The organism is Pseudonocardia sp. ICBG601 (assembly GCF_020496245.1).
In genome coordinates, this window is record NZ_JAHLJA010000178.1 from 1 (window position 1) to 56,834 (window position 56,834).

Below are 56,834 nucleotides of genomic sequence, written 5' to 3' on the forward strand. Positions count from 1 at the left end.
CGGGTGGTGGCTGCTGTGTCGCCGGCTGTTGCGTCACTGCATCGGCTCCTCACGGTGTGGCGGCATCGGCACGCGGACCGGGAGTACCCGGGCCGTTGTGGGTCCAGGGTCGGTCATAAGTATTACTTTTTCAACACAGGATCGGTTCAGATATGCCTTTTCCGGTGTTCGGCATCGTGAGGTGGCACGATTCGACCGTGAGCGGCGCGACGGAGGGCACGGGACTGCACGCGGACGTCCTGGACCGGCTCGGGACCGCGATCGCCGCAGGCACGATCGGCCCCGGCGAGGTCCTACGGGCCGAGGAACTGGGCGACCGCTACGGGGTGTCGCGGACCGTCGTCCGGGAGGCCGTGCGGGTGCTGGAGTCGATGGGCCTGGTGCGCAGCAGGCGCCGGGTCGGCACCACCGTCTCCCCGCGCGGGCAGTGGAACGTGCACGACCCCAGGGTGATCCGCTGGCGGCTCGACGGCCCGGGCCGCGACGAGCAGCTGCGGTCGCTGTCCGAGCTGCGCTGCGGCGTCGAGCCGCTGGCCGCCGAGCTGGCGGCCGACCGGGCCACCCCGGAGCAGTGCGGGGTGCTGGTCGGTGCGGTGATGGACATGACCGCGCACGGCCGCGCCGGGGACCTGTTCGCCTACCTGGAGGCCGACCAGCTCTTCCATCGGACCCTGCTCGCGGCCTCGGGCAACGAGATGGTCGCGGCGCTGGGCGACGTCGTCGCCGAGGTGCTCGCCGGGCGGACCCGGCACCACCTGATGCCCAGTCGTCCGGAACCGGAGGCGATCCGGCTGCACCGCGACGTCGCCGACGCCGTCCGGGCGGGTGACGCCCCTGCCGCCGGAGCGGCCATGCGGGAGATCCTCCGTGAGGCGGATGCGGCGATGCGGGCCGGCGTGACGCGCGCGCCCGATCAACGATTGTGATGATGGTGCGGATTCGGGCGTATCGATCGGTCGCCCGCGATCGACCTGGGGAGTGGGCGCGGCGAGATGTCGCGGGGCGGTGACGAACGATTGAGATGATCTTGTAATGGCCGTACGTCGGGTGACGGAAGAGCTCCAGCGACTGGGCTTGTCGGGCTACGAGGCCAAGGCCTACGTGGCGCTGGTCAGCGCGGGCGAGGCGGTCAACGGGTACGAGGTGGCGAAGTGGCGGTCCGGGGTGCCGCGCAGCACCGTCTACGAGACGCTGGGCAAGCTCGTCGGCCGCGGCGCGGCATTCGAGGTCCGGGCCGCCGAGGGCACCGGCTACGTCCCGCTGCCGCCCGCGACGCTGCTGGAGCGGATGCGCCGCGACTTCGACCGCACGCTGGGCATCCTGCAGAACGAGATCCCGCGGCTGACCGCGCCGCCGCAGGTGCGGCTGGTGCACTCGCTGACCGAGCGCCGGATGCTGCTCGAACGGGCCGAGGACGTCGCCGCCGCGGCCCGCTCCGAGCTGTACGTGCTCGGCTGGCCGGAGGACGTCGAGACCCTCAAGCCCACGGTCCGCCGAGCCGAGGAGCACGGCGTCGACGTCGCCACGGTCGTCTTCGGCGTCGACGACGACCCGGTCGGCTGGCACACCGAGCACCGCTACTCGGCCCCGTCGGCGGTCGAGGACAACCTCGGCCGGCGGATGCTCGTCGTCGGCGCGGACCGGGACCAGGCCGTGATCGGGGGCCTCACCGCCGACCGCACCTGGGGCCTCTACACCGACGACCCGGCCGCGGTGCTGCTCGCGCACCTCTACGTGCGCCACGACATCGCGATGCACCGCGTCGCCGAACGGTTCGCCGAGCACGGGTTCGACGAGTTCTGGGCCGACGACCCCGCCCTGCGACGGCTGCGCGAGCCGGTCGGCGAGCCGGTCCGGGCCGCCGACGGTGCACCGCGCTCGGTCGGCCCGGAGACCGACCCCGACGGGGACGACGGCCGGAGCCGGGCCGGCTGAGCACGGCCCCGCGACCTCAGAGCGTGTTTGGAAATTCTAGTGGGTTGAGGGTGTCGTGTGTTTCTGCTGGCGGGTGGCGGGGTATCCACGGGCGATGCGGCGGGTGATGGTGTTGATCGCGGCCCAGCGGATCATGGCTTCGGATGTGGTGGGGTGGCGTTCGTAGTCTCGGGCCAGGCGTCGGTGTGCGGTGAGCCAGGCCAGGGTCCGTTCGACCACCCACCTTCGTGGGAGGACGGTGAATCCGCGCTGCTCGGGTGGCTTGCGGATGATCTCGATCGTTGTCTGCAGGATCGTGGCGGCCCAGTCGAGCAGTCGCCCGGCGAAGCCGGCGTCGGCGTAGACGAACCGCACCCTGGTGCGCAGGTAGAGGTTGAGCAGGATCGGCTTGGCGCCGTCGCGGTCCTGTACCGAGGCCGAGCACACCATCGTGGTCAGCAGCAGACCGAGGGTGTCGGTCACGATGAACCGTTTCCGTCCGCCTGTCTTCTTCCCGGCGTCGTAGCCGCGGGAGTCCTGGCCGACGGTGTCGGCGCCCTTGACCGACTGGGAATCGATGATCCCCGCACTCGGCTCCGGATCACGGCCCTCGGCGATACGTAACTGCCCCCGCACGACCGGGAGGATCTTCTCGGTGACCTTCTGCTGTTCCCACTGGTTGAAGTACCAGTAGACGGTCTGCCAGGGCGGGAAGTCCACCGGCAACGCCCGCCAGGCACACCCGGTCCGCACGACATACAAGATCGCGTCCAGCACGTCCCGACGAGCATGAGCAACAGGCCGCCCCCGCCGCGCGAGCGGCGGTAACAACGGCTCGATCACCACCCACTGGGCATCACTGGTGTCCGAGGGGTACCGGCGCGGTCGTTCCTGCATGCCGACCACGATGGAGCACCCCAGCCGTGTCGACCATCCCGACACACCCACCATTTCCAAACACGCTCTCAGCCCGAGACCTTAGCCCGCGGGCACCTGCGCCGGCCTGCGCCCGCCGAGGTGCCGGCCGAAGAAGTCGAGGATGATCTGCGCCCGCTGGACGCGGTGGCGCGGCGACCCGTCACGCGACATCCCGTGGCTCTCCTCCGGGAACCGCCAGTACTCCACCGGCCGCCCGAGCAGCCGCAGCGCGACGAACAACGCGTCGGCCTGCTCGACCTGGCACCGCAGGTCGTCCTCGGAGTGCAGGATCAGCATCGGTACGTCGATGCCGCGGACGTGGTGCAGCGGGGACATCCGCCGGTACTCCTCCGGCGCGTCCAGCCACGAGCGGCCCAGCTCGTGGCTGAACCACCCGGCGACGTCCGAGCTCCAGTCCAGCGACTCCAGGTTGTTCACCGCCCGCTCGCTGCAGGCGGCGGCGAACCGGTCGGAGTGGTGCGCGGCCAGCCACGAAGTGAGGTATCCGCCGTAGGACCTGACTTTGGTCACCCGAGCCTGGTTTCGCAGCTTGTACTGCGCTGAGCTGCGGTGATGTGTTTGCGCGGGAGCGGTGTGAGGCACTAATTCGGTGCTCTACGCTCGGTCAGGTGGCGTGGGTGAGGCGGGTACGGACGGCCTCCGGGGCGACCGCGGTCCAGATCGCCGAGTCCGTGCAGGGCCATCGACGGATCGTGGCCCATGTCGGGTCAGCGCACACCGAGGCCGAGCTGGGCCTGCTGGTCGAGCAGGCCCGTGGGCTGATCGACGACGCTGCACAGCAGGCCCTGGATCTGGGCGTCGCGCCGTCACCCCGGCGGGCCGAGCTGATCGCGCCCACCGCGGCCGGCGGTGCCACGCAGGAGGGGCTGTTCGGCCAGATGCCGCGGCGCGCCCCGAGCACCACAACCCGGCGGGTGGGTGCGCCGCAGGTGATCACGACCGGGTCGCGGGTGCTGTTCGACATCCTCGCCGAGGTCTACGCGGGCCTCGGGTTCGCAGAGGTCGCTGATGACACGTTCCGCGACCTGGTGATCGCCCGGATCGTCGAGCCCACGTCCATCCTGGACACCGGTCGGGTGCTGGCCGGTCTGGGCGTCACCGCGGCGAGCGAAAAGACGATGCGCCGCACCCTGCTGCGCTGCACCGGGCGCAGCTACCGCGACGAGATCGCGAGGGCCTGCTTCACCCACGCCCGTGGCAGTGGGGATGTGTCGTTGTGTCTCTACGACGTCACCACCCTCTACTTCGAGGCGGAGAAGGAGGACGACCTGCGCAAGGTCGGGTTCTCCAAGGAACGCCGGGTCGACCCGCAGGTCGTCGTCGGGCTGCTGGTCGATCGCGCAGGGTTCCCCCTCGAGATCGGCTGTTTCGAGGGCAACAAGACCGAGACCGCGACGATCCTGCCGATCATCGAGGCCTTCCGGGCCCGACACCAGCTGCCGGTCGAGCCGGGCGGGATGGTCGTGGTCGCCGACGCAGGGATGCTCTCGGCCGCGAACCTGCGCGACCTCGACGAGGCCGGCCTGCGGTTCATCGTCGGCTCCCGACTCACCAAGGCCCCGGTTGACCTGGAGTCGCACTTCCACTGGCACGGCGACGCCTTCGTCGACGGGCAGATCATCGACACCCTCACACCACGCGACCGCCGCACCGGGCGCAGCGAGAACAGCCCGAAGGTCAAGGCCGAGCCCGTCTGGAACCCCAACCAGCATCCGGGATCCTGGCGGGCGGTCTGGGCCTACTCCACGAAGCGGGCCGTCCGGGACCGGCGCACGTTGACCCTGCAGGAGAACCGGGCCCGCGAGGTCATCGCCGGCGAGAAGCCCGCGCGCACACCGCGGTTCGTCAAGGTCACCAACGGCTCCCGCGCCCTGGACGAGGCCTCCTTGGCTCGGGCATACCGGTTGGTCGGGTTGAAGGGCTACGTGACCAACATCCCGGCCGGCGGCGCAGCGGCCGGGGAGATCATCGGCGACTACCACGACCTCTGGCACGTCGAGCAGTCCTTCCGGATGAGCAAAACCGACCTACGCGCCCGCCCGATGTTCCACCACCAACGCCAGTCCATCGAAGCGCACCTGACCATCGTGTTCACCGCCCTCGCAGTCGCCCGCGAGATCCAGAACCGCACCGGGCTCACCATCCGCAACGTCGTCCGCCAGCTCCGACCACTGCGCTCGGCCACCATCGCCATCAACGGCACCCAGCAGACCTTCCCGCCCGCCGTCCCCGCCGACAAACAGGCCCTCCTCGACGCGCTCCGTCAGCCCGCGGCGAAGCACTAAGACAAGTGACCGAAGTCAGGAGGTATCCGCCGTAGGACCCGCCGAGCACGCCCACCCGCTCCCGGTCGAGCTGGTCGAACTCCGCGAGGGCGCCGTCGAGCGCGGCGAGCACGTCGTCGGCGTCGATCCCGCCCCAGCCGGTCCCGGGCGCGGTCTCCGCCAGCGGGCTGCGGATCGCCCGTACCCGGTCCTGGGTGTAGCCGGTCGATCCGTGCGGGTTGCACCATACGACGGCGTAGCCGGCGCCCGCCCACAGCCGGAACTCGTCGAACCAGGCGTCGGCGTACTGGGTCATCGGGCCGCCGTGGATCGACAGCAGCACCGGGAGCCGGCCGCCGGCGCCGGTGGCGGGCTCGTCGGGCAGCAGCACCCAGGTGTCGATGTCGCCGTCCCCGGCCGGGGACGGCACGGCCAGCCGGTACGGGGTGCGCCCGCGCGGCACGGCGTCGTGGAAGGGCTCGGTGAGTGCGGTGAGCCGGCGCAGCGACCCGCCGTCGGTGACGTGCAGCTCCCCGAGGTGGTCGTGGTCGGTGACCAGTACGACGGTGCTCCCGCCGGCGCGGTCGTAGGCGGCGACGGCCCGCGCGCCGGTCAGCAGCGCCTCCGCGGTGCCCGCACCCGGTCCGTCGGCCGCGACCCGGTACAGGTGCACCCCGCCGCGGTCCTCACAGGACACCAGCAGGTGCCCGTCGTCCCAGATCGGGGCGCGGGCGCCGGGGAAGGGCCGCCAGGTGCGGTCGATGCCGGTCGCCAGGACGTCCTCGCGCCCGGTCGCGACGTCGACCAACGCCGGCGACGCGTGTGCCGGGGATGCCAGGTGGTCGTCGGACGCCAGGGTAGCCAGCCGGGTGCCGTCCGGCGCCCAGGACGGGTGCGTGTGGTGCCGCCCGCTGCGGGTGAGTAGCCGCGGCTCGCGGCCGCCCGCCGCATCTCCGCCCGCCGCATCTCCGCCCGCCGCGTCTCCGCCCGCCGCGTCGACGAGGTAGATCCGCGCCGTCTCGTCCAGGTCCCAGTCCGGCTCGCGGTCCGCGACGACGGCGAGGGTCCGCCCGTCCGGCGACCAGGCGGGCGACGAGTGCTCGTACGGCCCGCCCGCGACGGCCACCGGGTCGCCGCCCCCGGCGTCGACGACGAACACCGTCGACGGACGGTCGATGATCCAGCCCTCCCCGTCCAGCCGGCTGAACAGCCGGTCGATCCGGCGGGGTTCGCGGGCCCGGTCGTCGTCGCCGGTGGCCCACCGGGCCGCCCGCTCCCGGGACACGAACGCGATCCGGGTGCCGTCCGGCGACCACACCGGCTCGGAGATCCCCTCCGGACGCTCGCAGACCACCACCGGCTCGCCCGGGACGCCGATCGGCAGTACCCGCAGCTGTCCGCCGCCGCCGTCGCGCCCCGTGACGACGGCGAGCCGCGTCCCGTCCGGTGCCCAGGCGGGGGAGGAGTCACCGTGCTCGGAGCCGGTCAGCCGCCGCGGCGGACTGCTGCCGTCGGTCGGCGTGAGCCAGATCGCCGTCCGGTACCGGTTGGCGCCGAGGTCGACGCGGCGGACCGCGACGGGTGTTCCGCGATCAGGTCGGCCGGTTCATCCCCGAGGGCGTCGCGGTCGGGATCAGCGCGAACACCGGCGAGGTCGCTGCGGCGGCTCGGGCGCTGTCGGATGCTGCGGTGGACGCGGCGCTGCCTGCGGTCCGGGCGTCGTCCGGGGCGGGCGCGGTGCCGCTGGTCGGCGCGGGTGCGGCCGGGGCCGCGGCGCAGGTCGCGGCGCCGGGGGTGTCGGTGACGGTGCTGATCGACGGTAAGGAGTTCACCGGGCTGGTGCGCAGCGAGATCGACGAGGCGCACCGGCGTACGCGGCGCCGGGTCGGCGCGGGGCGGGGTGTCTGAGGTGGCGTTTCGGTGCGCGTTCGACCCGGACACCGGTGCGGTCGCGATGGGCTGCGACGGCCTGGGTGAGGGCGTGGAGTGGGTGGACTTCCACTACTGGCGGGCCGGGGACGCCCGGGCGCGGATGGTGCGCGGCGGCTGGCATGTCGCGGTCAACGCCGGGTCGACCCCGGAGGTCCGCCACCATGACTGGCCGCCCGGCCCCGACGGGCGCCCGCTGTTGCGCTACGCCGCCCGCCTGTCGACCGGGGCGTGGGAGGACCCGGTCGAGGTCGCCCCGTCGGTGTTCGACCAGGCCTGGATCAAGTGGCTGGGGTTTCCGTTCCTGAACCGGCGCGTGGTGGTCGTGGCTTACACCGACCCGGATCGGGATGGGCGTGGCGCGCTGCTCGATGTGCTGGCCGCGCGGGCACCGATCGCGGTCGGGGAGGTCATGGGGTCGTTGCGGTTTGAGTTCACCGTGCGTACCGCGACGTGGGAGGCGTGGCGGGAGCTGGACCGGGCGCTGTCGGTGGGCGGGGTGATGATGCTCCACGCCGATGAGACCCGTCTCGGGCTGCCGTCGGTCTACTTCCAGATCGACAGCGCGAAGTCCGAGAAGAAGGGCCGCCACGACTCCGAGGTCCGCTACACCACGATCGCGCTGCACGAGGTCGCCGAACCCAGCTATCACTACGCGGGCGCGACGTCGACCTGGCAGACGGTGATCCGCAGCTACCAGTCCTGGTCCGACCTGGTGGAGGCGGCTGCGACCTGGGGTGATGTCGTCAACTTGCCCGCGATCGCGGGTGATGTGGTGGTGGAGGACTGACGGCGCGTCCGACCTCGACCCGGCTGCGGGAGATCGTGCGGTCCTCGCACTCCGCGCGGGCGCGGGCGACGTTGATCGCGGTCCCGCACGCGTTCACCCAGTCGCTGTCCCCGGAGGGGGAGCCGCTGGACCTGCTCGGTGGGGACGTGCGGATGGATTCCTCGGCGCGGGTCCGTTCCACCCTCGACATCACCGTCGCTGCCCGGTGGGGATGGATCGTCCCGAACGGGTCGGAGGTGTTCGTTGAGTACGGCGTCGAGGTCGCGGGCGGGGTGTTCGAGTGGACCGCCCTGGGTTACTTCCGGGTGGAGACCGTGACCCAGGAGCAGCGGGGCGTGGTCCGTATCTCGGGATCGGACCGGATGGCCCAGGTCGCCGACACCGAGGCGCTACACCCGTGGGTTGCGCCGCGCACCGCCTCTCACCAGGAGTTCTTCTCCGCCCTGCTCTACGGCAGCCAGGCGTCGTGGTTCTCCCGCTACGGCGGGGCGTTCCCGGCGAAGGTCGCCGACCGCGACCGGGTCATCCTCGCCGACTACTCGCTGACCAGCGCCCGGGTCGGGTCGCAGACGCTGCTGGAGGAACCATTCGCCGACCACATCGCGAACCTGGCCCACCGCTACGGCAAGCGGGCGTTCTTCGACTACCGGGGTCGGCTCACCCTGGTCTCCGATGACGTCGACGCCGCCGACCCGGCGTTGACCCCGATCCGGACGATCACCGCCGGGTCGGGCGGTGGCCTGCGGAAACTGTCCCGTCAGATCTCCCGCGACGGGGTGTACACCTCGGCTCGGGTGTCGGGGGAGCAGGCGACCGAGGCGCCGCCGCCGTGGGCGGCGAAGACCGTCGACGGGGCCGGGGGCTCGCTGCGCGGGCAGCGCGGTTTGTCCTGGTACGGGGAGTTCGGGCGGATTCTGCGGCGGCATTCGTCGCCGCTGCTGCGCACGACCGCCCAGTGCGAGGCCGCCGCCGACACCTGGGTCAACAAGATCCGCGGGCTGCCCTCGTCGCTGTCGTTCCAAATCCCCGCGGACCCGACCCTGGAGCCGCTGGACCTGATCGCGGTGCGCTTCCCCGAGCAGCGCCCCGGGGACTGGTATCCGCCGATCCCCGGCCTGCGGGACCGCATCGTCGTCGAACGCCACGTGATCGACACGTTGACGTTCTCGCTGACCGGCGGGGACATGACGGTCTCCACCCGGGGGGCGCGGGTGCAGGCCTACGTCGCCCCCGATGAAGGGGGGCGCCGCCCGTGAGTTTCACCCCGCCCGGTGACCTGTCGCCGCTGTTCGACCGGCCCAAGCCCGGGTTGCCGGTTACGCAGGGCCGGTTGACCGCGTTCAACGCCGACACTCTGGCCAACACCGTCGAGGTCGCCGGTCAGCCGCTGTTGGACCTGGCGGTGCTGCACGACGCGGTCTCCTCGCTGGCGGCGGACCGCACGGTGCTGCTGGTCGCTCTCGGCAGCGAGTACGTGATCGTCGGCCGGGTCCGTACCCCACCTGAGCAGGAGGAATAGATGCCTGAGACGCCGATCTTCGGGTACCGCTACCCGGCCTCGACCGACCCACCCAACGGGCCCGCGCAGCTTCAGGCCCTCGCCGAGGACGTCGAGGCGGGCGGGGTGCGGTTCGCGAACTACACCTGCGGGCAGGCCGCGAAGTTCCCGACCGGTTCCTGGGGGCTGATCCCGTTCGAGTTCGTCATGGACACCACCCCGGCGGTGACCCGCAGCGATTCGAACCGGCGGTTCACCTTCACCGTCGGCGGAGTGTGGCGGATCGACGCCGGATGCCGGGTCGCGAAGGGCGGGACCGGGCAGACGCAGTTCTTCGCGATCCTGGCCGCCGGGTCGACCACGACCCGCTACGCCGAGTCCGCGTCGTACCAGTCGGGGTCGGGCGGCTCCTATGTGGCGACCCGGACCCGGCGGTTCGAGTCCGGGCAGGCGATCAACATCGGCACCTACCGGACCGGGTCGGGGGACTACGAGATCGCGACCGACGTCGCCCAGACCACGTTCGTGTCCATGACCTGGATACGACCCTGACCAGGGAACCCTGAAAGACATGTCATGCAGGAAAGACCTGAGAGGAGGGATCGGGTGGCCACCCACACCAGCCCTGCGCCGCCGGTCCTGGCCGGGACGACCTGGCTGTCGCCGCGCTGGGCGGTCCTGGTCAGCGGGGTCCCGATCGACCTGGACGTCCCTGACGCCGGGGGCTGGTCGGTGACCGCCCGGGCCGTGGACCCGCGCACCGCCGCGACGGTGATCGACTTCGCCGCTGGTGGTGCGGCGCTGATCCTGGGCGCGACGCGGCTGGCTGGCGGCGCCCGGACCGCGACCGTGCAGCTGCACCTGTCCCCGGAGCGCACCGCTGCCCTGGCGGCTGAACGCGTACTCGACCTGCACGTGGACCTGCGCCACCCCGGCGCAGGCCGCGACGGCCGCACCTACACACTCCGCCTGGTCGACGCGCCACTGCTGGTCTTGACCGACGCCCCCGGGGGTGCCCGGTGACCGCCCCCGACGCCTCGGTGGTCGTGGTCGACGCCGCCCCGGACACCGACCTGGTACTCGTCGGCTCCGACACCGGCCCGCCCGCCCCGCTCGCCCCCGTCGCGGGCCGCGCGGGTGTGGAGGTCGAAACACCTGCGGAGCAGCGGGGTCGCCGCGTACGCGCTGTCCGGGCACCGCCTGGTCACCCCGTCCCGCGACGGCCTGGTCTACGCCGACCTGACCGACCTCGACCACCTCCACGCCCCGCTGTGGCTCACCCTCGGCGCCGCCGTAGCGGGCGCCCAGGTCCCGCTGCTGATCCACGGCGAAACCGACGAGCCGTCCTGGTCGTGGGTGACCGGGCCGCTCTACCTCGGCGCGGGCGGGCGGCTCACCCAGACCGTCCCGACCGCCCCGGACGCCCTGTTCGCCGCCCCTGTCGGAGCCGCCACGGCCCCGACCAGGGCGTTCCTGCACCGGCAGCCATCCATCCGGCTGCACCATCCCTAGAAAGGACTAGACATGGCCGACAAGTACCTGCACAACAACGCCGGGACGCTCACCGAGCGCGAGGCGTCCACGGTTTCGGCTGGCGCGGCGGACTCGGGGAAGATTCCCGCGCTGGACCCGACCGGGCGCCTCGACGCGAGCATGCTCCCGGTCGGGCTCGGCGCCGACACCGCCCAGGTCACCGCCAGCGAAGCCCTCGCCGCCGGGGACCTGGTCAACATCCACCCAGCCGGTGACGGCGCCGCCCGCGCCCGGAAGGCCGACGCGTCCACCACCGGCAAGGAAGCCCACGGCTTCGTGCTGTCCGCGGCCGACGCCGACACCGCAGCCACGGTCTACTTCGAGGGAACCGACACGCAGGTGACCGACCTGACCCCGGGCCGGAACTACCTGTCGGCCTCGACACCGGGCGGGGCGACGGCCACCGCGCCGTCCGGGCCGGGACAGGTCGTGCAGCTCGTCGGCTACGCGACCTCGGCGACAGCGCTGAACTTCAACTCGCTCACCCCGATCGCGCTGGCCTGATGGCCGAGCGCAAGCCGCTGGCCCTGATCGGTGGGGCCCCGGCGGAGCTGCCCGGCGCCGACACCCTCCCGGTGTCGGCGTGGGCGGCCCCGGCGGACCGCCGCTACGGGCACCTGCGGGCCCGCGACGAAGAGGTCTACGGCGACCTCTACTCGCCCACCGACCGGGGACTGTGTGGGCTGACCGGCGACGTGCGCGCCGTCCGGGGACACTGCAGGGGGACCGAGGGTGACCAGTCGTCCGATGTCAGAGGGCTGCACGGGGTCGACGGTAGGGCGCGACGCCGGGAGGGGCACCCCCCTTTCCGGGCCGGAAACCGGCCGGTGTAGTGTTCTTCATGTCGCAAGGGGCTGTGGCGCAGCTGGTAGCGCACTTGACTGGCAGTCAAGGGGTCAGGGGTTCGAATCCCCTCAGCTCCACCCTTCGGAGCAGGTGGTATCATCTACTGGTGGTGCCGCCTGCTTCGCGTTTGACCTGCGGTTCTGTCCCAAACCTTGATCATAAGAGGATCGTCTTAGTTGATCATGGTTGTATTCACTGTGGTCTCATTGTGGAGCTATCGTGGAGCACGCTGCTCCACGGTGCGAAATGGGGTCAGGGTTCTGCTCCACGATCGTTGTGTCGTTCGGGCGAATCTGGCGTGGTTTATTGCGGTTGGGTGCGGTACGGCGCTGGGGTGTGGCCGCGGGCGTCTCATGATCGTTTCGGCGTCGTCGGCCGGTAATGGGGTCAGCGGTTGGTGGGCGCTTTCCAACCTGGTAATCATGAGGTTGGGCGGGCCACGGCGTGGTGTCGCCGAACTAGGTGAAGCTCCTGGTAGATGGGTGATTGCCTAGATCAACCCGCGCCAACCAGGAGCTTCACCGGTGCTTGTCTACCCGTCATCGATGCCCGTGTCCAACCGCGCCCTGCACACCCTCACCGATGCACTACGCCGGCACCGCAAGAACCTCGGCAGCCGATGGCGCCGGCTCCCGCCCGGGCAGCAGGCGCTGTTGGTGCTGGCGCACCTGAACAAGGGCGAGACCTACACCGTGCTGGCCGGTGGATTCGGCATCGGGACCACGACCGTGTTCCGCTACGTCCGCGAGGGCGTCGACGTCCTCGCCACGGTCGCGCTGAGCCTGGACGAGGCCCTCGACGTAGCCCGGCGCAAGGCGTTCGTGATCCTCGACGGCACGCTGCTCTCGATTGACCGGGTTGGGATGGGCTCGGGCTATTGACTCGCCCTGGGTTCGGTGGAGGCATCTGGGATGCCCCGGGTTCTGCGGAGTCGCGTAGCTGGAATCTCTAGGCCACGACGATCTTGCTCTGCGTCTCGAACTCTAGCGGTGAGAGCCAGCCCAGGGCGCTGTGTCGGCGGCGCCGGTTGTGCCAGATCTCGAGGTACTCGAAGATCGCATTGGCCAGCTCAATGCGGGTCTTCCACCGCCGCAGGGCCCCGGCAAAGTCGTTAGATGATCTTGTGGCGAGCCGTGACAAGCGGCGCAGCTGCGCCGCCGCTCGGCGCTATAGCTGGTCCCGGGCAGGTGCAGCGCGGCAATCAGAAGGCCGCGTGGGGCGACTACCGCCGCCTATCGCGACTTTGCCGGGGCCCTGGGGTGGCATAGACCCACTGGTAGATCGCCTCGTGAGACACCCGGTAAGTGAGCCTTTCCCAACCTGTTTGTGCTGGTCAGGGGTGTGAGGTGCGTGGCTTGTCGTGAGATGGGTGGGGCTCCTGGTAGACGGATAGCTGTCGCGCCACCGCCTACCGAGGAGCCCCGCGTGTTGTCCTACCCATCCGGGATGTCGATGTCCACTCGCACGGTTCGTGTCCTGGCCGGGCTGCTGCGCGGACATCGTCGCCGGATCGGGACCCGGTGGCGGCTCCTGACCCCGGCCCGTCAGGCCCTGCTCGTGCTCGCGCACCTACGTAAGGGCGAGACCTACACCGACCTGGCCAGCGGATTCAGAGTCGGGAAGTCCACGGTGTCCCGGTATGTCGCCGAGGCGATCGGGCTGCTCGCTGCGCTCGCGCCGACCCTGGAGCAGGCCATCACGGTCGCGGCCGGGAAGGCGTTCGTGATCCTGGACGGGACGCTGCTGCGTATCGACCGGGTCGGCATGGGCTCGGGCTATGACCGGGCGTTCTATAGCGGGAAGCACAAGTGTCACGGGCTGAATGTGCAGGTCATCGCCGACCCCGCGGGTCGGCTGGTGTGGATCTCCCCGCCGCTACCGGGGGCACGGCACGACATGGGCGCTGCCCGGATCCACGGGATCATCGACGCGGTCAACACCACCGGGGTGCGGGCGGTCGCTGACACCGCCTACCAGGGCGGCGGTCCCGCGATCACCGTCCCGCACCGACGCCGACGCCGCGATCTCGACACCGGCCGGTACCGGCCCCTGTCAGCGAATCAGAAGGCCGTCAACGCCGCTCACGCCCGACGGCGGGCACCGGGTGAGCGGGTCAACGCCGAGCTGAAGAACTGGAAGATCCTCCGCAAGATCCGCTCCAGCCCCTCCCAGGCTGCTCAGCTCGTCGCAGCGATCCAGACCCTCATGATCACCACCGCCTGACCAGCACAAACAGGTTGGGAAAGGCTCAGTCTCGTCGGTCGGATAGAGCCGGGGCAGACGGCCCGCGATCGAGGCCGGGGACCAGCCGATCTGCAACAACCCGGTCACTACTTCCCGCAGCCGCGGTGACCGGTCCACCGCGAACATCTTCGGCCGGGACCGCCCGACCCGCGCCGCTTCCTCAGAGCGTGTTTGGAAATTCTAGTGGGTTGAGGGTGTCGTGTGTTTCTGCTGGCGGGTGGCGGGGTATCCACGGGCGATGCGGCGGGTGATGGTGTTGATCGCGGCCCAGCGGATCATGGCTTCGGATGTGGTGGGGTGGCGTTCGTAGTCTCGGGCCAGGCGTCGGTGTGCGGTGAGCCAGGCCAGGGTCCGTTCGACCACCCACCTTCGTGGGAGGACGGTGAATCCGCGCTGCTCGGGTGGCTTGCGGATGATCTCGATCGTTGTCTGCAGGATCGTGGCGGCCCAGTCGAGCAGTCGCCCGGCGAAGCCGGCGTCGGCGTAGACGAACCGCACCCTGGTGCGCAGGTAGAGGTTGAGCAGGATCGGCTTGGCGCCGTCGCGGTCCTGTACCGAGGCCGAGCACACCATCGTGGTCAGCAGCAGACCGAGGGTGTCGGTCACGATGAACCGTTTCCGTCCGCCTGTCTTCTTCCCGGCGTCGTAGCCGCGGGAGTCCTGGCCGACGGTGTCGGCGCCCTTGACCGACTGGGAATCGATGATCCCCGCACTCGGCTCCGGATCACGGCCCTCGGCGATACGTAACTGCCCCCGCACGACCGGGAGGATCTTCTCGGTGACCTTCTGCTGTTCCCACTGGTTGAAGTACCAGTAGACGGTCTGCCAGGGCGGGAAGTCCACCGGCAACGCCCGCCAGGCACACCCGGTCCGCACGACATACAAGATCGCGTCCAGCACGTCCCGACGAGCATGAGCAACAGGCCGCCCCCGCCGCGCGAGCGGCGGTAACAACGGCTCGATCACCACCCACTGGGCATCACTGGTGTCCGAGGGGTACCGGCGCGGTCGTTCCTGCATGCCGACCACGATGGAGCACCCCAGCCGTGTCGACCATCCCGACACACCCACCATTTCCAAACACGCTCTCAGTCGGCCCCGCCCGGTAGCCGGCCCGGCCGCCGTGACGGGCGACCTCACGAGAGATCACCGACCGATCCCGCCCCACCACCGCAGCGATGTCGCACAACCGCCGGCCAGCGGCCAACCCCCGGGAGATCTCCTCCCGATCAGCCAAAGTCAACAGTTTCCGCACGTCATGATCCTGTTCCTCGCCGAACAACAAGATCAAGTGCTACGACCGCCTGAGCGCGCCTGGTACTGCTGGTGCTGCCCATCGCCTCTATGGCCTGACCCAGTCAAGAAACGCGGTTCCGAGCCGGTCCTCAGAGCGTGTTTGGAAATGGTGGGTGTGTCGGGATGGTCGACACGGCTGGGGTGCTCCATCGTGGTCGGCATGCAGGAACGACCGCGCCGGTACCCCTCGGACACCAGTGATGCCCAGTGGGTGGTGATCGAGCCGTTGTTACCGCCGCTCGCGCGGCGGGGGCGGCCTGTTGCTCATGCTCGTCGGGACGTGCTGGACGCGATCTTGTATGTCGTGCGGACCGGGTGTGCCTGGCGGGCGTTGCCGGTGGACTTCCCGCCCTGGCAGACCGTCTACTGGTACTTCAACCAGTGGGAACAGCAGAAGGTCACCGAGAAGATCCTCCCGGTCGTGCGGGGGCAGTTACGTATCGCCGAGGGCCGTGATCCGGAGCCGAGTGCGGGGATCATCGATTCCCAGTCGGTCAAGGGCGCCGACACCGTCGGCCAGGACTCCCGCGGCTACGACGCCGGGAAGAAGACAGGCGGACGGAAACGGTTCATCGTGACCGACACCCTCGGTCTGCTGCTGACCACGATGGTGTGCTCGGCCTCGGTACAGGACCGCGACGGCGCCAAGCCGATCCTGCTCAACCTCTACCTGCGCACCAGGGTGCGGTTCGTCTACGCCGACGCCGGCTTCGCCGGGCGACTGCTCGACTGGGCCGCCACGATCCTGCAGACAACGATCGAGATCATCCGCAAGCCACCCGAGCAGCGCGGATTCACCGTCCTCCCACGAAGGTGGGTGGTCGAACGGACCCTGGCCTGGCTCACCGCACACCGACGCCTGGCCCGAGACTACGAACGCCACCCCACCACATCCGAAGCCATGATCCGCTGGGCCGCGATCAACACCATCACCCGCCGCATCGCCCGTGGATACCCCGCCACCCGCCAGCAGAAACACACGACACCCTCAACCCACTAGAATTTCCAAACACGCTCTCAGATCCAGATTTCTCCGGCCGGTTAGTGATTCTGTTCGGGAACTGGGCATGTGCCGCCGTGCGGGAGACTCGCAGTGGCCTGAGTGCGCTGTCGACGCGTGTCTATCTGCTGACGTACTATCTGCCTCGTAGTGCTAATCCTAACCGTCGAGGACGTGACACTCGGAGGCTTATTCAGGGCCCGTGAAATAACGATCTAGCCCGGCGTGTCGGGTTGGGCGACAGCCCGTCCATCGCGAAGATTGGTTTGTCGAATCAATCCGAGATGAATGGGCTGTCGCAGTATGTACTATACCACTGGCTTTCGGCGTGATGAGATTCAGGATCTTGCCGCTCTGGTGCATGAGCAGGATCAGCGGAACGCGACTGGCCTGCGACGGCCTTGGCCGCCGATTCTGGGATTGTTCTGGTCGGTGGTGATCACGTTGGCGTATCTGCGCGGGAATCGTGTGCAGTGGGAGTTGGCGGAAACCTACGGGGTGTCGCAGTCGACGGTCAGTCGAGCGATCGCGGGGGTGACACCGTTGCTGGCGCAGGCGCTGCGGAGTGTAGTTCCGACTGCGGAGGAGCTTCGTGCCGATCGGCAGTACATCATCGACGGAACCCTGCTGCCCTGCTGGTCATGGACCGCCGTACCAGGTCTGTGGTCGGGCAAGCATCGCACCACCGGCGTCGTCGTCCAGGTCGCAGCCACCCTGGAAGGGCAGCTGTCGTGGATCTCCGACCCGACCCCAGGCTCCCGACACGACCTACATTGCCTCGACCAATCCGGCGCCCTCGACCACCTCGCCACATACCCACCGATCGGCGATAAAGGCTACATCGGGCGCGGCATGCTCACCCCGTTCAAAAAACAACCCGGCCGGGAACTTCTCGACTGGCAGAAAACATTCAACAAGAGCCTCAACCGCACACGCGCCACCATCGAGCGAGTCATCGCCCATATCAAGTCGTGGAAAGTTCTCGGCTTCCCGCTATAGAACGCCCGGTCATAGCCCGAGCCCATGCCGACCCGGTCGATACGCAGCAGCGTCCCGTCCAGGATCACGAACGCCTTCCCGGCCGCGACCGTGATGGCCTGCTCCAGGGTCGGCGCGAGCGCAGCGAGCAGCCCGATCGCCTCGGCGACATACCGGGACACCGTGGACTTCCCGACTCTGAATCCGCTGGCCAGGTCGGTGTAGGTCTCGCCCTTACGTAGGTGCGCGAGCACGAGCAGGGCCTGACGGGCCGGGGTCAGGAGCCGCCACCGGGTCCCGATCCGGCGACGATGTCCGCGCAGCAGCCCGGCCAGGACACGAACCGTGCGAGTGGACATCGACATCCCGGATGGGTAGGACAACACGCGGGGCTCCTCGGTAGGCGGTGGCGCGACAGCTATCCGTCTACCAGGAGCCCCACCCATCTCACGACAAGCCACGCACCTCACACCCCTGACCAGCACAAACAGGTTGGGAAAGGCTCAGTGAGTCCTAGTGGAACCGCATCGTTTCGGGAGGCTTATTCATAAGCCGCAAAGAAGTAGAGGCCTACGATTGCCGCAACTGTGCTTTCGTATTTGCTGATGGGGTAGCGGTATCGGCCACCTTCTTCGCTGAGCATGCGCCATGTTTTGAGGTGCGCGATGGCGTGTTCGACGGCTGCGCGGATTCTGCCGAGGGCGGTGTTGAACTCGACTTGGCTGGGGTCGAGGTCGATACCGGGGGATCGCTTGTGCGGGACCGTGTTGATGCCCTCGACGCCGATGTAGCCGAGGTCGGCGACGGACGGGAGATCGCGCAGACGCTCCGCCAGCCCGGATGCGGCGTAGGCATGTGCGTCGTGGCGGGCGCCGTGAATCGGGACTTCGCCGACCGCGACGAGGACTCCGTCGAGGGTGGCGGCGATCTGCAGGTTCATGCCCGAGTAGCCGGCCTTGACCGAGAACAGGTCGGACACTGCGTTCCAGTCCCACGTCGGGCACACGGTGCCATCGACCAGCACTGTTCCGCCTCCGAGGACCTCCCGCGGGTCGGGCACGACGTCGGCGAGGACCTCGCCGATCACCGGGCGCAGCAGGTCCCAGCGGCGACTGACCGTGGACTGGCTGACCCCGAAGATCGCGCCCGCGAAGTCCTGGGTCACGTTCTTGCGCATCAGCGTCACCACCATGGCCACTGACCGGAACAAGCCCAACGCAACAGGCCTACCTGCAGAAACGAACTTGCCGCCGCATCGGGCGTGTACTCTCACCACCAGATCGGTGAGTTGTCTATCGTCCAACCCTGTCATAGCTTTGAATCGCAACAGCTCTTCGCCGATCCTCGTTCGATGCCTGGGAACACCGAACAAACCGGCAAGGGCTGTTGCACTTCAAGCGCGACACACCGCCGTGCCGGTATCGAGACAAAATCGCCGGTGACGGCTTCCGCAGATCAACAGAATTACTCCCTTGTGAATAAGCCCCCGGGCACATTGCAGGCATTGGCCATCGCCGTCACGAATTCTCGCATGCTGACCTGGAGCTCGGCGAGAGCTTCCCTGAACTCGAGATCTCGCTCCCAGCTTCTTTCGTGATCTCGGATTGACACGTCAAGGGCTCGGCGGGTCTCCCAGCTCGCTAGCTCTGGGTGCCAGTAAGACAGAAATGGACGCAGCAGCACATTGAGCATTCCGACAGCAAGGTAGCCAAAGCTGAGTCTATTGTCGTTTTTTGGACGAGCGACTGTCGGACCGTTGCGCACGAGGATCTCGCGAGTGACGCGGAATAGTGAGTACAGGCTATCTAGCGCTTCTCGGGACAGGCCATTGAATAACGGAGCCACGCCCACTCGCGTAACGAGTTCGACGTAAAGTTCCCAAGCTGCAGTCCGCTCGGCGGTATCTGGCTCCCAGGTGCCGGCCACCTTTAGAATCTTGAGGTCAACGGTGGCCTGTATCAATTTCGGGGTATTCACTCGAAAGCTCCGTTCGGGCAGATGCGGTAACGGCGAGGATAGAACAAGGCCGTGGTCGTGGGCGGTTCAAAACTAGGTGGGCTCGCACGCAGCGGCGCCGTAGGCGCCATCTTGATACTGAGTGGAGAATCTAGACACAGGGAGCGCTGTGGCCGCCCGACGGTGCGGTTAATGCAGGTAAAGCGGGATGAGCGATGGGTCCGTCGTGGACCCGTGAACGGCGTTCTGTGGTGAGCATGTCGAGGGCTCGGACAGCGTAAGCGGGCATCATGCGCTCTTCGACTTCGCTGGCCATGAGCTGCTCGGCTCGCTGTGATTGCGCGGTCGCCGTCGGTGCGCCGGAGACGAAGCGGCAGCGGTAGACGATCTCGACGACGACGCCGACGGTTGTGTTCTTGTAGACCCCGCCGAGGTCGTCAACGACGGCAGTCACGCCGGTCTCTTCGCAGATCCCTCCGACGACGCCTTGCTCGAAGGTCTCGTCCGGTTCGAGGAGTCCAGCAGGTGCTTCCCGGCGGCCATTGCGCCGGTGCAGCTTGGCCAGGTGCTGGCGATCATGGTGGTCTGCACTGCCGCGACGCGCCCTTGCCCGTCGTGTCCGGGCTAGGGCGGATCGGGCGCAGATCCACCCGTCGATGATCACGAATGCCGTCCAGTCTGCGACATCGATTGCCCGGGCGAGGGGCGGGGCCATCGCCCAGAAGAACCAGAGCTGCTTAGCGTAGGAGCTCACGTAAAGTCGACAACTATAGCTCACATGGTTGACGTCACTAGCCCGTATAGGTAATGAGCATTCTGCCTCTATTGCGCCGGTTACTGAAACCGGTCCAATGTCGTCGTCGCAACGACATCCCTCCCAGCCAGGGAACGGGCTCCTGAAGACCCGCTTGCAGGCAGGGGCCCGTCCAGGGCCAGTAATCTCGGGCCGAAGGATTGGTAACGATGCGCAAGTGCACCGGAATTCTGCTGACACTGACCTCATCAATGGTGCTGGGCTTTTCAGTGCCAGCTCAGGGAGATGAGCCCCAGCCTCCCAGTGAACAGGTAGAACTGACCAAGCCGGACGGCACAACGTTCATCGCCACACCCCGGGGTGATCGGTATATCGTGGACAAGTCGGTCGATCCTGACGGCTTCATCATGAATCGGAACCCCTCCGGCAAGCAGGCTCGGACAGAGCAAGCGCCTCCACCTGCGTGCGTCGACGTTTCCCTCGACAAGGAGGGACTCGTAACACAGACGTCCGGGCCACCAACAACTGCGCGGTAACTCAACGCGTCAAGTTCCTGATTGCGTTCGCTCCGGACAGCGAGTGTCTTATCGCCAAACCCGGACAGCAGGTTTCTCACGCCTTCCCAATCCAGGGGACTCCGGGCCGCTTCGATGGCGTCGAATCCTGTTAACGCAGCCCGATCTCATGAACCACATTCCGAGCAGCAGGCCGATCAGATGGATTAGTCGAACTGGAGGAGTTTCATGAAGACGACAACTTTGAAGCACAAGGAGGCTTATTCAGGCTCCGTCAGGTAAGTGCGTAGAAGATGAGTCCGATGACTGCCGAGATCGTCGTTTTAAATGTGGCGTAGGGTCGGCGGTAGTCTGTGTGGAGAACTTTCCACGACTTGATATGGGCGATGACTCGCTCGATGGTGGCGCGTGTGCGGTTGAGGCTCTTGTTGAATGTTTTCTGCCAGTCGAGAAGTTCCCGGCCGGGTTGTTTTTTGAACGGGGTGAGCATGCCGCGCCCGATGTAGCCTTTATCGCCGATCGGTGGGTATGTGGCGAGGTGGTCGAGGGCGCCGGATTGGTCGAGGCAATGTAGGTCGTGTCGGGAGCCTGGGGTCGGGTCGGAGATCCACGACAGCTGCCCTTCCAGGGTGGCTGCGACCTGGACGACGACGCCGGTGGTGCGATGCTTGCCCGACCACAGACCTGGTACGGCGGTCCATGACCAGCAGGGCAGCAAGGTTCCATCGATGATGTACTGCCGATCGGCACGAAGCTCCTCCGCAGTCGGAACTACACTCCGCAGCGCCTGCGCCAGCAACGGTGTCACCCCCGCGATCGCTCGACTAACCGTCGACTGCGACACCCCATAGGTTTCCGCCAACTCCCACTGCACACGATTCCCGCGCAGATACGCCAACGTGATCACCACCGACCAGAACAATCCCAGAATCGGCGGCCAAGGCCGTCGCAGGCCAGTCGCGTTCCGCTGATCCTGCTCATGCACCAGAGCGGCAAGATCCTGAATCTCATCACGCCGAAAGCCAGTGGTATAGTACATACTGCGACAGCCCATTCATCTCGGATTGATTCGACAAACCAATATTCGCGATGGACGGGCTGTCGCCCAACCTGACACGCCGGGCTAGATCGTTATTTCACGGGGCCTGAATAAGCCTCAAGCTTTCCTTGTCAGCAGCTGTTATCGTGCTCATGACGTCCGGCCTGCTTGTAAATGCATCGAATGCTATGGCAGCCGCTAATGACGCCGTCGTCGCCTGTGGTGCAACCAACGTTGCCCCGGGGCAGGGAGCCACTGTTCCCCGAGACGTGCAGGATAAGTTCTTTCAGTATGTGCCGGCCCGGCGAGACCCTGCTCCGATCTTGTGTGGAAACGGAACGACTACCGGTGCGGTCCACATTGAGGTGAAGCATAATGTTCCCAACTGGGCGGAAGCCGTCACGGCGATGTCGAAGGCGATAGATCGAGGCGTGCCAAACTCACGGCCAGAGGGGACTCGCTACTCTTGGACTTTCCGGCCAGGTAAGACGATTGAAGTTGTAGTGGGTGATTCCAGCGTTATCACGGCATTCCCTGTCGACGGATTGGCGGATACATGGACTGAGGCCTCAGTCGCATGAGGAGATGGACGTGTCATAGAAGCTGCCAGCGAGCATCTAGTCGTTGAATACTGCGCACGTCGAGCTCTAAGGTATATGATGTGGACATGACCGAGAAGCAAGGCCTGGGCGTGGGACAACTGGTCAAGTACACACCGCCGCGTGATCTAGATGTTCCGCTGTACCAAGATCACCCTGGAAAAATTGAGGATGTGATGCCCAACTACTATTGGATTTCATGGGTCGAACGAGAGCGAACGGTGGCTAATCAAAGCGTGTACGAGCACAACTTCGTGACCGAGGTTGACGAGGACGAGTACGCGATCCTAGCCAGGATGGTGCGTGAAATGGACGCCGTACATGGCCCAGGGCCCCGGCAAAGTCGCTAGATGATCTTGTAGGTGGTCAGTGGTCGATGGGGGTCGCGGGCGTGGTGGCGGAGTGCTGCGGCGATGTTGCTGACGCCGTGCAGGCGTAGCGCGGTGATCGCGAGGTTCCGCAACGCCGACATGACCTGCGGGGCGTGACCGGTGTGGGCGGTGGCGCGGTCTTCGTCGAAGCAGACATCACGGACCCAGTGCAGGCGATTCTCGATCGACCAGTGCCCACGGATCCAGCGGGCGAGCAGTCCTGGATCGGCGTCGGTGCTGGTCAGGCTGGTGATCGCGTAGGCGGTCTCGGTTCTCCACTTCCCGCCAGGCCGCAGTGGGCGACGCCGGCGCACCAGCTTGATCGCCTGGGATGCGTGGGGGAAGAACTCTGCGCCCAGGTCGGGACAGGGGTGCAGGCTGACCACGCTGATCGTGCGGGTCTCGACGCGGCCGTGCCCACGCCCGCGTTGACGATCAGCGACGCCGATCTGGGTCCAGGGCAGCGCCCGTACCCGTGCCAGCAGCGTGGGCTGGTTCGCTTTGATCGTCATCAGGTAGTGCCCGCCGCGGCGGTGTAGGTAGTCGGCGTGGGCTCGCTGGGTGTGCAGAGCGTCCGCGGTGACCAGTACATCGTCGAGGTCGAGGGGGTCGAGCAGCGCGGTGAACGCGGTGATCTCGCTGCCTTTCTCTGCGACCTGAACCTGGCCGAGCACGCCACCGCTGGTCTGGTCGAGCACCGACACCAGATGCGGGAGCCAGACCCTGCCGTCGGCGGCACGGACGCGGGCGCCGCGCAGGGTCTTGCCGTCCAAGGCCAGCACGCGGCGCTGTTCTCGCCGGGGTGTGCCCTCCGCCGCCGGCTGGGCGCTGAGCTGGGGCAACACCCAGGACTGCAACGCCGCCTCCAGCGCCGAGGCGTCGACCCGTTGCAGGACCCGGCGGATGGTCGACTCGTGCGGAGCGACCGCGCCCACCCCGAGCACGTCCAGCACGGCGCGGCCGACGTCATGGGCGTACTCGGCGATCGCGGTGAACGACCGGGCCCCCGCCAACACCGCGCACGCCCCCAGTAGCAACACCGCGAGGACACCGTGGCGGACACCGCGTGGTTTCCGCGGGTCCGGCACTCGCGACAGGGCCTCCACCAGCGACAACCCCGCCGCCTCACCGACCGGCGCGGCTCTCCCCGCGTCAGGACCGACCTCCAGGCCTTCCAGAGCAGCAACGATCGGAGACACTGACACTGCGGACACAGGCTTCCTGACGTGAGCAAGGATTCGACACCCTCATGATCACGCCAAGCCTGTGTCCGCACCCACCCCGCACGTCACCGCAGCTCAGGACCCACCCATCACGACTTTGCCGGGGCCCTGGTACATGGCCAGCCCCGGCCCTCTGCTGAACAGATCGAGTGGGCGCGACGTCGCGAGGACTGGAACAACTCCTAGAGGCACACAGGCTGGCATCATCGAGAGACTTATTGCAGTCACACCGGTTTCTCGCCAGGACTTCGGGGATGCACCACAAGAGCCGCCCTCCTCTCTGGGAGGCCCCAATCGTAGTGGACCCCGTTAATCCATGCTCGGTATGCGTAGTCGTCGCTTAGATTTATCGCGGATGGATCGATCCGAGTAGGCAGTCTGGGAGGCGGCAAGTTCGACAATCTTTGAACCGTTGCCAACTCGGTCAGGTGCTGGCGATCATGAGCATCTGCACTGCGGCCACGCGCTTCTCCGCTGTGCCGGGCTGGAGCGGATATCGCGTAAGATTCGCCAGCTCTTCAGTTCGGCGTTGAGCCGCTCACATGGCTGGTCAATCGCCCGTCTGCCAAGAACTTCACATATACGAGGCTACCTCACCTCGCACGCCGGCTGACCAGCCGAGACGACGGGTCGGCAAGGTTCATTGCCTCGGCACTGCACGACGAGGATGCGTCCGTATTCGCGGACGGTGACCCCAGCGACGGCCACGGAATGGCGCGGCACGCTGGTCATACTGGGTTAGGCTTCCAGACGACGACGGTCTTGTCGTCGTGCGGCTTCGCTCGCGGCAGGGCCTGTCCGTTCGGGTCGTTCTCGGTCTCCCAGCGGTGCAGCCTGCCGAGCAGAGCCCGGATCTCGGCGCCATCGCTCGTGGCGACCTCGGCCCAGGGCAGGCCGAGATGGTCGATGACCCGTTGAGCGCCGTCAGTGGCGATGACAGCCCAGGAGACAGCTCCGCTGGGCAGTTGCATGGTCTCGGCGTGGTGTCCAGCGTCGGGATCGGCTTCGGCGATCCAGTAGCCGTTCTGGGTGTTGCGGGCCTGAACTTCGCTGCGCTGGATAGCGGTGAGGAGATCTCGGTGGCCGTCGTCGTAGCCGTGGCCGTGGCGTAGGCGCTCGTGATAGCTGCGGCGGGCGGCTGGTGCGACGGTGGAGAGGCGATCGTCGCGTAGGCGTACCTCTCCCCCGTTGGTCAGTCCGAGCACGATGGTGTTGTCACCAAGTGCCGCCACGTCGATCGTTGTCTCGGTCCACCGGAGCAGGGCCACAGTCGATGACGGCCCTCCCCCAGGCGCGATTCCGAGGGCGCTCGTGGCGTCGGCGATCGCCCCCGCGATGACGTCGGGCAGCTCGTCGCGGCTTGCGAGTCGGCTAGCCAGGGCGTCGAGCAAGGTGTCGACGTAGCGCTCGGCCGGTGGGACCTCGGGTGCGCTTGCGGTGGCACCGTCGAGCACGACGATGCCGTGCGGTGTTGCGGTCCACCGGTCTTGCCCGGGAGGTGATCCGGCCGGTAGCAGCGCGCCGTGGATGGTCATTGCGGCCACCGTCGGGGCGGCACCAGGACGTCCAGACCGGTGGGGTTCAGCTCGTGGAACTGTCCGCCGATGGCCATGCTGAACGAGTCGTCACCGAACTCAGCCCACAACTCGGGCACGTGCTCCATGAGGTAGTGCGCCGCTCCCACCGACCCGAGGGCGTGAATCCCGGCGATGTGGACCACGACAGCGCCGGAGGGCATCGCATGGCGGGCCAGGTAGGCGACATCGGCGCGGCGGGGCTGCTCATCGTCCATCGGGGACAGGAACCGCTTGCCGGTCTCGTGGTCGACTATGGCCCAGCGGGCCCCGTCGCCGATCGACATCGAGAGCAGCGGGTCGCGCCGCATGAGCACGTTCCCGATGTGGGCTGACGCGGGGCCGCAGACCACCACGGCGTCGCGCTCGGGTTCCCATTCCTGCCGCGGGTCGATGATGCGACGCTCGACGGTGAACGCCAGGCGCTCGGTCTCCTCGGTCAGGTAGGCACCGGTGGCATCGTCCTCGGTGGCGATGACGACGTCCTGCCGGTCAAGCAGGCGCCGGCCGGGTAGCGCGACGTCGAGCGGGCCGACGCCGAAGAACGCCCGATGCGGCGGAGGCGCGGTGTTGCGGATCTGGGTGATCCGGCCCTTGGTCAGGCCGAACGCACGGGCCACCTCGGTATAGCTGCCGCCAAGCTGGTCACGGGCCTCCTCGACCGCGGCGCGACGGATGCGCGCGAGTTCCACCGATCGCTGCTGGTAGGTAGCCAGCAAGTCGGTTGCACGCCGACCGCGTCGGACCGGATCCGGCTCCGAACGCAGCGCGTGGAACTCCTCGTCAACATCAACCACGCCTGCCAGTTTAGGCCCCTTGACAAGGGCTCCGCTCAGCGCCATGCTTGTTTAGCCCCCTGAACGAGTCCTCCGACTTGGAAGAAGTTTAGGGGTATCAACAACGAGAGGTGGAGTGATGAGGGATCTTCCGGTGGTGCTCGATGGCTACAAGCTCACGGTGGTGGAGCCTCCCGCGCCCAAGACTCGTCAGGACGCGAACGGTGCGGAGGTGCCGGTGACGGATCGGGATGGGGTGACGCAGTTCGTGGTGTCGCTGTTCGCGAAGCTCCAGGTGCAGGCGGGGCAGCGGGCGCCGAAGGGTGAGGAGATCAAGGTGACCCTGACGACCGACCCTGGCGACGGGTTCGGGGAGGGACGCCCGGGTGCAGTTGATCGACCCGAAGATCAACCCGTACTCGATCGAGTCCCCCGACGGGCGCACGGTGTCGGGGATCGCGTTCAAGGCGATGGGCCTCAAGCACGCCCACCCGACCCCCAGGGCCCCGGCAAAGTCGCTAGATGATCTTGTAGGTGGTCAGTGGTCGATGGGGGTCGCGGGCGTGGTGGCGGAGTGCTGCGGCGATGTTGCTGACGCCGTGCAGGCGTAGCGCGGTGATCGCGAGGTTCCGCAACGCCGACATGACCTGCGGGGCGTGACCGGTGTGGGCGGTGGCGCGGTCTTCGTCGAAGCAGACATCACGGACCCAGTGCAGGCGATTCTCGATCGACCAGTGCCCACGGATCCAGCGGGCGAGCAGTCCTGGATCGGCGTCGGTGCTGGTCAGGCTGGTGATCGCGTAGGCGGTCTCGGTTCTCCACTTCCCGCCAGGCCGCAGTGGGCGACGCCGGCGCACCAGCTTGATCGCCTGGGATGCGTGGGGGAAGAACTCTGCGCCCAGGTCGGGACAGGGGTGCAGGCTGACCACGCTGATCGTGCGGGTCTCGACGCGGCCGTGCCCACGCCCGCGTTGACGATCAGCGACGCCGATCTGGGTCCAGGGCAGCGCCCGTACCCGTGCCAGCAGCGTGGGCTGGTTCGCTTTGATCGTCATCAGGTAGTGCCCGCCGCGGCGGTGTAGGTAGTCGGCGTGGGCTCGCTGGGTGTGCAGAGCGTCCGCGGTGACCAGTACATCGTCGAGGTCGAGGGGGTCGAGCAGCGCGGTGAACGCGGTGATCTCGCTGCCTTTCTCTGCGACCTGAACCTGGCCGAGCACGCCACCGCTGGTCTGGTCGAGCACCGACACCAGATGCGGGAGCCAGACCCTGCCGTCGGCGGCACGGACGCGGGCGCCGCGCAGGGTCTTGCCGTCCAAGGCCAGCACGCGGCGCTGTTCTCGCCGGGGTGTGCCCTCCGGGGCCGGCTGGGCGCTGAGCTGGGGCAACACCCAGGACTGCAACGCCGCCTCCAGCGCCGAGGCGTCGACCCGTTGCAGGACCCGGCGGATGGTCGACTCGTGCGGAGCGACCGCGCCCACCCCGAGCACGTCCAGCACGGCGCGGCCGACGTCATGGGCGTACTCGGCGATCGCGGTGAACGACCGGGCCCCCGCCAACACCGCGCACGCCCCCAGTAGCAACACCGCGAGGACACCGTGGCGGACACCGCGTGGTTTCCGCGGGTCCGGCACTCGCGACAGGGCCTCCACCAGCGACAACCCCGCCGCCTCACCGACCGGCGCGGCTCTCCCCGCGTCAGGACCGACCTCCAGGCCTTCCAGAGCAGCAACGATCGGAGACACTGACACTGCGGACACAGGCTTCCTGACGTGAGCAAGGATTCGACACCCTCATGATCACGCCAAGCCTGTGTCCGCACCCACCCCCACCCCCCACATCACCGCAGCTCAGGACCCACCCATCACGACTTTGCCGGGGCCCTGGGCTCGGACCCATGTGGGTCGTGCGTCTCGGCCGCCGGGGCGGGAGTTCCAGGCGCTGGCCTGGACTGCGCGGCATCCTGGGTTCGTCGCCGTCCCGCTGGTCGTCCTGGGGCTGGCGCTGATGCTCGGCCCGATTGTCACCGCGGTCTTCCTGACCGTCCTGGTCGTCTCTGTGGCGGTGTGGGGCCGTGCCCACCCGGCCAGCTTCGACCGGTTCGCCGCACCGGCTCTACGGGCGACCTGGCGCCGTTGGACGGTCTACCGCGGCCGTCGCTGGGCGCAGCTCATGTCCGACTGCGGACTCACGAAGGAGCACCGCCACACCTGCGACCTGCTCGTCCCGCGGGTGCTGCGGGTCCGGTCGTCGTCGCGATCGATCGACACCGTCTACGTGCGCATGGTCCGCGGGCAGGACGTCGCCTACTGGCAGGAACGCTCCTCGATCCTCTGGGAGGCCCTGATCGCGCACCGGGTCGCGATCACCCGCCACCGACCGGGCGTGGTCGCGATCGTCATCGAGTGGGAGCTGCCGTTCACCCGCACCATCCCCGCCCCGGACATCCCCGAGCAGGTCGACGACGTGGACCTGGGTGCGGTGGAGATCGGGGACAACGAGCGCGGCGAACCCTTCACCGCACCCGTCATCGGCGGACACCGTCTGGTCGCCGGCGCCTCCGGAGCAGGCAAGGGCTCAGTCCTGTGGTCGACCCTGCGCGGGGTCGGGCCGTGCATCCGCGACGGCATCGTCCGCGTGTGGATGGTCGATCTCAAGGGTGGGGTGGAGACCGAGCAGGGCGCGCCGCTGTTCCACCGCTACGCCACCACCATGCCCGCCGCCCTGGAGCTGCTGACCGAGTTCCGGGACGCGATGCGGGACCGGCAGGACGACATGCGCGACCAGAACATCCGCGCCTGCACCCCCAGCCCGGCGACGCCGGTAGAGCTGCTGGTCATCGACGAGATGGCCATGCTCACCGCCTACGGCGACCGGTCGAGTGTGCGGGATGCGCTGCGACTGTTGGCGGAGGTGATGACGCAGGGGCGGGCGTCGCTGTTCGCCGTCCACGGCTACCTACAGGAGCCCTCCAAGGACGTCGTGGACGTGCGGGAGCTGTTCACCCAGCGGATCTGCCTCGGCGTCACCGCCGCCTCCCACGTCGACATGGTCCTCGGGGAGGGGGCTCGGGAGCGGGGTGCGCTGGCCGAGGAGATCCCCGGCGACGCCCGGCATGCGGGGATCGGGTTCGTCATCGACAAGGGGTCGCGCCTCCCGGTCCGGTTTCGGGCTGCGTTCGTCTCCGACGACGACATCACCGAGCTGGTCCAGCGCTGCACGCCCCCGCCGGACGCGGACGTGATCGACCTCGACACCGAGCGGGGGGCCGCCTGATGGGCACCACCACCGCATGGGTACTGCGGACCTGGCTCAGGTTCACCCTTCTCTTCGCTCTGATCGTCGGCGGGACCTGGCTCTATCTCGGGTCGGCGTCGGGCTGGTTCTGGGTCGTCCTCGCCGGGGCGGCCGTGGCGGAGTGGTACGTCGTGCGTCAGCTCGCCCGGGAATGGTCATGGGAGGCCCGAGCCACCTGGTGGTGGTCGGCATGACCGCCCACACCGAGACCGTGCAGGGCGCGTTGTTCGGGGACCCGGCCGTCATCGAGACCACCGACCACGGGCCCGTCGCGACGCAGGACCGCGGGAGGTCGCCCGGGTCGTCGCCCTGGCCCAGGATCCGGGCCTGTTCGTCATTGAGCGCACCGGCCTGGTCCTGCGGGCGGACCCGGCCCGTCCGGGCTGCGCCGATGGACTGGCCCGGCATGACGGGGACACCGTGACACAGCTCCTCGACACCGGACACCTGCGCCTCGGCGGCACCCACCACGTCCACCACGCCGGTTCCGAGGGCCCGGCTCGCTCGGTGCTCGTGCCCAAGGCGACCCGGGACATGGTGTCGCGCTGGGACCACCTGCGGCCCATCCCGGAATCCACTCGGGCACCAGAGCCCACCAAGGCCCCGCAGCGCTCCACCGGGCTGATCGGCGTCGACGTGGTCGAGCCCGGTAAGGCGCTGGTCTGCCTGGGCACGACCGGGCAGGGCGGGACTGTGCTGCGCGATGGCGGCCGCTACCGGGTCGAGAACGACCACGGCGCACTCGTCGGCCACGCCTCCAGCTACCGGGCCGCCGCCCGCCTTCTGGCCCGCTACCACGGCTACACACCCGGCCCGGTCGAGATCGAGCACGAACACCGCCTCCACCGCCGCTGACCCCGGTGATCCGGCCCGGCTCCGCCGTTGTGAGTCCAGCTCCCGGCGGGGCCGGCGCCACCCCACACCCACTCACTCGTCCCTCGGAGGGGTGCCGTGATGACGGCTGCCACCAGCACCCCACACGACCACGACCTGTCCCACCTGCTGCGCTCGGAGAACTTCCAGACCTGGCGCCGGGAGGTCACCGCCATCGGCGGATGCGCCGCCCCCATCCACCTCACCGGCTCATCCCGCATCTACGACCGGGCCACCGGCACCGTTTTGGCCGAGCGGGAAGGCGAGATCCTCGCCCCGTGCGGCAACCGACGGGCGTCGGTGTGCCCGGCGTGCTCGGACCGCTACGCCTCCGACGCCTACCACCTCCTGCGCTCCGGAATGGCCGGCGGAAAGGGCGTCCCCGACACCGCGGCAGCGCACCCGCGGCTGTTCGTCACGCTGACCGCGCCCTCGTTCGGGCCGGTCCACACCCGCCGGGTCACCGCCCGCGGCCTCGTCATCCCCTGCCGCTGCGGCGACAAGCACCACCGCGACGACCCCCCGCATCGGCTGCGCCCTCGACCCCGACACCCACGACTACATCGGCGCCGTGCTCTGGCAGGCCCACTCCGGAGTCCTGTGGAACCGCTTCGCCATCCGCCTCCGCCGCCTGCTCGCCCAGGTCCTCGGCGTCCGGGTCCGCGACTTCCGGGATCACGCCCGGCTGTCCTACGCCAAGGTCGCCGAGTACCAACGCCGCGGACTGGTCCACTTCCACGCCGTCGTCCGCCTCGACGGCCCCGACGGCCCCTGGACCGCACCACCAGCCGGGATCACCGCCGACGCGCTCCACGCGGCCATCCGGGACGCAGCACACGACGTGTCGCTCACCGTCGACCGGCCCGACGGCACCCGGCAGGTGCTCGCGTGGGGCACGCAGGTCGACATCCGCCCCATCACCAGCACGACCGCGGCCGCGCTGGAGAACGACGCCGGCGAGATCACCGACTCAGCCCTGGCCTCCTACGTCGCCAAGTACGCCACCAAGGGCACCGGCAAGTCCGAGGCCACCGACCGACCGATCCGCGACATCGCGCACGTGAAGCACCTCGACATCACAGCGCACCACCGGCGCCTGATCGAGACGGCGTGGGAGCTCGGCGGCCGGGAGGAGTACGAGGGGCTGAACCTGCGCCGGTGGGCGCACATGCTCGGGTTCCGCGGCCACTTCCTCACCAAATCCCGCGCCTACTCCACGACCTTCGGCGCGATCCGCGGCGACCGGCGCACCTACCGCCTCGGCGAAACCCTCGCCGCCCTCGACACCCCCACCGACGCGGATGCGGTGCTAGTGGTCAACGACTGGGCCGTCGTGCACATCGGCCACCGCAACGACGCCGAACGGGAGATCGCACTCGGCATCGCCGAACGACGACGCGAGCAGAGGCAGAGCCGGACGACACGAGCGGGGGAGGGGGCGTGATGGAACGCGTGCTGCTGACCGTCCAGGAGGTGGCGGAGGCGCTGCACGTCGGCCGCTCGAAGGTCTTCGACCTGATCATCGCCGGGGAGATCGACTCGGTGAAGATCGGGAAGCTGCGTCGCATCCCGGTGAGCGCCGTGCACGAGTACGCCCTCCGGCTGGTCCAGGAGAGCCGGGAGGCGTCCTGATGGCCGGCCGCGAGCGCAACGGCATGGGCACCGTGGTCAAGCGCTCGGACGGGCGCTACCAGGCCGCGGTGTACGTCCTCACCCCGACGGGACAACGTCGCCGGAAGTTCGTCTACGGCCGGACCTGGGACGAGGCCAACGACAAGCGGCTGGAGCTGCTGGACAACAACCGCAAGGGGGTCCCGTCGGAGTCCTCGGCGATGCGGCTGGACGAGTACCTGACGTACTGGCTGGACCACATCGCGGTGCACGACCTGCGCCCGTCGACCTTCGCCCGGTACCGGGTTCTGGTCAGGGACTACATCACCCCGCACCTCGGCCGGAAGAAGCTCAACCGGCTCAGCCCGTCCGACGTCCGCGGCCTGATGGCCACGCTCGCACGGACCAAGGGCAAGAGCGGCCGTGTGCTCTCGCCTCGGACGATCCAGTTCATCCACGCCGTGCTGCGCAGCGCGCTGCAACACGCCGTCCGGGACGAGCTGATCGGCCGCAACGTCGCCAAGCTGGTCAGCCCGCCGCGGGCGACCCCGCCGGAGATCACGCCGCTCTCACCTGAGAGCGTGTTTGGAAATTCTAGTGGGTTGAGGGTGTCGTGTGTTTCTGCTGGCGGGTGGCGGGGTATCCACGGGCGATGCGGCGGGTGATGGTGTTGATCGCGGCCCAGCGGATCATGGCTTCGGATGTGGTGGGGTGGCGTTCGTAGTCTCGGGCCAGGCGTCGGTGTGCGGTGAGCCAGGCCAGGGTCCGTTCGACCACCCACCTTCGTGGGAGGACGGTGAATCCGCGCTGCTCGGGTGGCTTGCGGATGATCTCGATCGTTGTCTGCAGGATCGTGGCGGCCCAGTCGAGCAGTCGCCCGGCGAAGCCGGCGTCGGCGTAGACGAACCGCACCCTGGTGCGCAGGTAGAGGTTGAGCAGGATCGGCTTGGCGCCGTCGCGGTCCTGTACCGAGGCCGAGCACACCATCGTGGTCAGCAGCAGACCGAGGGTGTCGGTCACGATGAACCGTTTCCGTCCGCCTGTCTTCTTCCCGGCGTCGTAGCCGCGGGAGTCCTGGCCGACGGTGTCGGCGCCCTTGACCGACTGGGAATCGATGATCCCCGCACTCGGCTCCGGATCACGGCCCTCGGCGATACGTAACTGCCCCCGCACGACCGGGAGGATCTTCTCGGTGACCTTCTGCTGTTCCCACTGGTTGAAGTACCAGTAGACGGTCTGCCAGGGCGGGAAGTCCACCGGCAACGCCCGCCAGGCACACCCGGTCCGCACGACATACAAGATCGCGTCCAGCACGTCCCGACGAGCATGAGCAACAGGCCGCCCCCGCCGCGCGAGCGGCGGTAACAACGGCTCGATCACCACCCACTGGGCATCACTGGTGTCCGAGGGGTACCGGCGCGGTCGTTCCTGCATGCCGACCACGATGGAGCACCCCAGCCGTGTCGACCATCCCGACACACCCACCATTTCCAAACACGCTCTGAGGTCGCGCGGAAGTTCCTGCGGGTCGCCAACACCCACTGGCTCGCGGCGCTCTGGCTGATCCTGCTGACGACCGGCCTGCGGCGCGGCGAGGTGCTGGGGCTGTGCTGGTCGGATGTCGACCTGGACGCGGGAACGCTACGGGTCCGGCGCACGGTGCAGAAGCTCGACGGCGTGTTCGTCTTCGGTGAGCCCAAGAGCGCCCGGTCGCGGCGTGTCCTTACGTTGCCGTCCGTGTGCGTGGCGGCCCTGCGTCGGCAGCCCGACATCAACCGGGGGAGGGCTGCCGGTGAGCAGCGTCGGGTGGCCGGTCAGCCCAAGGACCTGGTCTTCGTGTCGACGTCCGGCCAGCCCGTGGACCCCCGCTCGGTGAACCGGGCGTTCGACCGGCTGCTGACCAAGGCGGAGGTGCCGCACTCGCGCGTGCACGACCTCCGGCACACCTGCGCGACCCTGCTGCTGGCGGAGGGTGCGTCGGACCGGGAGGTCATGGAGCTGCTGGGACACAGCTCGATCGGCATCACGATGAACACCTACGCCCACGTCCTCGACGACTCGAAGCGCCGGATGGCCTCGCGGATGGACGGCCTGTTCGGCGAGGGCGGTTGATGTCAGAACCGGATGTCAGGGGCGGACCGCGGCCCGGACGGGGGAGACCCTGCCGGGCCGTTTCGCATGTCAGCGGCTTGCTCCGCCGCCAGGATTCGAACCTGGACCATCGGAACCAAAATCCGAGGTGCTGCCGTTACACCACGGCGGATCGTGGGGCCCCGCCATCGTGACACGTGGGCGACGGCGTCCTCGCAGCGCACCCGCCCCGCGCGCCGCGCGCAGGTGGTCCTGATCACGGACAAACACCCACGAATGGGTGACATTCACCCCGGGCGTGCCGCCCGCGCGTCGAGTTGTCAGACTCGCTGCGTGCTGAACACGGATGCTTCCGGGACAACGTCGTCGATCGGGTCCGGAACCGCGTTGACGTGCCGCCTCTGCGGCACGACCGACCTGCGCAGCTTCTGCGACCTGGGTGCGACGCCGCCCTGCGAGCTGTTCCTCACCGAGGAGACGGCACAGCAGCCCGAGCAAACCTTCCCGCTGCACGTGCGGGTGTGCAACTCGTGTCTGCTCGCCCAGCTGCCGCCGGAGATCAGCCCGGAGGAGACGTTCTCCGAGTACGCGTACTTCTCCTCGTTCAGCTCGTCGTGGGTGGAGCACGCCCGGCGCTTCGTCGACTCCGCGCAGCAGCGGGCCGGGCTGGACTCGGGTTCGTTCGTCGTCGAGGTCGCGTCGAACGACGGCTACCTGCTGCAGCACGTCGTCGCGAAGGGCATCCGCTGCCTGGGGGTCGAGCCGAGCGTGAACGTCGGGGAGGCCGCCCGGGAGAAGGGCGTGCCGACGCTCACCGCGTTCCTCACCCCGGAGACCGGCGCCCGGGTGCGTGCCGAGCACGGCCCGGCCAACCTGGTCTGCGGCAACAACGTGTTCGCCCACATCCCCGACGTCGTCGGCTTCGCGCAGGGCCTGCGCGCCATGGTCGCCGACGACGGCTGGGTCTCCATCGAGGTCCAGCACCTGCTCACGCTCGTCGAGCGCAAGCAGTTCGACACGATCTACCACGAGCACTTCCAGTACTACACGCTGCTCACCGGGCAGCGGGCGCTCGCCGCGGGCAGGCTGGCCCTGGTCGACGTCGAGCTGCTCGACACCCACGGCGGCTCGATCCGCATGTGGGCGCGCCCGACCGAGATCGCCGGCGAGCCGAGCGCGAAGGTCCGCGAGGTCCTGGCCGCCGAGGCGGCGGCCGGGCTGCACACGCCGGAGGGCCACGACGGGTTCGCCGAGGCCGTCTCCACCATCCGCGACGACCTCGTCGCCTTCCTCATCGACGCCCGCCGCCAGGGCAAGCGCGTCGTCGGCTACGGCGCCCCGGGCAAGGGGAACACCCTGCTCAACTACTGCGGCATCCGGCCCGACCTGCTCGAGTACACCGTCGACCGCAACCCGTACAAGCACGGGCGGCTAACGCCGGGGACCCGGATTCCGATCTCTGCCCCGGAGCGGATCGCGCAGGACCGCCCCGACCACGTCCTGATCCTGCCCTGGAACCTGCGCACCGAGCTGATCGAGCAGCTGTCCTACGTCCGTGAGTGGGGCGGCACGCTGGTCTTCCCGATCCCGTCGCTCGAGGTGGTCTGACGTGAAGGTCGTCCTGTTCTGCGGTGGCTACGGCATGCGGATGCGTGACGGCGCCTCCGACCTCCCGAAGCCGATGCACCCGGTGGGCCCGCGGCCGCTGATCTGGCACGTGATGCGCTACTACGCCCACTTCGGCTACACGGACTTCGTCCTGTGCCTGGGCTACGGCGCGCACCACATCAAGAACTACTTCCTCCACTACGACGAGACCGAGTCCAACGACTTCGTGCTGCACCAGGGCGAGGTCGAGCTCATGGGCAGCGACGTCCAGGACTGGAACATCACGTTCGTCCACACCGGTCTGGACTCGCCGATCGGTGAGCGCCTGCGCCGGGTGAAGGCGCTGGTCAAGGACGAGGAGATGTTCCACGCGAACTACGCCGACGTCCTCACCGACGCCCCGCTGGACCGGATGGTCGAGCAGTTCGCCGGCACCGACGCCGTCGGGCAGCTGATGGCGGTGCCGCCGCAGTCGGCGTTCCACTGCGTCGACGTCGACGACAACGGCAGGCTCGAGTCGATCACCACGCTGCAGGAGATGCCGATCTGGGAGAACGGCGGCTATCTCATGTTCCGGCCGGAGGTCTTCGACTACCTGGAGAAGGACTGCGACCTGATCGCCGACGCCGCCGCCCCGCTCGCGCGCAAGGGCCGCATGTCGGCCTACCGGCACCGCGGCTTCTGGCAGCCCGCCGACACCGTCAAGGAGCGCAACGCGCTGGAGGCGGCGTACCAGAGCGGTGCGCGGCCGTGGATGCTGTGGGAGTCCCACGAGGCCGACCAGGACCCGCTGCAGGCAGCCATCGCCCAGATGCACCGCAGCAGCCACCAGCGCGACTGAGCGAGACGTCGGTACGAACGACCACTGCTCGCGGAACTCCGGGGGGAACGAGAGACCGTGCTGAACCTGCTGCCCGAGCGGTTGGACCGCATCCTGCTGCTCGGCGCCCACTGTGACGACATCCCGATCGGGGCCGGCGGGATGCTCCTGGAGCTGTGCCGTGCCTACCCGGGTGTGCACGTCACCGCGCTGGTCCTGACCGGTGCGGGGTCGCTGCGCGAGGAGGAGGAGCGGGCCGCGCTGGCCGCGTTCACCCCCGGCGCGCACCTCGACGTCATCGTCATGGACCTGCCCGTCGGCCGCGTCCCGCAGCACTGGGAGCGGGCGAAGATGGCGCTGGAGGACCTGCGCAGCCGCAGCGAGCCGGACCTGGTGATCGGCCCGTCGCCGCACGACGCCCACCAGGACCACCGGACGCTGTCGCAGATGATCCCGACCGCGTTCCGCGACCACCTGACGCTCGGCTACGAGATCCTCAAGTGGGAGGGTGACCTCGCCCAGCCGACGGTCTTCCTCCCGCTGTCGGAGCCGGTGCTCACCGAGAAGATCGCCAAGCTCCACGAGCACTACGGCAGCCAGCGCGACCGGACCTGGTTCGACGACGAGACCTTCCGCGGCCTGGCCAGGGTGCGTGGCGTGCAGTGCCACGCCCGCTACGCCGAGGGCTTCCACGTCCAGAAGCTGACGCTGTCGCCGGCGCCGATGGTCGGCTCCGAACCCGGCGGCTTCTGACCCCGCACACACTCCGAGAAAGGGACATACATGCGCGTACTGCTCACCGGGCACCAGGGCTACCTCGGGACCGTGATGGCGCCCCTGCTGGCGGCCGCGGGTCACGAGGTGACCGGCCTGGACTCCGGGCTGTTCGCCGACTGCGTGCTGGGTTCGCTGGACACCCCCGACGTCGAGGGCTTCAGCACCGACCTCCGTGACGTGACCGTGGAGCAGCTCTCCGGGTTCGACGCCGTCGTCCACATGGCCGCGCTGTCGAACGACCCGCTGGGCTCGCTCGCGCCGGAGATCACCTACGACATCAACCACCACGCGTCGACCCGGCTGGCCCGGCTGTCGAAGGAGGCCGGCGTCGGCCGCTTCGTCTACGCCTCCACCTGCTCGGTCTACGGCGCCCAGTCCGGCGACGACCTCGTCGACGAGGACGCCCCGCTCAAGCCGGTCACCCCGTACGCGATCTCCAAGGTCCGCGTCGAGGACGACCTGGCCGAGCTCGCCGACGCCGACTTCGTGCCGGTCTCGATGCGCAACGCGACCGCGTTCGGGTTCTCGCCGCGGCTGCGCGCCGACATCGTGCTGAACAACCTGGTCGGCCGCGCGATCCTGACGAACGAGGTCACGGTGCTCTCCGACGGCACCCCGTGGCGCCCGCTGGCGCACGCCGAGGACATCGCCGGCGCCGTGGTCGCCGCGCTGGCGGCTCCGGCGGACGTCGTCCGGGCCCGGGCCTACAACGTCGGCACCGAGCGGAACAACCGGACCGTCGCCGAGATCGCGCAGGCCGTGATCGACGCCGTCCCCGGCTCGACGCTCAACATCACCGGCGAGGCCGGCAACGACCCGCGCAGCTACCGGGTCGACTTCGCCCGGGCCCGCAAGGAGCTCGGCTTCGAGGCGTCCTGGACGATCCCGGCCGGTGCGGAGCAGCTCGCCACCGAGTACCGGAACCGCGGACTCACCCAGGACGCGTTCGACAACTCCTTCACCCGGCTCGCGGTGCTCAACCGCCGTCAGGCGGCGGGGGAGCTCGACGGGTCGATGCACGTCGTGAAGTAGGACCGCTCGGCCGACGGCCCGTTCCGCGCTACGGTCGCGGGGCGGGCCGTCGACGTCTCCAGGGGGAGCCATGTGCCGCAACATCCGGACCCTGCACAACTTCGAGCCGCCGGCCACGCCCGACGAGGTGGATGCCGCCGCGCTGCAGTACGTCCGCAAGATCTCGGGGGCGGCGAAGCCCTCGCAGGCCAACGCCGAGGCGTTCGAGAAGGCGGTCGCCGCCGTCGCCGAGGCGACCAGGGAGCTGCTCGACGGGCTCACCACCAGCGCCCCGCCGAAAGACCGCGAGGTGGAGGCGGCGAAGGCCCGGGCGCGGGCGGAGCTGCGCTACGCGCGCTGATCCAGCGCGAGGTCGAGCAGCAGGCCCGTCTCTGGGGCACGACCACGCCGGCCGTCGTGTTCCCGTGGTCGTCGGCACGGGTTCGCAACGCTCGACGCACGCGAGACGCACGTTTCCGCCCTGCCGGGGGCGAGAACGTGCGTCTCGACGAGCACTACGCGGCGGGAGCGGCCAGGGCGTCGATCTCCACCAGCATCTCGGCGTGGGGCAGGCCCACGAAGACCGTCGTCCGCGCGGGGAGCGCGGCGCCCTCCGGGACGTAGCGGGAGACGAACTCGCCGTAGGCCTCGTTCATCGCGGTGAAGTGCTCCCGCTCGGTGAGGTACACCCGGAACATCAGGACGTCGCCGACGGACGCGCCGCCCGCCTCCAGGATGGCACGGACGTTCTCCAGGGTGCGCAAGGTCTGGGCGTGCACGTCGCCGGGCGCGATGTACTGCTTCGTGGCCGGGTCCATCGGGCCCTGGCCGGAGACCTGCAGCAGCCCGCCCCGGCGGACGCCCTGGCTGAAGGTGTGCGCCGGCGCGGGCGCGTCGGGGGTGGAGACGGCGCCGTCGGCGGTCGTGCTCATACGGGGGGTTCCTCTCGGGTCGGGCGCCAGCCGAGGTCGCGGGAGATCGTCCCGGTGACGGCCAGCAGTGACGGGACCAGCTCCATCAGCTGGTCGTAGCCGGCGACGATGGTCGGTACGGACACCGACACCGCCGCGACGACGGTTCCGGCCGGTCCGCGGACCGGCGCCCCGATGCAGTTGATCGAGGCCTCGTTCTCCTCGCGGTCCTGCGCCCAGCCCTGCTCGCGCACGCGGGCGAGTTCGGCCAGGTAGGTCTCGCGGTCGGTGATCGTGTTCGGGGTGCGGGTGGGGAAGTCGATCTCGTCGAGCACCCGGTTCCGCTCGGCGGCGGACAGGTCGGCGAGCAGCACCTTCCCGGCGGCGGTGGAGTGCACGGGTCCGCGCAGACCGACCCGCGACGCCATGCGCACGTTGTCGAGGGACTCCAGCTTGTCGATGTAGACGATCTCGTCGCCGTCGCGCTCGGACAGGTGCACGGTGTGGCCGTGGGCCCGGTTGAACGCCTGCAGGTGCGGTGCGGCGACCGTGCGCACCTCGCGCTGGTCCAGCCCGCGCGAGGACAGCTCGAACAGCCGCGAGCCGAGCCGGTAGCGGTGGTGGTCGTCGCGGTGCACGAAGTGCTCGTCGGCCAGGGTGCGCAGCAGGCGCAGGACGGTCGTCTTGTGCACCTCGAGCGCCGTGGCGAGCTCGTCGAGCGAGGCCGGGCCCTCGCCGAGGAGCACCAGGATCCGCAGCGCCTTGGTCAGGCTGGTGCTCACCCGGCCCACCGGTCGGCGGTCACGCGCAGGGCCGCCCAGGCGTCGTCGTCGAGGTCGAGCAGATGCTCGGGCAGCGGAGCGGCGGAGTCCCCGGGGACGACGAGCACCGCGGCGGCGCCGAGGTGGCCGCGGCGCAGGCGGCGGCCCACGTCCTCGCCGCGGACCAGGCCGGTGAGCAGACCGGCGGCGAACGCGTCGCCCGCCCCCACCGGCTCGACGACGTCGACGACCAGCGCCGCGCGCTCGGTGACCGCGCCGTCGCGGTGCACGGCCAGCGCGCGCCGAGGACCGTCCTTGACCACGACCAGCTCCGGATCGGGCAGCAGTGCGCGCAGCCGCGCCGGGTCGTCGGTGCCGAACACCCGTTGCGCCTCGTCCGCGCCGACCAGGACGACGTCGGCCCGGCCGGCCAGCGCGACCACCGGGGCGGGGTCGCCGTCGGGCCACATCTGCTCGCGCCAGTTCACGTCGAACGACACCCGGTACCGGCGCGGGTGGGCCAGCAGCGTCTCCAGCGTCGCGGCACAGGACGGCGACACGGCCGCGGTGATCCCGCCGACGTGCACCCAGTCCGCGTCGGCGATCCGGTCGCGCACCGCGGGCGTCTCCAGCAGCTCGGGGCCGGTCGCCGAGGCCGCCGACCCGGCCCGCCGGTAGGTCATGACGGTGCTGCCGTCGGGGCCGGGGGACTTGGCGTAGCGGCCGGTCGGGTGGTCCGGGTCGACGCCGATCCCGCCGGTGTCGACCCCGGCGGCGGCGAGCGTGCGCGCCACCAGGTCGCCGTGCGGGTCGGCGCCGAGGCGACCGACCCATGCCACCGTGACTCCGGCGGCGGCCAGGTCGAGCGCGACGTTGACCTCCGCGCCCGCGGCCTGTGCGGGGGCCCGTGGGTCGTCGACGGCGGCCGCGTCGGGGACCAGGGCGAGGGCCTCGCCGAAGCACACCACGGCGCTCCGGTCCGGGATGTCCACTGCTGGGTTCTCCTCCGCCGTCGTTGACCGATCTGTCGCGGCGATGCTAGAACAGCCCGACCAGAATACGCAACTAGCGCTGCGAAATACGCAACGCTACTGCTCGTAGGGGGAGAACGGGATGCTCCGGTACGCGTCGCTCGGCGCCGAACGGCCCGGACCGTACGCCAAGTCCGTCCCGCCGCTGCCCGGCACCGTCGACGAGTGGCTCGCCGGTGGGCCGCGGCTGTCGGACCTGGCGACACCCGTCCTCACCCTCGACCGGGCGGCCCTGCACGCCAACGCCGAGCGGATGGCCGGCTGGTGTGCCGCGCACGGCGTCGACCTCGCCCCGCACGGCAAGACGACGATGGCCCCGGCCCTGTGGGACCTGCAGCTGCGCCACGGCGCCTGGGGGATCACCGTCGCCACGCCGTGGCAGGCGCGGATCGCGATCGACGCCGGCGTGCGACGGGTGCTGCTGGCGAACGCGCTCGTCGACCCGGCCGGGGTGCGCGCCGTCGCCGCCGCCCGTGACGCGGACCCGGACCTGGAGGTCCTCAGCTGGGTCGACTCGGTCGACGCCGTCGCCGCGATGACCGCCGCGGCGGGATCACCGGCACGGCCGCTCGCGGTCGCCGTCGAGCTGGGGGCCCCTGGCGGGCGGACCGGTGCGCGGACCCTCGACGAGGCCGAGCGGGTCGCCGCGGCCGTCGTCGCGAGCCCGGCGCTGGTGCTGGCCGGGGTCGGCGGCTACGAGGGGGCACTCGCGCACGACCCGTCCGCGGAGTCGCTGGCGACCGTCCGCGCCTACCTCGACGACCTCGCCGCGCTGCACCGGCGGCTCACCCCGTCCTACGGGACCGACGAGGCCGTGGTCACCGCGGGCGGCAGCGCCTACTTCGACCAGGTCGTCGCCGCGCTTGCCGGGCTCGTCGACGCGCGCACCCGGGTCGTGCTGCGCTCGGGCGCCTACCTCGTCCACGACGACGGCTTCTACCGCGGCATCTCCCCGCTGGCCCGCGACGACGAGCAGCGCCCGTTCCGCTCGGCGATGCACGTGACCGCCCGGGTGGTGTCCACCCCCGAGCCCGGCCTGGCGCTGCTCGACGCGGGCAAGCGCGACGTCCCGTTCGACGAGGGGCTGCCCGAGCCGCAACGCATCGCCGACGACCTCGGGGCGCCGTCGCGGCCGCTGACCGGCACCGTCACCGCCGTCAACGACCAGCACGCGTTCCTGCGCACCGAGGAGCCGGTCCGGATCGGGCAGGTCGTCCGGCTCGGGCTCTCGCACCCGTGCACCGCGTTCGACAAGTGGCGCTGGATCCCGGTGCTGGACGGTGCGGATCCGGACCCGCAGGTCGTCGAGCTCGTCCGGACATTCTTCTGATGGGCACACTGCTGCGCGGCGGCACCGTCGTCGACGGGACGGGTGGGCCCCGGTACACCGCGGACGTGCTCGTCGAGGGCGACCGGATCGCCGCCGTCGGACCGGACGCGGCCGGGCGGGCCGACCGGGTCGTCGACGTGGCCGGACTGGTCGTCGCCCCCGGGTTCGTCGACATGCACGCCCACTCCGACCTGCGCCTGCTCACCGAGCCCGCGCACCTCGCGAAGGTCTCGCAGGGCGTGACCACCGAGGTCCTCGGCCAGGACGGGCTGTCCTACGCCCCCGTCGACGACGCCGTGCTGCCCGTGCTGCGCCGCGCGATCGCCGGCTGGAACGGCGATCCCGGCGCGGACTTCCTCACCTGGCGCACCGTCGCCGAGTACCTGGACCGGCTCGACGAGGGCATCGCCGGCAACGCCGCCTACCTGGTCCCGCACGGCACGGTCCGCGCGCTGGTCTGCGGCTGGGACGACCGGCCCGCCACGCAGGCGGAGATCGCCCGGATGGCCGACGTCGTCCGCACCGGCATGGCCCAGGGCGCGGTCGGTCTCTCGGCCGGGCTCACCTACACCCCCGGCATGTACGCCGACGGCGCCGAGCTCGCCGCCCTGTGCGCGGCGGTGGGGGAGCTGGGCGGCTTCTTCTCCCCGCACCACCGCAGCTACGGCGCGGGCGCGCTGGAGGCCTACGCCGAGATGGTCGACGTCGCCGAGCGGTCCGGGTGCGCGCTGCACCTGGCCCACGCCACGCTCAACTTCGGCCCCAACAAGGGCCGGGCCGGGGAGCTGATCGCGCTGCTCGACGCCGCCGTCGCCCGCGGCGTCGACATCACCCTCGACACCTACCCCTACCTGCCCGGCGCGACGACGTTGTCGGCGATCCTGCCCAGCTGGTGCCAGTCCGGTGGTGTCGACGCGGCCCGTGAGCGGCTGCGCGACCCGGCGGCGCTCGCCCGGATCCGGGAGGACCTGGAGGTCCACGGCTCCGACGGCTGCCACGGCGTCGTCGCGGAGTGGGAGACGATCGAGATCAGCGGGGTCACGAATCCCGAGCTCGCCGGGATGGTCGGGCGGACGGTCGCCGACATCGCGGCTGCCGGACGGGACCCCTTCGACACCTGCGTGGACATCCTGCTCCGCGACGACTTCGGGACCGGCATCCTGCAGCACGTCGGGCACGAGGAGAACGTCCGCGCGATCATGCGTCACCCGCGGCACACCGGCGGCAGCGACGGCCTGCTCGTCGGCGCGAAGCCGCACCCGCGGGCCTGGGGGACCTTCCCCCGCTACCTCGGCCATTACTGCCGCGGGCTCGGGCTGTTCTCCCTGGAGGAGTGCGTCCACCACCTCACCGGACGCGCCGCCGACCGGCTCCGCCTGGCCGACCGCGGCCGCGTCCGGCCGGGCCTGGCCGCCGACCTGGTCGTGTTCGACCCGGACACCGTCACCGACACCGCCACCTTCGCCGAGCCCGCCCAGCAGGCGGCCGGCATCCCGTACGTGCTGGTCAACGGGGCCTTCGCGATCGACGGCGGTGAGCGCACCGACGCGCTCGCCGGCCGTGCGCTGCGCCGCCGGGCCGACGGCGGACCGCACCGGGCACCCATCCCACCGGAGGACACGATGACCTTCCTCGACTGGCTGCAGAACGACACGGCCGGCCTGCTCACCCTCGCCGCCGTCAGCGTCGCGCTGCTGCTGCTGATGATCATGCGGCTGCGCCTGGAGCCGTTCATCGCGCTGATCGTCACCGGCGTGCTGGTGGCGCTGGTCGCGGGCGTGTCGGTCACCGACTCGTCGGCACCCCGATCAAGGCGTCGGACTCGCTGTTCGAGAAGGGGTTCGCCGGGATCCTCGGCCACATCGCCCCGGTCATCGGGCTGGGCACCGTGCTCGGCGCGATCATGGAACGCTCCGGCGGCGCGGACGCCCTGACCGAACGGCTGCTCCGGCTGTTCGGGCCGAAGGGCGCGCCGCTCGCGATGGGCGTCACCGGGCTGGTGCTCGGCATCCCGGTGTTCTTCGACATCGGCATCTTCGTGCTCGCGCCGCTGGTCTACGTGGCCGCGCGCCGCGGCGGCCGCTCGCTGGTGCTCTACGCGATGCCCATGCTCGCCGGCCTGTCGATGACCCACGCGTTCCTGCCGCCGCACCCCGGACCGGTCACCGCGGGCGGGCTGCTCGGCGTCGGCATGGGCTGGGTGATCGCGATGGGCCTGCTCTGCGGCATCCCCGCGTGGCTGGTCAGCGGCGTCTGGTGGGGCTCGTTCATCGGACGGCGGGTCCAGGTCGACGTGCCCGAGGACCTGCCCGGCGGGAGCGGTCCGGCCACCGGCCCGTCGGTCCCGCCGGTACCGGCGGTCCGCGGTGACCGCGCCCCCGTCGGTCGCGCTCATCTCCTCGATCATCGCGGTCCCGCTGGTGCTCATCCTCGCCGCGACCGTCGCGGGGGTGGCGCTGCCCGAGGGCACGGTGCTCCGCGACGTGCTCGTGCTCCTCGGCACCCCGGCCATCGCGCTGACGCTGTCGGTGCTGCTCGCGCTGTACCTGCTCGGCATCCGGCGCGGGACGTCGATGGCCGAGCTCGGCCGCATCTCCGGCGAGTCGCTGCGCCCGGTCGGGATGATCCTGCTCGTCGTCGGAGCGGGGGCGTTCTTCGGCAAGGTCCTGCAGACCACCGGCGTCGGCGACGCACTGGCCGGCTCGATGACCGCGATCGGGCTGCCGGTGATCGCCTCGGCGTACCTGATCAGCGCGGCGCTGCGGATCGCCCAGGGCTCGGCGACCGTCGCCATCGTGACGACGGCGGGCATCATCGGCCCGACCGTCGCCGCGGGCGGCTACAGCCAGCCCCAGCTCGCGCTGATCGTCGTCGCCGTGTCGGCCGGGTCGATCATCGCCAGCCACGTCAACAACGGTGGGTTCTGGATCGTCGCCAAGTACTTCAACATGACGGTGAAGCAGACCCTGATGACCTGGACGGTGCTGGAGACGATCCTGTCCGTCGTCGGGTTCGCCGCGGCCGCGCTGGTGTGGGCCTCGTCTAGGAGCGCAGCGGGTCGGCGTCGAGCGTGACCGGCGCGCCGTGCGGGGTCGCGACGGCGGCGCGCAGCCAGGCGCCGGTCCGCTCGTCGACCGCGCCGCGGTCGGCGACGCCGAGCCCGTCGAGCAGGTGCTCCAGCGCGGCGAGCCAGGCGTCCCAGTAGTCCAGGCCGGTGTCCAGCTCGGCGCCCAGGGTCTCGGCGAACTCCTGCCGGTCCAGCGTTCCGGCGTCCTGCAGGGCCACGGCCAGCGCGAACGCGCTTCGCCTGCCACGGCTCGTCGAAGACCGGGCCGTCAGGCGGGCTCAAGGTAGGACTCCCAGGCGTCGACGGAGACGGTCGTGGTCGGGTCGGCGTCCGGGCCCCACAGCTCGGGGCCGGTGAAGACCACGGTGTAGAGCGGCTCCGGGCACTCGCCGAGGCCGTGCGCGCGGGCGTCGGGCAGCACGTGGGTCCCGCGGTGGGTCTCGACGGTCCCGCTGCGGCCGCGGACGTAGCGGGGGAGGCGGGTGTGCCCGCGCGCGGGTGCATCACCCGGGCCCGCACCCGGTCGCCGGGGGCGAACCGCGGCGGGCCGGTGTCGTCGCGTTCGGTGGGGGCGCCGGTCGCCAGCACCCGGGCGGCGGACCCGGCGTCCAGTGCGGCGGGCGCGTCGGCGCGCGGGCGCAGCGGGCGACCGGCGTCGAGCTCGTCGGCACCGACCAGGCCGTGGGTGACCAGCAACTTCTCGGTCGCCGCGAGCCAGATCTCGTAGTAGGTCAGCGTCAGGTAGATCGGCGGCGGGAGCGACTCGCGGGCGTGCCGGGACTCGTCGATCGACCAGCCGCCCGGGCGGGCCGCGGCGAGGGTCAGCGCCAGCACCAGCGTTCCCAGCCGGCGTGGAACCGGACGTCCTCCGGCTCGGGCTCGACCGGCCCGAAGCCCATCGCGCCGCCGAGGTCGTGCGCGCCGTTCACGCCGACACCAGCCGGGTTCCGATCATGGCGTCCCGGGAGACGATCGCGGCGAGCTCGTCGACCGACCAGCCGTCGGTGCCGGCCGGTCGCTGCGGGACGACCAGGTAGCGCAGCTCGGAGGTGGAGTCGTGCACCCGATGGCGACGTCGTCGCCGAGAGGTCCCGAAGTCGGCGAGCACCCCGCGCGGGTCCAGCACCGCCCGCGACCGGTAGGCCGGCGACTTGTACCAGACCGGCGGCAGACCGAGGACCGGCCACGGGTAGCAGGAGCACAGCGTGCAGACGACGAGGTGGTGCTCGCCCGGTGCGTTGAACACCGCCGTGAGGTGCTCGCCGCCCCGGCCGCCGTAGCCGAGCTCGGCGACCGCCGCGGTCGCGTCCTCGGCGAGCCGGGCCGCGAAGTCCGGGTCGGTCCACGCCCGGGCGACGACGCGCGCGCCGTTCCGCGGGCCCACCCGGTGCTGGTAGGTCTCGATGATCTCGTCGAGCGCGGCCGGGTCGACGTAGCCCTTCTCGACCAGGATCGACTCCAGGGCCCGGACGCGGGCGTCCACCGGCCGCAGCTCACCGCTCATCGGGCCGACGGTAGCCAGACCCGGTCCGGCCGTCGAGAGCACGACGGCCCGGCACCCACGCGGGCACCGGGCCGTCGGACGGGCGGGGTCAGGCGTTCGTGAGCGCGTCCTCGAACTCCTCGACCTTCAGCGGGGCAGGTCGGAGACCCGCAGGAAGTCGCCCAGCGTGGTGCCGGTCGCGCTGGAGTCGACGTTCTTCGGTCCGCGGCCGGCGCGCACGTCGTCGAGGTTGATCGTGCGCAGGTCGTAGGAGAACCGGGTGACGTCGGAGGTGTTCGGAGCCGACGCGTGCAGGTGATTCGAGGAGAACATGAAGACGTCCCCGGACTGCGCGGCGATCCGGATCTCGCCGCGGGACTCGAAGTCCTCCAGCGGGAGGGGGTGCGGACGGGTGTCGGTGGTCTTCTCACCGGCGGCCGCGGTGCGGTGCTTGGCGACCCACTCGTCGTAGTCGTACTGGTTCGAGCCGTTCTTCACCGGGCGGTCGAAGTAGTCGGTGTACATGCTCATGACGTTCTCGCCGACGACGTCGTACACCGGGGTCCAGTAGTTCACGAGCTGCTGCGGGTGGCCGTACCACATGTCGCGGTGCGCCTTGTAGTTGTAGGACACGCCGGCGGTGAGGAACTGGTCGGCCGGGATGACGCGCAGCCGCGGGATGTCGAAGTAGGTCCGCTCGGGGGCGACACCGAAGTCGACGGCGAACTGCTGGCAGAGCGACTTGGTCTTCTCACCGTTGGTGAACTCGTGCTTGAGCGGCTCGACGCGGCGGATGAACTCGTCGACGTCCATCTCGTACTGGGCGCGCTCCGGGTCCATGCCCTCGAAGGCCTGACCGATGAGGTCCTTGGCGTGGTCGGCGAGGGCGTTCGCGCCACCGATCCCGGTGTAGAGATGGAAGTCGCCCCGGAACAGGGACTCGCGGCGCGCGTCGTCGTCGATCCGGCGGTTCAGGTAGACCGTGATCACCGCTTGCTCCTCCGTGCTGACTCGGGTTCGACACCCGTCTGACACCCGCTGACGCTAGCGGACACGATCGGGTGGTTGTCCACTATGCAACGTAGTAGAAGGGACTCTGCGACACCGTGACCGAAAGGTCCGGTTGATGCCACCCTCCTCTCTGTGATTAGGTGAGCCTCACCTATGGGGAGGTGGCGATGTCGGTCGTGACCGAGGACCGCGCGGCGGTCCGTGTGGTGGGCCTGCAGCGGGTCTCGGACGTCTTCGTCCGGGCCCGGCTCGAGGGGGAGGCGTTGGCCGGTCTCGACCTGCCCGGCGTCCCCGACGAGGCCTGCGTCTTCCACTTCCCGCTGCCCGACGGCGGCCGCGACGACCACGGTCGCTGGTACACCCTGCGCGAGGTCAGCCCCTGCCGCACCCGGGCGTCCATCGACCTGGTCTGCCACCCCGGCGGGGTCGGCGCGGGCTGGGCGCGACGGGCCCGGGTCGGCGACGAGATCGAGGTCTCGCACGCGAACAGTTGGTTCAAGCGCCCGGCCGGGGTCGGCTGGCAGATCCTCGTCGGCGACGCGGCGGCCCTCCCGGCGCTCGCCCGGATCGTCACCGAGACCCCCGAGGACATCGACACCGAGGTCGTCCTGGAGGTCGACGAGGTGCCGGCCGACTTCCCCGCGCGGGCCCGGGTGCGTCGCGAGCCCGCGAGCGAGACCGGCAGCCGGCTGGCGGAGATCGTCGCCGGGCTCGTGCTGCCGGAGGGGCCCGGCTACGTCTACGTCGGCGGTGAGGCGTCCGCGACCCGGGCCGCCCGCAAGCACCTGCGCCACGAGCGCGGCCTGCCGCCCGGCGCCTACGGCGTGCTCGGCTACTGGCGGCGCGACGCCGACACCTTCCGTCGCACCTGGCGGGCCAACCAGGAGCGCTTCGAGAAGGCCTACGCCGACGCGGCCGCCGCCGCCGAGGGCGACGACGAGCGGATGCTCGACCTCTACGAGGCGACCCTGGAGCGCGACGGGCTGATCTGAGCCGGGCTCACCCCTGGGCCGCGGCCGGACGACGACCTGGTTGACGTCGACCCCGGCGGGCTGTTCGAGCGCGAAGACCACCGCGCGGGCGATCGCGGCCGGGTCGAGGGCGATCTCGCCGCGCTGTGCCCGGTAGTCCGCGCGCAACCGCTCGTCGCCGATGCCCTCGACGAAGTCGGTCGCGACGAACCCCGGCGATACCTCGGTGACCCGCAGCGCGGGTCCCGCCTCCTGGCGCAGCCCCTCGCAGAGGGTCCGGACGGCGTTCTTCGTCGCGGCGTAGACGACCTGACCGGGGACGACCCGCAGGCCGGACGTGGAGGCGACCACGACGAGGTGGCCCGCCTGCTGGGCGCGGAAGACCGGCAGCGCCGCGGCGAGCCCGTACAGGACGCCGCGCAGGTTGACGTCGATCATCTCGTCCCACTCCTCGACCGGGAGCTCGTCGAGCGGACGGACCCGGCCCACCCCCGCGTTCGCCACCAGCACGTCGAGCCTGCCGAACTCGGCCCGTGCGCGGTCGACCAGCGCGGTGTGGTCGGCCCGGTCGCGTACGTCCATCGGCACGGTGACCGCCGTCCCGCCCGCGGCGCGCACCCGGTCGGCAACGGCCTCCAGCCGGTCCGCCCGACGCGCCCCCAGGACCAGGTGCGCCCCGCGGGCCCCGAGCTCGACCGCGGTCGCCGCGCCGATGCCCCCGCTCGCGCCGGTGACGGCGACGACCCTGCCGGTGATGGTGTCCTGCGTGTCCACGGCGTCTCCCGACTCGAAGTGATAACCCACTTACACGCTAATGTGATAGCCCGATCACAGCAAGGAGGGCGCATGGCCCGGCGGGCGAGGTTCCATCACGGCGACCTGCCGGGCGCACTCGTGCGTGCCGGCGTCGACCTGCTGGCCGAGGTGGGCGTGCGCGGGTTCTCGGTCGCGGTGCTGGCCCGCAGGCTGGGGGTGAGCACGGCTGCCCCCTACCGGCACTTCGCCGACCGCGACCGGCTGCTGGCCGCGGTGGTGACCGCGGCGGCCGGCGAGCTGGCGGACCAGATGGAGACCGCGGCCGCGCGGGCCGGGGACGACCCGGTCTCGCGACTCGCCGCCGTCGGCGGGGCCTATGCCGGGTTCCTCACCGGGCGCCGGGTCGGGCTGGACCTCGTCTACGGCGCCGAGCTGCGGGCACTGGGCGACCGCGACCTCGCGGCCGTGGGACGGCGGATCGGGGACGTCCTGCTCGCCCCGGCCCTGGAACTCGCCGACCCGGCCGCGGCGGTGTCGCTGATGGAGCGGGTGGTCACGACCGCCCACGGCTACGGCGCCCTCGACGTCGACGGCTTCCTCGCCGGCGCCGCGGTCGGCGGCGGCACGGTCGCCGAGCGGGCGGAGGCGGCCGTCGCGGCCGTGGTCCGCGGCACGGTGGGCACCCCGGGACCGGCGGCGGGCGGTCCGTGAGGCGGGCCCGTACCGGCGTGCCGTGGCACACCGACGGTGCGGTCGGCGGCCGCGCGGGCCAGGCGTAAAGTCGAGGGTCGGCACCCCGACCGGGTCGGGAGCCCTACCGCGACCCGGGCAGGGGTCTGCCCTGCCCGCGGTCGGCCCCCGCCGCCGCGCGCACCGCCAGCCCACCTCCACCGAGGAGCCAGCGCCGTCGTGGCCATCCTGTCCGGTCTGCTCACCTCCGCCCTGTCCGACGCCGGTCTCCGTGCCGCCGTCGATGCCGCCCGCGCCGCGGACACCCGCGCCGGTGAGACCCCTGCCGTGCAGGTCGAGGGCCCCTCCGCGGTGCGCCCGCTGCTCGCCGCCGGGCTCGCCGAGACCTCCACGGTGCTCGCCGTGACCGCCACCGACCGGGAGGCCGAGGACCTCGCGGCCGCGGTGTCGGACCTGCTCGGCCACGGCGAGGCGCCGGGCGCCGCCGCCGACACCGTGCACGACTGCTCGGGCGCACCCGTCGTCGTGCTGCCGAGCTGGGAGACGCTGCCGCACGAGAAGCTGTCCCCGCGCCCGGACACCGTCGCCCGCCGGCTGACGATCTTCCGCCGGCTCGCCTCGGCCGAGACCGCCCCGCGGGTGGTCGTGACCGCGGCGCGCAGCCTGATCCAGCCCGTCGCGCCCGGGCTGGGCACGCTCGACCCGGTCTCGCTGGCCGTCGGCGAGGAGCACGACTTCGAGCAGCTCCTCGTGCGGCTGGTCGAGCTGGCCTACAGCCGCGCCGAGATGGTGACCACCCGCGGCGAGTTCGCCGTGCGCGGCGGCATCCTCGACATCTTCCCGCCGACCGCCGAGCATCCGGTGCGCGTCGAGTTCTGGGGCGACGAGGTCTCCGAGGTGCGGTCGTTCTCCGTCGCCGACCAGCGTTCGGTCGGCGAGGTCACCCGGATCGACGTCCCGCCGTGTCGCGAGCTGCTGCTCACCACCCCCGTGCGCGAGCGGGCCGCCGAGCTGGCCCTCGAACAGCCCGAGACCGCCGGGCTCAACCGCAACCCGCTGCGCGAGCTGCTGGAGAAGCTGTCCGAGGGCATCCCCGGCGAGGGCATGGAGTCGCTGATCCCGGCGCTGGTCGGCGGGGAGATGCAGACGCTCACCGACCTGCTGCCGGACGGGACGCGGGTGCTGCTCGCCGACCCCGAGCGCATCCGGACCCGCTGCGCCGACCTCGTGCGCACCGGGCAGGAGTTCCTGGAGGCGTCCTGGCTGGCGTCCGGCTCCGGGGGCGAGGCCCCGATCGACGTCTCCGGGTCGGCCTACCGCGACCTGCGCGTCACGCTCGACCACGCGACGGCGACCGGCCGCCCCGTGGTGTCGCTGTCGCCGCTGCTGTCGGGTGCCGACGACGTCGTCGTGGCGGGCGTGCACGAGATCGAGCCCTACCGGGGCGACACCGACCGCGCGCTGACCGACCTGCGCGCCCACGTCGCCACCGGCGGTGCCGCGGTGCTCGTGCTGGCCGGGCAGGGCACCGCGGACCGCTCGCTGGAGCAGCTGCGCGAGGCGGAGGTCCCCGCCGCGGCCGTCCCGGTGCTGGCCGACGCCCCGGAGAAGGGGATCGTCACCGTCACCTGCGGGCGGGTGCTGAACGGGTTCACCGCGCCGGAGGTGGGGCTGGTCGTCGTCTCCGAGCCCGACCTGACCGGCAGTCGCGCCGGGCTCGACACCGCGCCGCGCCGGACCACCCCGCGCAAGCGCAACGCCGTCGACCTGGCGGTGCTGCAGCCCGGCGACTTCGTCGTCCACAACCAGCACGGCATCGGGCGCTTCGTCGAGATGAAGGAGCGCACCGTCCAGGGCGCCACCCGCGAGTACCTGGTGCTGGAGTACGCCAGCTCCAAGCGCGGCCAGCCCGCCGACCGGCTGTTCGTGCCGACCGACGCCCTCGACGAGATCAGCCGCTACGTGGGCGGCGAGCAGCCCGCGGTCAACAAGCTCGGCGGCGGGGACTGGGCCAAGACCAAGAGCCGCGCCCGCAAGGCGGTCAAGGACATCGCGGCCGGTCTGGTGCAGCTCTACGCGGCCCGCCAGGCCTCGCCGGGGCACGCGTTCGGCGCGGACACCCCGTGGCAGCGCGAGCTCGAGGACGCGTTCCCCTACACCGAGACCCCCGACCAGCTGTCGGCGATCGACGAGGTCAAGCGGGACATGGAGCGTCCGGTCCCGATGGACCGCGTCATCTCCGGCGACGTCGGGTTCGGCAAGACCGAGATCGCGGTGCGGGCGGCGTTCAAGGCGGTGCAGGACGGCAAGCAGGTCGCCGTGCTCGTCCCGACGACGCTGCTCGCCACCCAGCACCTGTCGACGTTCTCCGAGCGGATGCGTCAGTTCCCGGTGACCGTGCGCGGGCTGTCGCGGTTCACCGACCCGGCCGAGGCGCGGGAGACGATCGAGAAGCTCGCCGACGGGCAGGTCGACGTAGTCGTGGGCACGCACCGGCTGCTCCAGACCGGCATCCGCTGGAAGGACCTCGGCCTGGTGATCGTCGACGAGGAGCAGCGCTTCGGCGTCGAGCACAAGGAGCACATCACCGCGCTGCGCGCGCACGTCGACGTGCTGACCCTGTCCGCGACGCCGATCCCGCGGACCCTGGAGATGAGCCTGGCCGGCATCCGCGAGATGTCGGCGATCACCACCCCGCCCGAGGAGCGGCACCCGACCCTGACCTACGTCGGCGCCTACGACGACAAGCAGGTCGCCGCCGCCGTGCGCCGCGAGCTGCTGCGCGACGGCCAGGTGTTCTACGTCCACAACCGGGTCAGCTCGATCGACCGCGCGGCCAAGAAGATCCAGGACCTCGTCCCCGAGGCCCGGGTCGCCGTCGCGCACGGGCAGATGAACGAGGACCTGCTGGAGCGGACCGTCAGCGCGTTCTGGCACCGCGAGTTCGACGTGCTGATCTGCACCACGATCGTCGAGAACGGCCTGGACATCTCCAACGCCAACACCCTGATCGTCGAGCGCTCCGACACCCTGGGGCTGTCCCAGCTCCACCAGCTGCGCGGCCGGGTCGGGCGTGGCCGCGACCGCGGCTACGCCTACTTCCTCTACCCGGCCGACCACCCGCTCACCGAGACCGCGCACGACCGGCTCGCCACCATCGCCCAGCACTCCGAGCTGGGCTCCGGCGCGGCCGTCGCGATGAAGGACCTGGAGATCCGCGGAGCGGGCAACATCCTGGGCGCCGAACAGTCCGGCCACATCGCCGGTGTCGGGTTCGACCTCTACATCCGCCTGGTCGGGGAGGCCGTCGCCGCGTTCCGCAAGCAGGCGGGCGGGGAGATCGGGGCCGAGCCGGAGGAGCTGCAGGAGGTCCGGGTCGACCTGCCGGTCGACGCGCACGTCCCGCACGACTACGTCGACGGCGAGCGGCTGCGTCTGGAGGTCTACCGCAAGATCGCCGAGGCGCCCGACGACGCCGCGCTCACCGCGATCGTCGAGGAGCTGACCGACCGCTACGGCGAGCCCCCGACCCCGGTGCGCAACCTGCTGGAGGTCGCCCGGTTCCGCCAGCTGTGCCGCCGCCTCGGCATCCGTGAGGTCGCCTCGGCGGGCACCCAGCTGCGGATCGGGCCGATGCAGCTGCCCGACTCCGCCCAGCTGCGGCTGCGCCGGCTCTACCCGAAGGCGCAGTACAAGGCGGCCGCGCAGATCGTCACGGTGCCCAAGCCGATGCAGGGCAACCGGATCGGCGGGGCGGCGCTGCGCGACGTCGAGCTGCTCGGCTGGTGCGCGGAGCTGCTGCTGCAGATCGTGCCGACCTCCACCCCGGTGCACAGCTCGGCCTCCTCCTGACACGGTCCTGACGCGATCCTGATGAACACCCGGTGTACCGCCGGGGAACTTCGGGTGTCGGCGTCCGTGCTGTTTCCGGGACGTAACGGGACGGACTCCGGCGAACCGGTCGTCGGAGTTGTCGGGATCAATCGCGCGACGTGGGTTCCCATTCTTTCCGGTGATCCACAGCACTTCGCGGACGCGATCCACACTGTTTTACGATCAGGTCAACGGCGCGTGAGAAGGCCGTTTCCGTCGTGACTCCCCGTTTCTGGGAAAGAGGTGTGTCCGATGTCCGATCGCCGGCCAGACTCCACCGATTCCGCCGATTTCTGCACTCCGTGCCTGGTGTTGGACATGGACGCCGTCCGAGAACGGTATGCCGAATTCGGTGACGCGCTTACCGGGAGGCTTATTCATAAGCCGCAAAGAAGTAGAGGCCTACGATTGCCGCAACTGTGCTTTCGTATTTGCTGATGGGGTAGCGGTATCGGCCACCTTCTTCGCTGAGCATGCGCCATGTTTTGAGGTGCGCGATGGCGTGTTCGACGGCTGCGCGGATTCTGCCGAGGGCGGTGTTGAACTCGACTTGGCTGGGGTCGAGGTCGATACCGGGGGATCGCTTGTGCGGGACCGTGTTGATGCCCTCGACGCCGATGTAGCCGAGGTCGGCGACGGACGGGAGATCGCGCAGACGCTCCGCCAGCCCGGATGCGGCGTAGGCATGTGCGTCGTGGCGGGCGCCGTGAATCGGGACTTCGCCGACCGCGACGAGGACTCCGTCGAGGGTGGCGGCGATCTGCAGGTTCATGCCCGAGTAGCCGGCCTTGACCGAGAACAGGTCGGACACTGCGTTCCAGTCCCACGTCGGGCACACGGTGCCATCGACCAGCACTGTTCCGCCTCCGAGGACCTCCCGCGGGTCCTGACTTTGGTCACCCGAGCCTGGTTTCGCAGCTTGTACTGCGCTGAGCTGCGGTGATGTGTTTGCGCGGGAGCGGTGTGAGGCACTAATTCGGTGCTCTACGCTCGGTCAGGTGGCGTGGGTGAGGCGGGTACGGACGGCCTCCGGGGCGACCGCGGTCCAGATCGCCGAGTCCGTGCAGGGCCATCGACGGATCGTGGCCCATGTCGGGTCAGCGCACACCGAGGCCGAGCTGGGCCTGCTGGTCGAGCAGGCCCGTGGGCTGATCGACGACGCTGCACAGCAGGCCCTGGATCTGGGCGTCGCGCCGTCACCCCGGCGGGCCGAGCTGATCGCGCCCACCGCGGCCGGCGGTGCCACGCAGGAGGGGCTGTTCGGCCAGATGCCGCGGCGCGCCCCGAGCACCACAACCCGGCGGGTGGGTGCGCCGCAGGTGATCACGACCGGGTCGCGGGTGCTGTTCGACATCCTCGCCGAGGTCTACGCGGGCCTCGGGTTCGCAGAGGTCGCTGATGACACGTTCCGCGACCTGGTGATCGCCCGGATCGTCGAGCCCACGTCCATCCTGGACACCGGTCGGGTGCTGGCCGGTCTGGGCGTCACCGCGGCGAGCGAAAAGACGATGCGCCGCACCCTGCTGCGCTGCACCGGGCGCAGCTACCGCGACGAGATCGCGAGGGCCTGCTTCACCCACGCCCGTGGCAGTGGGGATGTGTCGTTGTGTCTCTACGACGTCACCACCCTCTACTTCGAGGCGGAGAAGGAGGACGACCTGCGCAAGGTCGGGTTCTCCAAGGAACGCCGGGTCGACCCGCAGGTCGTCGTCGGGCTGCTGGTCGATCGCGCAGGGTTCCCCCTCGAGATCGGCTGTTTCGAGGGCAACAAGACCGAGACCGCGACGATCCTGCCGATCATCGAGGCCTTCCGGGCCCGACACCAGCTGCCGGTCGAGCCGGGCGGGATGGTCGTGGTCGCCGACGCAGGGATGCTCTCGGCCGCGAACCTGCGCGACCTCGACGAGGCCGGCCTGCGGTTCATCGTCGGCTCCCGACTCACCAAGGCCCCGGTTGACCTGGAGTCGCACTTCCACTGGCACGGCGACGCCTTCGTCGACGGGCAGATCATCGACACCCTCACACCACGCGACCGCCGCACCGGGCGCAGCGAGAACAGCCCGAAGGTCAAGGCCGAGCCCGTCTGGAACCCCAACCAGCATCCGGGATCCTGGCGGGCGGTCTGGGCCTACTCCACGAAGCGGGCCGTCCGGGACCGGCGCACGTTGACCCTGCAGGAGAACCGGGCCCGCGAGGTCATCGCCGGCGAGAAGCCCGCGCGCACACCGCGGTTCGTCAAGGTCACCAACGGCTCCCGCGCCCTGGACGAGGCCTCCTTGGCTCGGGCATACCGGTTGGTCGGGTTGAAGGGCTACGTGACCAACATCCCGGCCGGCGGCGCAGCGGCCGGGGAGATCATCGGCGACTACCACGACCTCTGGCACGTCGAGCAGTCCTTCCGGATGAGCAAAACCGACCTACGCGCCCGCCCGATGTTCCACCACCAACGCCAGTCCATCGAAGCGCACCTGACCATCGTGTTCACCGCCCTCGCAGTCGCCCGCGAGATCCAGAACCGCACCGGGCTCACCATCCGCAACGTCGTCCGCCAGCTCCGACCACTGCGCTCGGCCACCATCGCCATCAACGGCACCCAGCAGACCTTCCCGCCCGCCGTCCCCGCCGACAAACAGGCCCTCCTCGACGCGCTCCGTCAGCCCGCGGCGAAGCACTAAGACAAGTGACCGAAGTCAGGTCCGAGGACCTCCCGCGGGTCGGGCACGACGTCGGCGAGGACCTCGCCGATCACCGGGCGCAGCAGGTCCCAGCGGCGACTGACCGTGGACTGGCTGACCCCGAAGATCGCGCCCGCGAAGTCCTGGGTCAC

51 protein-coding genes, 2 tRNA genes and 12 pseudogenes (1 of these 65 running past the window's edge) are annotated in these 56,834 nt (G+C 70.1%); 38 read left to right on the forward strand and 27 right to left on the reverse strand.

What is annotated here, in order from left to right:
- Positions 1-197: 197 nt before the first annotated feature.
- On the forward strand, positions 198-926 hold the full coding sequence (locus tag KPL57_RS57415) for a FadR/GntR family transcriptional regulator (RefSeq protein ID WP_043280180.1): 729 nt from the start codon (positions 198-200) through the stop codon (positions 924-926).
- Positions 927-1,047: 121 nt separating this feature from the next.
- The gene (locus tag KPL57_RS57420; protein WP_226358536.1) at positions 1,048-1,935 is read left to right on the forward strand and encodes a TrmB family transcriptional regulator; all 888 of its coding nucleotides are present in this window, start codon (positions 1,048-1,050) and stop codon (positions 1,933-1,935) included.
- Between the two features lie 20 nt (positions 1,936-1,955).
- Here KPL57_RS57420 and KPL57_RS57425 read toward each other — a convergent pair.
- Positions 1,956-2,865, reverse strand: a pseudogene (locus tag KPL57_RS57425) (IS5 family transposase); the annotation flags it as partial.
- A gap of 27 nt (positions 2,866-2,892) precedes the next feature.
- Positions 2,893-3,363 (reverse strand): S9 family peptidase, encoded by a 471-nt coding sequence (locus tag KPL57_RS57430; RefSeq protein WP_226358537.1) that lies wholly within the window; start codon positions 3,361-3,363, stop codon positions 2,893-2,895.
- A 98-nt stretch (positions 3,364-3,461) separates the two neighbouring features.
- Here KPL57_RS57430 and KPL57_RS57435 point away from each other — a divergent pair, with 98 nt between their 5' ends.
- Positions 3,462-5,138: an IS1634 family transposase gene (locus tag KPL57_RS57435; RefSeq protein ID WP_226350710.1), complete on the forward strand. Its 1,677-nt coding sequence runs from the start codon at positions 3,462-3,464 to the stop codon at positions 5,136-5,138.
- Here KPL57_RS57435 and KPL57_RS71130 read toward each other — a convergent pair.
- Positions 5,047-6,474: a prolyl oligopeptidase family serine peptidase gene (locus KPL57_RS71130; protein ID WP_226358538.1), complete on the reverse strand. Its 1,428-nt coding sequence runs from the start codon at positions 6,472-6,474 to the stop codon at positions 5,047-5,049. The two genes, KPL57_RS57435 and KPL57_RS71130, sit on opposite strands and share 92 nt — an antisense overlap.
- A gap of 224 nt (positions 6,475-6,698) precedes the next feature.
- Between KPL57_RS71130 and KPL57_RS57445 the strand changes: the two genes are divergently transcribed.
- From KPL57_RS57445 to KPL57_RS57490, 10 genes are all read left to right on the forward strand, one after another.
- On the forward strand, positions 6,699-7,025 hold the full coding sequence (locus tag KPL57_RS57445) for a hypothetical protein (RefSeq protein WP_226358539.1): 327 nt from the start codon (positions 6,699-6,701) through the stop codon (positions 7,023-7,025).
- A gap of 1 nt (position 7,026) precedes the next feature.
- On the forward strand, positions 7,027-7,836 hold the full coding sequence (locus KPL57_RS57450) for a hypothetical protein (protein ID WP_226358540.1): 810 nt from the start codon (positions 7,027-7,029) through the stop codon (positions 7,834-7,836).
- Positions 7,837-7,871: 35 nt separating this feature from the next.
- Positions 7,872-9,092: a DUF5047 domain-containing protein gene (locus KPL57_RS57455; RefSeq protein ID WP_226358541.1), complete on the forward strand. Its 1,221-nt coding sequence runs from the start codon at positions 7,872-7,874 to the stop codon at positions 9,090-9,092.
- Complete coding sequence (locus KPL57_RS57460; protein ID WP_226358542.1) at positions 9,089-9,355, forward strand: hypothetical protein; 267 nt, start codon at positions 9,089-9,091, stop codon at positions 9,353-9,355. The genes KPL57_RS57455 and KPL57_RS57460 overlap by 4 nt, the downstream gene beginning before the upstream one ends.
- On the forward strand, positions 9,356-9,886 hold the full coding sequence (locus KPL57_RS57465; protein WP_226358543.1) for a hypothetical protein: 531 nt from the start codon (positions 9,356-9,358) through the stop codon (positions 9,884-9,886). It begins immediately after the preceding gene.
- A gap of 54 nt (positions 9,887-9,940) precedes the next feature.
- On the forward strand, positions 9,941-10,357 hold the full coding sequence (locus KPL57_RS57470) for a hypothetical protein (protein ID WP_226358544.1): 417 nt from the start codon (positions 9,941-9,943) through the stop codon (positions 10,355-10,357).
- Positions 10,358-10,471: 114 nt separating this feature from the next.
- Positions 10,472-10,846, forward strand: a complete 375-nt coding sequence (locus KPL57_RS57475; protein ID WP_226358545.1) for a hypothetical protein — start codon at positions 10,472-10,474, stop codon at positions 10,844-10,846.
- A gap of 12 nt (positions 10,847-10,858) precedes the next feature.
- Positions 10,859-11,371, forward strand: a complete 513-nt coding sequence (locus KPL57_RS57480; RefSeq protein WP_226358546.1) for a hypothetical protein — start codon at positions 10,859-10,861, stop codon at positions 11,369-11,371.
- 346 nt (positions 11,372-11,717) lie between these two features.
- A tRNA-Ala gene (locus KPL57_RS57485) sits at positions 11,718-11,790 on the forward strand.
- A 468-nt stretch (positions 11,791-12,258) separates the two neighbouring features.
- A complete protein-coding gene (locus KPL57_RS57490; RefSeq protein ID WP_226358547.1) occupies positions 12,259-12,594 on the forward strand; it encodes a transposase family protein in 336 nt (111 codons plus the stop codon).
- A 67-nt stretch (positions 12,595-12,661) separates the two neighbouring features.
- On the opposite strand, the pseudogene KPL57_RS57495 reads toward KPL57_RS57490, so the two are convergent.
- Positions 12,662-12,805: pseudogene (locus KPL57_RS57495) on the reverse strand (IS3 family transposase); the annotation flags it as partial.
- A gap of 333 nt (positions 12,806-13,138) precedes the next feature.
- On the opposite strand from KPL57_RS57495, the gene KPL57_RS57500 reads away from it, so the two are divergent.
- Positions 13,139-13,936, forward strand: coding sequence for a transposase family protein (locus tag KPL57_RS57500; RefSeq protein ID WP_226351139.1), 798 nt, complete (start codon positions 13,139-13,141; stop codon positions 13,934-13,936).
- 185 nt (positions 13,937-14,121) lie between these two features.
- On the opposite strand, the pseudogene KPL57_RS57505 reads toward KPL57_RS57500, so the two are convergent.
- Both KPL57_RS57505 and KPL57_RS73230 read right to left on the reverse strand, forming a co-directional pair.
- Positions 14,122-15,031, reverse strand: a pseudogene (locus KPL57_RS57505) (IS5 family transposase); the annotation flags it as partial.
- Positions 14,937-15,212, reverse strand: a complete 276-nt coding sequence (locus KPL57_RS73230; RefSeq protein ID WP_374203944.1) for a helix-turn-helix domain-containing protein — start codon at positions 15,210-15,212, stop codon at positions 14,937-14,939. The gene KPL57_RS73230 and the pseudogene KPL57_RS57505, both read right to left, overlap by 95 nt.
- Positions 15,213-15,359: 147 nt before the next feature.
- On the opposite strand from KPL57_RS73230, the pseudogene KPL57_RS57515 reads away from it, so the two are divergent.
- Together KPL57_RS57515 and KPL57_RS57520 are read left to right on the forward strand one after the other, a co-directional pair.
- A pseudogene (locus tag KPL57_RS57515) lies at positions 15,360-16,269 on the forward strand (IS5 family transposase); the annotation flags it as partial.
- Between the two features lie 287 nt (positions 16,270-16,556).
- A complete protein-coding gene (locus KPL57_RS57520) occupies positions 16,557-17,252 on the forward strand; it encodes a transposase (RefSeq protein ID WP_226358548.1) in 696 nt (231 codons plus the stop codon).
- Here the strand turns inward: KPL57_RS57520 and KPL57_RS57525 are convergent.
- From KPL57_RS57525 to KPL57_RS57540, 4 genes and pseudogenes are all read right to left on the reverse strand, one after another.
- Positions 17,240-17,617: pseudogene (locus KPL57_RS57525) on the reverse strand (transposase family protein); the annotation flags it as partial. The gene KPL57_RS57520 and the pseudogene KPL57_RS57525 overlap by 13 nt on opposite strands.
- 155 nt (positions 17,618-17,772) lie before the next feature.
- On the reverse strand, positions 17,773-18,423 hold the full coding sequence (locus tag KPL57_RS57530) for a transposase (RefSeq protein WP_226351147.1): 651 nt from the start codon (positions 18,421-18,423) through the stop codon (positions 17,773-17,775).
- Between the two features lie 915 nt (positions 18,424-19,338).
- Positions 19,339-19,941, reverse strand: a complete 603-nt coding sequence (locus tag KPL57_RS57535) for an NUDIX hydrolase (protein ID WP_226358549.1) — start codon at positions 19,939-19,941, stop codon at positions 19,339-19,341.
- Positions 19,942-20,730: 789 nt separating this feature from the next.
- Positions 20,731-21,495 carry a transposase family protein gene (locus KPL57_RS57540; RefSeq protein ID WP_226350834.1) on the reverse strand — a complete coding sequence of 255 codons (765 nt, stop codon included), beginning with the start codon at positions 21,493-21,495 and terminating at the stop codon, positions 20,731-20,733.
- Between the two features lie 667 nt (positions 21,496-22,162).
- Between KPL57_RS57540 and KPL57_RS57545 the strand changes: the two genes are divergently transcribed.
- Positions 22,163-22,444 carry a hypothetical protein gene (locus KPL57_RS57545; RefSeq protein ID WP_226358550.1) on the forward strand — a complete coding sequence of 94 codons (282 nt, stop codon included), beginning with the start codon at positions 22,163-22,165 and terminating at the stop codon, positions 22,442-22,444.
- Here KPL57_RS57545 and KPL57_RS57550 read toward each other — a convergent pair.
- From KPL57_RS57550 to KPL57_RS57560, 3 genes are all read right to left on the reverse strand, one after another.
- Positions 22,441-23,664 (reverse strand): ISAs1 family transposase, encoded by a 1,224-nt coding sequence (locus KPL57_RS57550; RefSeq protein WP_226351754.1) that lies wholly within the window; start codon positions 23,662-23,664, stop codon positions 22,441-22,443. The two genes, KPL57_RS57545 and KPL57_RS57550, sit on opposite strands and share 4 nt — an antisense overlap.
- A 752-nt stretch (positions 23,665-24,416) precedes the next feature.
- Positions 24,417-25,223: a hypothetical protein gene (locus KPL57_RS57555; RefSeq protein WP_226358551.1), complete on the reverse strand. Its 807-nt coding sequence runs from the start codon at positions 25,221-25,223 to the stop codon at positions 24,417-24,419.
- Positions 25,220-26,059, reverse strand: a complete 840-nt coding sequence (locus tag KPL57_RS57560; RefSeq protein ID WP_226358552.1) for a hypothetical protein — start codon at positions 26,057-26,059, stop codon at positions 25,220-25,222. The genes KPL57_RS57555 and KPL57_RS57560 overlap by 4 nt, the downstream gene beginning before the upstream one ends.
- Before the next feature lie 118 nt (positions 26,060-26,177).
- On the opposite strand from KPL57_RS57560, the pseudogene KPL57_RS57565 reads away from it, so the two are divergent.
- Positions 26,178-26,535, forward strand: a pseudogene (locus tag KPL57_RS57565) (hypothetical protein); the annotation flags it as partial.
- 21 nt (positions 26,536-26,556) lie between these two features.
- Here the strand turns inward: KPL57_RS57565 and KPL57_RS57570 are convergent.
- Positions 26,557-27,780 (reverse strand): ISAs1 family transposase, encoded by a 1,224-nt coding sequence (locus KPL57_RS57570; protein ID WP_226350739.1) that lies wholly within the window; start codon positions 27,778-27,780, stop codon positions 26,557-26,559.
- A gap of 154 nt (positions 27,781-27,934) precedes the next feature.
- Here KPL57_RS57570 and KPL57_RS57575 point away from each other — a divergent pair, with 154 nt between their 5' ends.
- The 7 genes and pseudogenes from KPL57_RS57575 to xerC all read left to right on the forward strand — a co-directional run bounded on the left by KPL57_RS57575 (position 27,935) and on the right by xerC (position 32,481).
- Positions 27,935-29,311 (forward strand): FtsK/SpoIIIE domain-containing protein, encoded by a 1,377-nt coding sequence (locus KPL57_RS57575; RefSeq protein ID WP_226358553.1) that lies wholly within the window; start codon positions 27,935-27,937, stop codon positions 29,309-29,311.
- A complete protein-coding gene (locus KPL57_RS57580; protein ID WP_226358554.1) occupies positions 29,311-29,526 on the forward strand; it encodes a hypothetical protein in 216 nt (71 codons plus the stop codon). Before KPL57_RS57575 ends, KPL57_RS57580 begins: the two co-directional genes overlap by 1 nt.
- Entirely contained in the window at positions 29,523-29,756 is a 234-nt protein-coding gene (locus tag KPL57_RS57585; protein WP_226358555.1) for a hypothetical protein, read from the forward strand. The genes KPL57_RS57580 and KPL57_RS57585 overlap by 4 nt, the downstream gene beginning before the upstream one ends.
- On the forward strand, positions 29,753-30,187 hold the full coding sequence (locus KPL57_RS57590) for a hypothetical protein (RefSeq protein WP_226358556.1): 435 nt from the start codon (positions 29,753-29,755) through the stop codon (positions 30,185-30,187). Before KPL57_RS57585 ends, KPL57_RS57590 begins: the two co-directional genes overlap by 4 nt.
- 99 nt (positions 30,188-30,286) lie before the next feature.
- Positions 30,287-31,649: pseudogene (locus tag KPL57_RS57595) on the forward strand (replication initiator).
- Positions 31,649-31,837 (forward strand): excisionase family DNA-binding protein, encoded by a 189-nt coding sequence (locus KPL57_RS57600; RefSeq protein ID WP_062404163.1) that lies wholly within the window; start codon positions 31,649-31,651, stop codon positions 31,835-31,837. The pseudogene KPL57_RS57595 and the gene KPL57_RS57600 overlap by 1 nt, the downstream one beginning before the upstream one ends.
- A complete protein-coding gene (gene xerC, locus KPL57_RS57605) occupies positions 31,837-32,481 on the forward strand; it encodes a tyrosine recombinase XerC (protein ID WP_226358557.1) in 645 nt (214 codons plus the stop codon). The genes KPL57_RS57600 and xerC overlap by 1 nt, the downstream gene beginning before the upstream one ends.
- Here xerC and KPL57_RS57610 read toward each other — a convergent pair.
- Positions 32,386-33,304: pseudogene (locus tag KPL57_RS57610) on the reverse strand (IS5 family transposase). The gene xerC and the pseudogene KPL57_RS57610 overlap by 96 nt on opposite strands.
- Between KPL57_RS57610 and KPL57_RS57615 the strand changes: the two are divergent.
- Entirely contained in the window at positions 33,245-33,928 is a 684-nt protein-coding gene (locus tag KPL57_RS57615) for a site-specific integrase (RefSeq protein WP_226358598.1), read from the forward strand. The pseudogene KPL57_RS57610 and the gene KPL57_RS57615 sit on opposite strands and share 60 nt — an antisense overlap.
- A gap of 80 nt (positions 33,929-34,008) precedes the next feature.
- Here KPL57_RS57615 and KPL57_RS57620 read toward each other — a convergent pair.
- Positions 34,009-34,079: transfer RNA gene (locus KPL57_RS57620), tRNA-Gln, on the reverse strand.
- Positions 34,080-34,294: 215 nt separating this feature from the next.
- On the opposite strand from KPL57_RS57620, the gene KPL57_RS57625 reads away from it, so the two are divergent.
- The 5 genes from KPL57_RS57625 (at position 34,295) to KPL57_RS57645 (ending at position 38,484) form a co-directional block, all read left to right on the forward strand.
- On the forward strand, positions 34,295-35,515 hold the full coding sequence (locus tag KPL57_RS57625; protein WP_226358558.1) for a class I SAM-dependent methyltransferase: 1,221 nt from the start codon (positions 34,295-34,297) through the stop codon (positions 35,513-35,515).
- Position 35,516: 1 nt separating this feature from the next.
- Entirely contained in the window at positions 35,517-36,356 is an 840-nt protein-coding gene (locus KPL57_RS57630; protein WP_226358559.1) for a sugar phosphate nucleotidyltransferase, read from the forward strand.
- A gap of 57 nt (positions 36,357-36,413) precedes the next feature.
- On the forward strand, positions 36,414-37,088 hold the full coding sequence (locus KPL57_RS57635; RefSeq protein WP_226358560.1) for a PIG-L deacetylase family protein: 675 nt from the start codon (positions 36,414-36,416) through the stop codon (positions 37,086-37,088).
- Positions 37,089-37,118: 30 nt separating this feature from the next.
- Positions 37,119-38,144 (forward strand): NAD(P)-dependent oxidoreductase, encoded by a 1,026-nt coding sequence (locus KPL57_RS57640; protein WP_060713297.1) that lies wholly within the window; start codon positions 37,119-37,121, stop codon positions 38,142-38,144.
- A gap of 70 nt (positions 38,145-38,214) precedes the next feature.
- On the forward strand, positions 38,215-38,484 hold the full coding sequence (locus KPL57_RS57645; RefSeq protein ID WP_020623858.1) for a DUF2277 domain-containing protein: 270 nt from the start codon (positions 38,215-38,217) through the stop codon (positions 38,482-38,484).
- A gap of 154 nt (positions 38,485-38,638) precedes the next feature.
- Here the strand turns inward: KPL57_RS57645 and KPL57_RS57650 are convergent, their stop codons facing one another.
- From KPL57_RS57650 to KPL57_RS57660, 3 genes are read right to left on the reverse strand one after another with little or no spacing between them, the layout of a single operon-like run.
- Positions 38,639-39,055 carry a RidA family protein gene (locus tag KPL57_RS57650; RefSeq protein WP_075308339.1) on the reverse strand — a complete coding sequence of 139 codons (417 nt, stop codon included), beginning with the start codon at positions 39,053-39,055 and terminating at the stop codon, positions 38,639-38,641.
- On the reverse strand, positions 39,052-39,816 hold the full coding sequence (locus KPL57_RS57655; RefSeq protein ID WP_226358561.1) for an IclR family transcriptional regulator: 765 nt from the start codon (positions 39,814-39,816) through the stop codon (positions 39,052-39,054). Before KPL57_RS57655 ends, KPL57_RS57650 begins: the two co-directional genes overlap by 4 nt.
- On the reverse strand, positions 39,813-40,787 hold the full coding sequence (locus KPL57_RS57660; protein ID WP_226358562.1) for a sugar kinase: 975 nt from the start codon (positions 40,785-40,787) through the stop codon (positions 39,813-39,815). Before KPL57_RS57660 ends, KPL57_RS57655 begins: the two co-directional genes overlap by 4 nt.
- Positions 40,788-40,908: 121 nt before the next feature.
- Between KPL57_RS57660 and KPL57_RS57665 the strand changes: the two genes are divergently transcribed.
- The 3 genes and pseudogenes from KPL57_RS57665 (at position 40,909) to KPL57_RS73235 (ending at position 45,230) form a co-directional block, all read left to right on the forward strand.
- Positions 40,909-42,156: an alanine racemase gene (locus KPL57_RS57665; protein WP_226358563.1), complete on the forward strand. Its 1,248-nt coding sequence runs from the start codon at positions 40,909-40,911 to the stop codon at positions 42,154-42,156.
- Positions 42,156-43,730: pseudogene (locus KPL57_RS57670) on the forward strand (amidohydrolase family protein); the annotation flags it as partial. The gene KPL57_RS57665 and the pseudogene KPL57_RS57670, both read left to right, overlap by 1 nt.
- Positions 43,731-43,778: 48 nt before the next feature.
- Positions 43,779-45,230: pseudogene (locus KPL57_RS73235) on the forward strand (GntP family permease).
- Here the strand turns inward: KPL57_RS73235 and KPL57_RS57680 are convergent.
- From KPL57_RS57680 to KPL57_RS57695, 5 genes and pseudogenes are all read right to left on the reverse strand, one after another.
- Positions 45,199-45,441 (reverse strand): nitrile hydratase accessory protein, encoded by a 243-nt coding sequence (locus tag KPL57_RS57680; RefSeq protein ID WP_226358564.1) that lies wholly within the window; start codon positions 45,439-45,441, stop codon positions 45,199-45,201. The pseudogene KPL57_RS73235 and the gene KPL57_RS57680 sit on opposite strands and share 32 nt — an antisense overlap.
- A 50-nt stretch (positions 45,442-45,491) precedes the next feature.
- Positions 45,492-45,941 carry an SH3-like domain-containing protein gene (locus KPL57_RS73240; protein WP_374203945.1) on the reverse strand — a complete coding sequence of 150 codons (450 nt, stop codon included), beginning with the start codon at positions 45,939-45,941 and terminating at the stop codon, positions 45,492-45,494.
- Positions 45,914-46,122, reverse strand: a pseudogene (locus tag KPL57_RS73245) (nitrile hydratase subunit beta); the annotation flags it as partial. The pseudogene KPL57_RS73245 and the gene KPL57_RS73240, both read right to left, overlap by 28 nt.
- 26 nt (positions 46,123-46,148) lie before the next feature.
- Positions 46,149-46,727, reverse strand: a complete 579-nt coding sequence (gene nthA / locus KPL57_RS57690; protein ID WP_226358565.1) for a nitrile hydratase subunit alpha — start codon at positions 46,725-46,727, stop codon at positions 46,149-46,151.
- A gap of 126 nt (positions 46,728-46,853) precedes the next feature.
- Entirely contained in the window at positions 46,854-47,696 is an 843-nt protein-coding gene (locus KPL57_RS57695; RefSeq protein WP_226358566.1) for a hypothetical protein, read from the reverse strand.
- Between the two features lie 188 nt (positions 47,697-47,884).
- Here KPL57_RS57695 and KPL57_RS57700 point away from each other — a divergent pair, with 188 nt between their 5' ends.
- On the forward strand, positions 47,885-48,709 hold the full coding sequence (locus KPL57_RS57700) for a siderophore-interacting protein (protein ID WP_226358567.1): 825 nt from the start codon (positions 47,885-47,887) through the stop codon (positions 48,707-48,709).
- Between the two features lie 75 nt (positions 48,710-48,784).
- Here the strand turns inward: KPL57_RS57700 and KPL57_RS57705 are convergent.
- Positions 48,785-49,492, reverse strand: a pseudogene (locus KPL57_RS57705) (SDR family oxidoreductase); the annotation flags it as partial.
- 42 nt (positions 49,493-49,534) lie between these two features.
- Between KPL57_RS57705 and KPL57_RS57710 the strand changes: the two are divergent.
- Both KPL57_RS57710 and mfd read left to right on the forward strand, forming a co-directional pair.
- Positions 49,535-50,155: a TetR/AcrR family transcriptional regulator gene (locus KPL57_RS57710; protein WP_226358568.1), complete on the forward strand. Its 621-nt coding sequence runs from the start codon at positions 49,535-49,537 to the stop codon at positions 50,153-50,155.
- A 207-nt stretch (positions 50,156-50,362) separates the two neighbouring features.
- Entirely contained in the window at positions 50,363-53,986 is a 3,624-nt protein-coding gene (gene mfd / locus KPL57_RS57715) for a transcription-repair coupling factor (RefSeq protein WP_226358599.1), read from the forward strand.
- Positions 53,987-54,380: 394 nt separating this feature from the next.
- Here the strand turns inward: mfd and KPL57_RS57720 are convergent, their stop codons facing one another.
- Positions 54,381-54,818 carry a transposase family protein gene (locus KPL57_RS57720; RefSeq protein ID WP_226358210.1) on the reverse strand — a complete coding sequence of 146 codons (438 nt, stop codon included), beginning with the start codon at positions 54,816-54,818 and terminating at the stop codon, positions 54,381-54,383.
- Positions 54,819-55,005: 187 nt separating this feature from the next.
- On the opposite strand from KPL57_RS57720, the gene KPL57_RS57725 reads away from it, so the two are divergent.
- Positions 55,006-56,682 carry an IS1634 family transposase gene (locus KPL57_RS57725; protein WP_226350710.1) on the forward strand — a complete coding sequence of 559 codons (1,677 nt, stop codon included), beginning with the start codon at positions 55,006-55,008 and terminating at the stop codon, positions 56,680-56,682.
- Here the strand turns inward: KPL57_RS57725 and KPL57_RS57730 are convergent.
- On the reverse strand, positions 56,679-56,834 hold the 3' portion of the coding sequence (locus KPL57_RS57730) for a transposase family protein (RefSeq protein ID WP_226358569.1). It continues 27 nt past the right edge of the window; only the last 156 of its 183 coding nucleotides appear in the window; its start codon lies beyond the right edge, outside the window; its stop codon occupies positions 56,679-56,681. The two genes, KPL57_RS57725 and KPL57_RS57730, sit on opposite strands and share 4 nt — an antisense overlap.

Bases quoted from the DNA above. Each gene is read 5' to 3' on its own strand.
- KPL57_RS57465 (WP_226358543.1), top strand. From the start codon at position 9,356: ATGCCTGAGACGCCGATCTTCGGGTACCGCTACCCGGCCTCGACCGAC.
- KPL57_RS57480 (WP_226358546.1), top strand. From the start codon at position 10,859: ATGGCCGACAAGTACCTGCACAACAACGCCGGGACGCTCACCGAGCGC.
- KPL57_RS57490 (WP_226358547.1), top strand. From the start codon at position 12,259: ATGCCCGTGTCCAACCGCGCCCTGCACACCCTCACCGATGCACTACGC.
- KPL57_RS57520 (WP_226358548.1), top strand. From the start codon at position 16,557: ATGTACTATACCACTGGCTTTCGGCGTGATGAGATTCAGGATCTTGCC.
- KPL57_RS57530 (WP_226351147.1), bottom strand. From the start codon at position 18,423: ATGGTGGTGACGCTGATGCGCAAGAACGTGACCCAGGACTTCGCGGGC.
- KPL57_RS57540 (WP_226350834.1), bottom strand. From the start codon at position 21,495: ATGTACTATACCACTGGCTTTCGGCGTGATGAGATTCAGGATCTTGCC.
- KPL57_RS57545 (WP_226358550.1), top strand. From the start codon at position 22,163: ATGACCGAGAAGCAAGGCCTGGGCGTGGGACAACTGGTCAAGTACACA.
- KPL57_RS57555 (WP_226358551.1), bottom strand. From the start codon at position 25,223: ATGACCATCCACGGCGCGCTGCTACCGGCCGGATCACCTCCCGGGCAA.
- KPL57_RS57580 (WP_226358554.1), top strand. From the start codon at position 29,311: ATGGGCACCACCACCGCATGGGTACTGCGGACCTGGCTCAGGTTCACC.
- KPL57_RS57585 (WP_226358555.1), top strand. From the start codon at position 29,523: ATGACCGCCCACACCGAGACCGTGCAGGGCGCGTTGTTCGGGGACCCG.
- KPL57_RS57600 (WP_062404163.1), top strand. From the start codon at position 31,649: ATGGAACGCGTGCTGCTGACCGTCCAGGAGGTGGCGGAGGCGCTGCAC.
- xerC (WP_226358557.1), top strand. From the start codon at position 31,837: ATGGCCGGCCGCGAGCGCAACGGCATGGGCACCGTGGTCAAGCGCTCG.
- KPL57_RS57640 (WP_060713297.1), top strand. From the start codon at position 37,119: ATGCGCGTACTGCTCACCGGGCACCAGGGCTACCTCGGGACCGTGATG.
- KPL57_RS57645 (WP_020623858.1), top strand. From the start codon at position 38,215: ATGTGCCGCAACATCCGGACCCTGCACAACTTCGAGCCGCCGGCCACG.
- KPL57_RS57650 (WP_075308339.1), bottom strand. From the start codon at position 39,055: ATGAGCACGACCGCCGACGGCGCCGTCTCCACCCCCGACGCGCCCGCG.
- KPL57_RS57665 (WP_226358563.1), top strand. From the start codon at position 40,909: ATGCTCCGGTACGCGTCGCTCGGCGCCGAACGGCCCGGACCGTACGCC.
- nthA (WP_226358565.1), bottom strand. From the start codon at position 46,727: ATGAGCGGTGAGCTGCGGCCGGTGGACGCCCGCGTCCGGGCCCTGGAG.
- KPL57_RS57700 (WP_226358567.1), top strand. From the start codon at position 47,885: ATGTCGGTCGTGACCGAGGACCGCGCGGCGGTCCGTGTGGTGGGCCTG.
- KPL57_RS57710 (WP_226358568.1), top strand. From the start codon at position 49,535: ATGGCCCGGCGGGCGAGGTTCCATCACGGCGACCTGCCGGGCGCACTC.